The sequence below is a fragment of the Microbacterium hatanonis genome (assembly GCF_008017415.1).
In the GTDB taxonomy this organism is placed as follows: domain Bacteria; phylum Actinomycetota; class Actinomycetes; order Actinomycetales; family Microbacteriaceae; genus Microbacterium; species Microbacterium hatanonis.
On record NZ_VRSV01000002.1, the window covers coordinates 907,162 to 963,461 of the forward strand.

General features: G+C 70.6%; 53 protein-coding genes and 2 tRNA genes (2 of these 55 only partly in view). 38 read left to right on the forward strand and 17 right to left on the reverse strand.

Translation table 11 applies throughout. The features are described from left to right. Window positions 1–862, reverse strand: the 5' portion of a protein-coding gene (locus FVP77_RS14320) for a diacylglycerol/lipid kinase family protein (protein WP_147895236.1). It extends 371 nt beyond the left edge of the window; 862 of the gene's 1,233 nt are visible here — the first part of the coding sequence; it begins with the start codon at window positions 860–862; the stop codon falls past the left edge of the window. 85 nt (window positions 863–947) lie between these two features. On the opposite strand from FVP77_RS14320, the gene serS reads away from it, so the two are divergent. The 5 genes from serS to FVP77_RS14345 all read left to right on the forward strand — a co-directional run bounded on the left by serS (window position 948) and on the right by FVP77_RS14345 (window position 4,909). Further along, window positions 948–2,213: a serine--tRNA ligase gene (gene serS / locus FVP77_RS14325; RefSeq protein ID WP_147895237.1), complete on the forward strand. Its 1,266-nt coding sequence runs from the start codon at window positions 948–950 to the stop codon at window positions 2,211–2,213. 92 nt (window positions 2,214–2,305) lie between these two features. Further along, a complete protein-coding gene (locus FVP77_RS14330; protein ID WP_147895699.1) occupies window positions 2,306–3,097 on the forward strand; it encodes an HAD family hydrolase in 792 nt (263 codons plus the stop codon). Window positions 3,098–3,252: 155 nt separating this feature from the next. Next, window positions 3,253–3,337, forward strand: a tRNA-Ser gene (locus FVP77_RS14335). Between the two features lie 67 nt (window positions 3,338–3,404). Next, window positions 3,405–4,700, forward strand: coding sequence for an LCP family protein (locus tag FVP77_RS14340; protein ID WP_246134127.1), 1,296 nt, complete (start codon window positions 3,405–3,407; stop codon window positions 4,698–4,700). 117 nt (window positions 4,701–4,817) lie between these two features. Next, window positions 4,818–4,909, forward strand: a tRNA-Ser gene (locus FVP77_RS14345). A gap of 59 nt (window positions 4,910–4,968) precedes the next feature. Here FVP77_RS14345 and FVP77_RS14350 read toward each other — a convergent pair. From FVP77_RS14350 to FVP77_RS14360, 3 genes are read right to left on the reverse strand one after another with little or no spacing between them, the layout of a single operon-like run. Then, window positions 4,969–6,672 (reverse strand): MDR family MFS transporter, encoded by a 1,704-nt coding sequence (locus FVP77_RS14350; RefSeq protein WP_147895239.1) that lies wholly within the window; start codon window positions 6,670–6,672, stop codon window positions 4,969–4,971. Further along, a complete protein-coding gene (locus tag FVP77_RS14355) occupies window positions 6,669–7,310 on the reverse strand; it encodes a TetR/AcrR family transcriptional regulator (protein WP_147895240.1) in 642 nt (213 codons plus the stop codon). Before FVP77_RS14355 ends, FVP77_RS14350 begins: the two co-directional genes overlap by 4 nt. Before the next feature lie 39 nt (window positions 7,311–7,349). Further along, entirely contained in the window at window positions 7,350–7,889 is a 540-nt protein-coding gene (locus FVP77_RS14360; RefSeq protein ID WP_147895241.1) for a CGNR zinc finger domain-containing protein, read from the reverse strand. Window positions 7,890–7,914: 25 nt separating this feature from the next. On the opposite strand from FVP77_RS14360, the gene FVP77_RS14365 reads away from it, so the two are divergent. Then, complete coding sequence (locus FVP77_RS14365; RefSeq protein ID WP_147895242.1) at window positions 7,915–8,178, forward strand: hypothetical protein; 264 nt, start codon at window positions 7,915–7,917, stop codon at window positions 8,176–8,178. On the opposite strand, the gene FVP77_RS14370 is transcribed toward FVP77_RS14365, so the two are convergent. Next, entirely contained in the window at window positions 8,122–8,637 is a 516-nt protein-coding gene (locus FVP77_RS14370) for a flavin reductase family protein (RefSeq protein ID WP_147895243.1), read from the reverse strand. The two genes, FVP77_RS14365 and FVP77_RS14370, sit on opposite strands and share 57 nt — an antisense overlap. A 652-nt stretch (window positions 8,638–9,289) precedes the next feature. Between FVP77_RS14370 and FVP77_RS14375 the strand changes: the two genes are divergently transcribed. Then, a complete protein-coding gene (locus FVP77_RS14375; protein ID WP_147895244.1) occupies window positions 9,290–10,894 on the forward strand; it encodes a ThuA domain-containing protein in 1,605 nt (534 codons plus the stop codon). A gap of 58 nt (window positions 10,895–10,952) precedes the next feature. Further along, complete coding sequence (locus FVP77_RS14380; protein WP_147895245.1) at window positions 10,953–12,128, forward strand: hypothetical protein; 1,176 nt, start codon at window positions 10,953–10,955, stop codon at window positions 12,126–12,128. Between the two features lie 46 nt (window positions 12,129–12,174). On the opposite strand, the gene FVP77_RS14385 is transcribed toward FVP77_RS14380, so the two are convergent. Beyond that, on the reverse strand, window positions 12,175–12,948 hold the full coding sequence (locus FVP77_RS14385) for a class II glutamine amidotransferase (protein WP_147895246.1): 774 nt from the start codon (window positions 12,946–12,948) through the stop codon (window positions 12,175–12,177). A gap of 66 nt (window positions 12,949–13,014) precedes the next feature. Between FVP77_RS14385 and FVP77_RS14390 the strand changes: the two genes are divergently transcribed. The 5 genes from FVP77_RS14390 to FVP77_RS14410 are packed head-to-tail and all read left to right on the forward strand — an operon-like array spanning window position 13,015 to window position 19,387. Further along, a complete protein-coding gene (locus FVP77_RS14390; protein WP_187266954.1) occupies window positions 13,015–14,277 on the forward strand; it encodes an aminotransferase class V-fold PLP-dependent enzyme in 1,263 nt (420 codons plus the stop codon). 2 nt (window positions 14,278–14,279) lie between these two features. Then, window positions 14,280–15,368 carry an N-methyl-L-tryptophan oxidase gene (solA, locus tag FVP77_RS14395; RefSeq protein WP_187266955.1) on the forward strand — a complete coding sequence of 363 codons (1,089 nt, stop codon included), beginning with the start codon at window positions 14,280–14,282 and terminating at the stop codon, window positions 15,366–15,368. A 1-nt stretch (window position 15,369) separates the two neighbouring features. Next, a complete protein-coding gene (locus FVP77_RS14400) occupies window positions 15,370–16,869 on the forward strand; it encodes a gamma-glutamyltransferase (protein WP_147895249.1) in 1,500 nt (499 codons plus the stop codon). Window positions 16,870–16,886: 17 nt separating this feature from the next. Continuing rightward, window positions 16,887–18,881, forward strand: coding sequence for a primary-amine oxidase (locus FVP77_RS14405; protein ID WP_147895250.1), 1,995 nt, complete (start codon window positions 16,887–16,889; stop codon window positions 18,879–18,881). Then, on the forward strand, window positions 18,881–19,387 hold the full coding sequence (locus FVP77_RS14410; protein WP_147895251.1) for a hypothetical protein: 507 nt from the start codon (window positions 18,881–18,883) through the stop codon (window positions 19,385–19,387). The genes FVP77_RS14405 and FVP77_RS14410 overlap by 1 nt, the downstream gene beginning before the upstream one ends. 28 nt (window positions 19,388–19,415) lie before the next feature. Here FVP77_RS14410 and FVP77_RS14415 read toward each other — a convergent pair whose 3' ends face one another. Together FVP77_RS14415 and FVP77_RS14420 are read right to left on the reverse strand one after the other, a co-directional pair. Further along, window positions 19,416–20,810 (reverse strand): HNH endonuclease signature motif containing protein, encoded by a 1,395-nt coding sequence (locus tag FVP77_RS14415; RefSeq protein WP_147895252.1) that lies wholly within the window; start codon window positions 20,808–20,810, stop codon window positions 19,416–19,418. 163 nt (window positions 20,811–20,973) lie between these two features. Beyond that, entirely contained in the window at window positions 20,974–21,681 is a 708-nt protein-coding gene (locus FVP77_RS14420) for a GntR family transcriptional regulator (protein WP_147895253.1), read from the reverse strand. Window positions 21,682–21,824: 143 nt separating this feature from the next. Between FVP77_RS14420 and FVP77_RS14425 the strand changes: the two genes are divergently transcribed. Genes FVP77_RS14425 through FVP77_RS14465 form a run of 9 tightly spaced genes read left to right on the forward strand, consistent with a single transcriptional unit; the run spans window position 21,825 to window position 32,819 of the window. Further along, the gene (locus FVP77_RS14425; RefSeq protein WP_246134128.1) at window positions 21,825–22,769 is read left to right on the forward strand and encodes a PDR/VanB family oxidoreductase; all 945 of its coding nucleotides are present in this window, start codon (window positions 21,825–21,827) and stop codon (window positions 22,767–22,769) included. Between the two features lie 37 nt (window positions 22,770–22,806). Beyond that, on the forward strand, window positions 22,807–24,144 hold the full coding sequence (locus tag FVP77_RS14430) for an aromatic ring-hydroxylating oxygenase subunit alpha (protein WP_147895254.1): 1,338 nt from the start codon (window positions 22,807–22,809) through the stop codon (window positions 24,142–24,144). Continuing rightward, window positions 24,137–25,666 (forward strand): glutamine synthetase family protein, encoded by a 1,530-nt coding sequence (locus FVP77_RS14435; RefSeq protein WP_147895255.1) that lies wholly within the window; start codon window positions 24,137–24,139, stop codon window positions 25,664–25,666. The genes FVP77_RS14430 and FVP77_RS14435 overlap by 8 nt, the downstream gene beginning before the upstream one ends. A gap of 25 nt (window positions 25,667–25,691) precedes the next feature. Next, a complete protein-coding gene (locus tag FVP77_RS14440) occupies window positions 25,692–27,149 on the forward strand; it encodes an aldehyde dehydrogenase family protein (RefSeq protein ID WP_147895256.1) in 1,458 nt (485 codons plus the stop codon). A 29-nt stretch (window positions 27,150–27,178) separates the two neighbouring features. Next, window positions 27,179–28,192, forward strand: a complete 1,014-nt coding sequence (locus tag FVP77_RS14445) for a phosphotriesterase family protein (RefSeq protein ID WP_187266956.1) — start codon at window positions 27,179–27,181, stop codon at window positions 28,190–28,192. Window positions 28,193–28,196: 4 nt separating this feature from the next. Then, the gene (locus FVP77_RS14450) at window positions 28,197–29,213 is read left to right on the forward strand and encodes a phosphotriesterase family protein (protein ID WP_147895258.1); all 1,017 of its coding nucleotides are present in this window, start codon (window positions 28,197–28,199) and stop codon (window positions 29,211–29,213) included. Further along, window positions 29,210–29,878 (forward strand): cysteine hydrolase family protein, encoded by a 669-nt coding sequence (locus FVP77_RS14455; protein WP_147895259.1) that lies wholly within the window; start codon window positions 29,210–29,212, stop codon window positions 29,876–29,878. Before FVP77_RS14450 ends, FVP77_RS14455 begins: the two co-directional genes overlap by 4 nt. Then, complete coding sequence (locus FVP77_RS14460; RefSeq protein WP_147895260.1) at window positions 29,875–31,410, forward strand: GMC family oxidoreductase; 1,536 nt, start codon at window positions 29,875–29,877, stop codon at window positions 31,408–31,410. Before FVP77_RS14455 ends, FVP77_RS14460 begins: the two co-directional genes overlap by 4 nt. Beyond that, window positions 31,407–32,819, forward strand: a complete 1,413-nt coding sequence (locus tag FVP77_RS14465) for an amidase (protein ID WP_147895261.1) — start codon at window positions 31,407–31,409, stop codon at window positions 32,817–32,819. Before FVP77_RS14460 ends, FVP77_RS14465 begins: the two co-directional genes overlap by 4 nt. Window positions 32,820–32,873: 54 nt before the next feature. On the opposite strand, the gene FVP77_RS14470 is transcribed toward FVP77_RS14465, so the two are convergent. Further along, a complete protein-coding gene (locus tag FVP77_RS14470; RefSeq protein WP_187266957.1) occupies window positions 32,874–33,914 on the reverse strand; it encodes an extracellular solute-binding protein in 1,041 nt (346 codons plus the stop codon). Window positions 33,915–34,044: 130 nt separating this feature from the next. Here FVP77_RS14470 and FVP77_RS14475 point away from each other — a divergent pair, with 130 nt between their 5' ends. The 9 genes from FVP77_RS14475 (at window position 34,045) to FVP77_RS14515 (ending at window position 43,936) form a co-directional block, all read left to right on the forward strand. Next, the gene (locus FVP77_RS14475) at window positions 34,045–35,226 is read left to right on the forward strand and encodes a M24 family metallopeptidase (protein ID WP_147895263.1); all 1,182 of its coding nucleotides are present in this window, start codon (window positions 34,045–34,047) and stop codon (window positions 35,224–35,226) included. A 42-nt stretch (window positions 35,227–35,268) separates the two neighbouring features. After that, window positions 35,269–36,603, forward strand: coding sequence for an amidohydrolase (locus FVP77_RS14480; protein WP_147895264.1), 1,335 nt, complete (start codon window positions 35,269–35,271; stop codon window positions 36,601–36,603). After that, window positions 36,600–38,027, forward strand: a complete 1,428-nt coding sequence (locus FVP77_RS14485) for an amidase (RefSeq protein WP_147895265.1) — start codon at window positions 36,600–36,602, stop codon at window positions 38,025–38,027. Before FVP77_RS14480 ends, FVP77_RS14485 begins: the two co-directional genes overlap by 4 nt. A 3-nt stretch (window positions 38,028–38,030) precedes the next feature. Continuing rightward, complete coding sequence (locus FVP77_RS14490; protein ID WP_147895266.1) at window positions 38,031–38,591, forward strand: hypothetical protein; 561 nt, start codon at window positions 38,031–38,033, stop codon at window positions 38,589–38,591. 103 nt (window positions 38,592–38,694) lie between these two features. Then, window positions 38,695–39,771 (forward strand): ABC transporter substrate-binding protein, encoded by a 1,077-nt coding sequence (locus FVP77_RS14495; RefSeq protein ID WP_147895267.1) that lies wholly within the window; start codon window positions 38,695–38,697, stop codon window positions 39,769–39,771. 91 nt (window positions 39,772–39,862) lie between these two features. After that, window positions 39,863–40,945, forward strand: coding sequence for an extracellular solute-binding protein (locus tag FVP77_RS14500; RefSeq protein WP_147895268.1), 1,083 nt, complete (start codon window positions 39,863–39,865; stop codon window positions 40,943–40,945). A 180-nt stretch (window positions 40,946–41,125) separates the two neighbouring features. Continuing rightward, window positions 41,126–42,004 carry an ABC transporter permease gene (locus FVP77_RS14505; RefSeq protein ID WP_147895269.1) on the forward strand — a complete coding sequence of 293 codons (879 nt, stop codon included), beginning with the start codon at window positions 41,126–41,128 and terminating at the stop codon, window positions 42,002–42,004. A gap of 4 nt (window positions 42,005–42,008) precedes the next feature. Beyond that, entirely contained in the window at window positions 42,009–42,881 is an 873-nt protein-coding gene (locus FVP77_RS14510) for an ABC transporter permease (protein ID WP_147895270.1), read from the forward strand. Next, window positions 42,878–43,936, forward strand: coding sequence for an ABC transporter ATP-binding protein (locus tag FVP77_RS14515; protein WP_147895271.1), 1,059 nt, complete (start codon window positions 42,878–42,880; stop codon window positions 43,934–43,936). The genes FVP77_RS14510 and FVP77_RS14515 overlap by 4 nt, the downstream gene beginning before the upstream one ends. A 9-nt stretch (window positions 43,937–43,945) precedes the next feature. Here the strand turns inward: FVP77_RS14515 and FVP77_RS14520 are convergent, their stop codons facing one another. After that, window positions 43,946–44,953, reverse strand: a complete 1,008-nt coding sequence (locus FVP77_RS14520; RefSeq protein ID WP_147895272.1) for a phosphotriesterase family protein — start codon at window positions 44,951–44,953, stop codon at window positions 43,946–43,948. 78 nt (window positions 44,954–45,031) lie between these two features. Between FVP77_RS14520 and FVP77_RS14525 the strand changes: the two genes are divergently transcribed. Together FVP77_RS14525 and FVP77_RS14530 are read left to right on the forward strand one after the other, a co-directional pair. After that, on the forward strand, window positions 45,032–45,799 hold the full coding sequence (locus FVP77_RS14525; protein WP_147895273.1) for an amidohydrolase family protein: 768 nt from the start codon (window positions 45,032–45,034) through the stop codon (window positions 45,797–45,799). After that, window positions 45,796–46,227, forward strand: a complete 432-nt coding sequence (locus tag FVP77_RS14530) for a cytidine/deoxycytidylate deaminase family protein (RefSeq protein ID WP_222707742.1) — start codon at window positions 45,796–45,798, stop codon at window positions 46,225–46,227. Before FVP77_RS14525 ends, FVP77_RS14530 begins: the two co-directional genes overlap by 4 nt. Before the next feature lie 15 nt (window positions 46,228–46,242). Here the strand turns inward: FVP77_RS14530 and FVP77_RS14535 are convergent, their stop codons facing one another. Continuing rightward, a complete protein-coding gene (locus FVP77_RS14535) occupies window positions 46,243–46,605 on the reverse strand; it encodes a VOC family protein (protein WP_147895274.1) in 363 nt (120 codons plus the stop codon). Between the two features lie 59 nt (window positions 46,606–46,664). On the opposite strand from FVP77_RS14535, the gene FVP77_RS14540 reads away from it, so the two are divergent. After that, complete coding sequence (locus tag FVP77_RS14540) at window positions 46,665–47,105, forward strand: MarR family winged helix-turn-helix transcriptional regulator (protein WP_147895275.1); 441 nt, start codon at window positions 46,665–46,667, stop codon at window positions 47,103–47,105. A gap of 111 nt (window positions 47,106–47,216) precedes the next feature. Here the strand turns inward: FVP77_RS14540 and FVP77_RS14545 are convergent, their stop codons facing one another. Then, window positions 47,217–48,473 (reverse strand): MFS transporter, encoded by a 1,257-nt coding sequence (locus FVP77_RS14545; protein ID WP_147895276.1) that lies wholly within the window; start codon window positions 48,471–48,473, stop codon window positions 47,217–47,219. Beyond that, the gene (locus FVP77_RS14550) at window positions 48,470–48,967 is read right to left on the reverse strand and encodes a RidA family protein (RefSeq protein ID WP_147895277.1); all 498 of its coding nucleotides are present in this window, start codon (window positions 48,965–48,967) and stop codon (window positions 48,470–48,472) included. The genes FVP77_RS14545 and FVP77_RS14550 overlap by 4 nt, the downstream gene beginning before the upstream one ends. 71 nt (window positions 48,968–49,038) lie before the next feature. On the opposite strand from FVP77_RS14550, the gene FVP77_RS14555 reads away from it, so the two are divergent. Beyond that, complete coding sequence (locus FVP77_RS14555) at window positions 49,039–49,548, forward strand: RidA family protein (RefSeq protein ID WP_147895278.1); 510 nt, start codon at window positions 49,039–49,041, stop codon at window positions 49,546–49,548. Then, entirely contained in the window at window positions 49,545–50,456 is a 912-nt protein-coding gene (locus FVP77_RS14560; RefSeq protein WP_147895279.1) for an amidohydrolase family protein, read from the forward strand. The genes FVP77_RS14555 and FVP77_RS14560 overlap by 4 nt, the downstream gene beginning before the upstream one ends. Window positions 50,457–50,561: 105 nt before the next feature. Here FVP77_RS14560 and FVP77_RS14565 read toward each other — a convergent pair whose 3' ends face one another. Beyond that, window positions 50,562–51,641, reverse strand: coding sequence for an LLM class flavin-dependent oxidoreductase (locus FVP77_RS14565; protein WP_147895280.1), 1,080 nt, complete (start codon window positions 51,639–51,641; stop codon window positions 50,562–50,564). A gap of 6 nt (window positions 51,642–51,647) precedes the next feature. Further along, complete coding sequence (locus tag FVP77_RS14570; protein ID WP_147895281.1) at window positions 51,648–52,007, reverse strand: cupin domain-containing protein; 360 nt, start codon at window positions 52,005–52,007, stop codon at window positions 51,648–51,650. Window positions 52,008–52,055: 48 nt separating this feature from the next. On the opposite strand from FVP77_RS14570, the gene FVP77_RS14575 reads away from it, so the two are divergent. After that, a complete protein-coding gene (locus FVP77_RS14575; RefSeq protein ID WP_147895282.1) occupies window positions 52,056–53,084 on the forward strand; it encodes a phosphotriesterase family protein in 1,029 nt (342 codons plus the stop codon). Window positions 53,085–53,149: 65 nt separating this feature from the next. Here FVP77_RS14575 and FVP77_RS14580 read toward each other — a convergent pair whose 3' ends face one another. Beyond that, the gene (locus FVP77_RS14580) at window positions 53,150–54,661 is read right to left on the reverse strand and encodes a high affinity choline transporter 1 (RefSeq protein ID WP_187266958.1); all 1,512 of its coding nucleotides are present in this window, start codon (window positions 54,659–54,661) and stop codon (window positions 53,150–53,152) included. A 168-nt stretch (window positions 54,662–54,829) separates the two neighbouring features. After that, a complete protein-coding gene (locus tag FVP77_RS14585; protein WP_147895284.1) occupies window positions 54,830–55,489 on the reverse strand; it encodes a TetR/AcrR family transcriptional regulator in 660 nt (219 codons plus the stop codon). An 84-nt stretch (window positions 55,490–55,573) separates the two neighbouring features. Here FVP77_RS14585 and FVP77_RS14590 point away from each other — a divergent pair, with 84 nt between their 5' ends. Then, window positions 55,574–56,300: the 5' portion of an urea amidolyase associated protein UAAP1 gene (locus FVP77_RS14590; RefSeq protein ID WP_147895285.1), read on the forward strand. 113 nt of this gene lie beyond the right edge of the window; 727 of the gene's 840 nt are visible here — the first part of the coding sequence; it begins with the start codon at window positions 55,574–55,576; the stop codon falls past the right edge of the window.

Sequence of the window (56,300 nt, forward strand, 5' to 3'; positions counted from 1 at the left end):
GGATGCTCTGGATCTTCGCCCCGTGGAGGCGCCGATCGTCGACCTGGTACATGATGCGGAACGGCTGCGCCTTCACGAGCGATCGCGCCGCGCCGTCGACGTAGGCGACCCAGCCGACCGTCTTCTTCAGCTGCGAGTTCGTGTTGGCGATCATCGCCGCATCCAGGCCCATCCCGGCCATGACGACGAAACCGTGCTCCTCCGTCGTGCCGTCGGGGCGTCGGAGGCGTGCGACGCCGGCGTCGGTGGGATGGATGTCGCCGTGGAACGTCGCGCGGATCATCGCGTCGGGATCGGTCAGCGGCAGGTTGAGGTTGCGCGCGAGGAGGTTGCCCGTGCCGCTCGGGATGATCGACAACGGCATGCCCGTGTCGGTGAGGGTCTCGGCCACCGCGCGCACCGTGCCGTCGCCGCCGGCCACGAGCACGGCGTCGACACCGTCGTCGACCGCCGCGCGGGTGGCGTCGTCGCCGAGGTCGTCGACCGTGGTCTCGAAGAAGAGGGGTGCGTCCCACTCCGCCTCCGACGACAGGGCGACGACCTTCGCGCGCAGAGTCGCGGGGTTCACCTTGGTCGGGTTGTACACGAGGGCCGCGCGCTTGCCCGTCCCCCGCGGTGCCGCGATCGGTGCGGGGTTGCCCTGTGCGTCGACGCGGCACGCCTCGCCCGCCTCCTCGGCCGACGAGTCGGGCGCGATGTCGTCGGGCTGGCGGATGACGTCGTCGGGTGCGGCGGCGTCGGCGGGCGCGGGGGAGTCGTCGTCGGCGCCTCGGGGACCGGGGGCGTCGGATGCCGCGGTGACCGGCTCGTGCTCGCCCGCGCCGGGATCGTCGTCGCCGGGGACTGCGGGGGCTGGAGCCATGGCTCCCACCCTAGGGGCGGGGGCTCCGCGCGCGGACGGGCCCGCCGCGGGTGAGGTCGGCGCTCGCGGACTCTAGACTGATCGCGTGATCGACGTGACCCTGCTGCGTGAAGATCCCGAGCTCGTCAAGCGCTCCCAGATGGCCCGGGGCGAGTCTCCGGAGACCGTCGACGATGCCCTGGCGGCCGATCGGGGCCGCCGCGCCGCGATCACGGCCTTCGAGGAGCTGAGGGCTTCGCAGAACGCCCACGGCAAGCGCGTCGCTCAGGCGCCCAAAGACGAGAAGGCCGCCCTGGTGGCCGAGGCGAAGGAACTGAGCGAGCGCGTCAAGGCCGCTCAGCACGCGGTGACCGAGGCCGAAGCATCCGCCGATCTCGCGCTGTCGAAGATCGAGAACATCGTCATCGACGGCGTGCCCGCCGGCGGCGAGGACAACTTCGTCACCCTCCGTACGCACGGCGACGTGCCCGCCTACGACTTCGAGCCGCTCGACCACCTCGCCCTCGGTGAGAAGCTCGGCGCGATCGACATGGAGCGCGGCACGAAGGTCTCGGGCAGCCGCTTCTACTTCCTCACCGGCATCGGAGCGCGCCTCGAGCTCGCCCTCATGACCCTCGCCCTCGACCGGGCGCTCGCCGCCGGGTTCACCCCGATCATCCCGCCGACCCTCGTGCGCCCCGAGGTCATGCGCGGCACCGGCTTCCTCGGGCAGCACGGCGACGAGGTCTACCACCTCGAAGACGACGACCTCTACCTCGTCGGCACGAGCGAGGTGCCCCTCGCCGGGTACCACATGGACGAGATCCTCGACTTCGAACGGGGCGCCAAGCGCTACGCCGGCTGGTCGACCTGCTACCGCCGCGAGGCCGGCTCGTACGGCAAGGACACGCGCGGCATCATCCGCGTGCACCAGTTCAACAAGCTCGAGATGTTCGTCTACACGACCCCCGAAGAGGCCGAGGCCGAGCACCTGCGTCTCGTCGCGATGCAGGAGGGGATGCTTCAGGACCTCGGTCTGTCGTACCGGGTGATCGACGTGGCCGCCGGCGACCTCGGGTCGAGCGCCGCCCGCAAGTACGACATCGAGGCATGGGTGCCGACGCAGGGCGCGTACCGCGAGCTCACCTCGACCTCGAACTGCACGACCTACCAGGCCCGTCGCCTCGACATCCGCTTCCGCCCCGAGGGCGGCAAGACGTCGCCGGTCGCGACCCTCAACGGCACGCTCGCCACCACCCGCTGGATCGTCGCCCTGCTCGAGACGCACCAGCGCGCCGACGGCTCGGTGACGGTGCCCGAGGTGCTGCGGCCCTACCTCGGGGGCCTCGAGGTCATGGAGCCCGTCGAGTGACGCTCCCCGACACCGGCAGCGTCGACATCGTCGAGCAGGAGGACGCCGCCGACCTGGTGGAGGATCTCGCCGAAGACGGTCTCGCCGAGCGGATGCTGATCGCCCTCGACGTCGACGGAACCGTGATCCTCGAGGACGAGACGCTCTCTCCCGGTGTGGTCGAAGCCGTGGAGTTCGCGCGATCGCGCGGTCACGAGGTGATGCTCGCAACGGGCCGCAGCTGGGACAGCACGCACACGATCATGGAGCGCCTGGGCATCTGGCCCGAGTACGCGGTGTGCTCCAACGGCGCGATCGTCATGAAACGCGTCGGGGGCGGCGACGCCCACGGATACGAGCGCGCCCACACCGAGACCTTCGACGCGTCGGAGGTGCTGACGCTGCTGCGTGAGCACCTCGCGGATGCCCGCTACATGGTCGAGCTGCCCGACGGCACCCGCCTGTACACCGAGTACCTCGAGGACTGGAACCTGCGCGGTGCGGGGCACGTGAGCTTCGAGGAGCTCAGCCACCAGCCCGTCTGCCGCGTCGTCGTCGTCTCGCCCGGCAAGAGCGACGAGGACTTCGTCGATCTCGTGGCGCGCATCGGCCTGAACCAGGTGTCGTACGCGATCGGGTGGACGGCCTGGCTCGACATCGCCCCGATGGGCGTCGACAAGTCGACGGCGCTCGAGCTCGTGCGGGGCTGGCTCGGCATCGCCCCCGAGCGCGTTCTCGTCATGGGCGACGGCCGCAACGACATCGGCATGTTCGAGTGGGCGGTGCAGCACGGCGGTCGCGCCATCGCCATGCGCCAAGGCCCCGCCGAGGTGCACGAGGCGGCCAGCGAGATCGGCCTGTCGGTCGACGAGGGCGGCGTGGCCGCGATCCTCCGCGCGCTATAGGCCCCCGCCGTCGCGAACCTTGTGGGGTGGGGCGGGTGGGGCGCCGCATCCGTTTGGCGCGTCTATCAGGGCTTGTCCAGACCGGCACGTCAGAATGGCGGCCAGGTACTCGATAGACTCGACGCCGTTCGACGGTGCTGCGAAGCACGCTGTCGGGAGGGTTGTCCGAGCGGCCGATGGACCTGGTCTTGAAAACCAGTGGGCAGAGATGTCCCGTGGGTTCGAATCCCACACCCTCCGCAAGAGCATCTGCACACTCCGCCGGACCTGGGGGTCGGCGAGAACGATCCGCCCCGAGAGGACCCGAGTGAGTACGATCAAGCCCGCCAAGCGCGGCCGCCGCACGGTGGCGCGTCACGGACGCCTCACCTCGCCGCATCCGTTCGCGCAACTGATGAAGGTGCTGGCCGTCGCCGTGGCGGTCGTGCTCGTCGCGGGCCTCGGGGTCGGCGGCTACGTGCTGTACGACCTGACGCAGAGCTACACCGCCGACGCGGTCGAGCTCGAAGGGCAGTCGGATGTCCCGCCCGACATCGGCGCGATCGAGGGAGGCGTGAACCTCTTCATCGCCGGCACCGACAAGTGCGAGCCCGAGTACGCCGACATCTTCGGCGATCGCTGCACCGGGCCCGACTCGGGCAGCGAGCTCAACGACGTGAACATGCTCGTGCACATCTCCGACGAGCCGCGCCGGGTGACGGTCATCTCCTTCCCGCGCGACCTGATGGTGCCGATCCCGTCGTGCACCGACGCGGACGGCAACACGTCGTCGGCGATGAGCAAGCAGCAGATCAACACGACCTTCTCCTACGGCGGCCTCTCGTGCACCGTGAAGACGATCTCCGAACTCAGCGGACAGGACATCCCCTTCGCCGCCACCGTGACCTGGGGCGGTGTCATCGAGATCACCAACGCGATCGGCGGCGTCGACGTCTGCGTCTCGGGCGGCATCCGCGACCGGTACACCGGGCTCGACCTCACCCCCGGGATGCACACGATCCAGGGCGTGGAGGCGCTGCAGTTCCTGCGCACCCGCCACGGCGTCGGCGACGGCGGAGACCTCGGCCGCATCTCGAACCAGCAGCAGTACATGTCGCGCCTGGTGAAGAAGCTCGTGAGCGAAGACGTGCTGTCGAACCCGGCGACGCTCTACAAGCTCGCGTCGACCGCGCTCAGCAGCATCGACCCGTCGACGTCGCTCACGAACCCGCTGACGCTCGCGCAGATCGCCCTCGCGGTGAAGGACGTGCCGTTCGACGAGATCACGTTCATCCAGTACCCGACCGTGGCCGATCCCGCCGACGCGAACCGCGTGATCCCGAACAAGTCCGCCGCGACGGCGCTCTGGGACGCCCTCGCGACCAACCAGCCGCTCGAGCTGACCGGCGAGGCCAGCCAGGGCGACGGCGTGGTCGTGGTCGACCCGACGGAGGCTCCGACCGAAGAGCCGACGGATGCCGCCACCGAGGCGCCCGCCCCGACCGAGGGCGCGACCGAGGCCCCCGCGCCGACCGAGTCCGCTGTCGCTCTTCCCGACTCGATCGCCGGTGTCACGGCGGCGCAGGAGACGTGCTCGAACGGGAACCTGACAGGCATCGGCTGACCCGGCGCCACCGGAACCGACGAGGTGCTCGGATGTGGCGGGCGGCGCAGGTTCGGCGAGGCCTGCGCCACCCGTTACTATGGGTGGGTGCGTCCGCCGTTTCGGCGTCGGAAGCCTGGAGACGTCGCATAGTTCGGCCTAGTGCACCACCCTGCTAAGGTGGAGTCCCCTCACGGGGACCGAGGGTTCAAATCCCTCCGTCTCCGCCAGAGAATCCCCCGATCACTCGGGGGATTTCTTCGTTCCGGTTGCTCGAGAGGCGGGGGCCCTACCGGCGCTGGTCGCCCGAGGGGTCGGTCGGAGCGTCGTCCGCTGCGTCCGCGCTCGCCGTCTCGCCTCGCGTGGCACCGGTGCGGGAGTGCGCGCGCTGCTCGGCCTCGAGGCGTTCCGCCTCGTCGCCGCTGATCGCCTCGCCGCGGGCGACGAGCCCGGCGACGTCGGACAGCGGGATCTGCTTGAGGAAGATCGCGAGCACGAGGGCGATGGCGATGAACGGCACGAGGTACCAGAACACCGGGGCCAGGGCATCGGCGTACGCCGTCACCACCCCCTCGCGCAGGGCGTCGGGCAGCCCGTTCAGCACCGACGGATCGATCGTCGCGGTGGCCTCGCCCGCCTGCTCGGCGCTCGCGCCGGCGTCGGTGAAGACCGCCGTGAGGTTCTCGGTCAGTCGCGTGGTGAACAGCGTGCCGAACACGGCGGTGCCGAGGGCGGCGCCCACCTCGCGGAAGTAGTTGTTCGTGCTCGTGGCGGTTCCCACGTCGGACGCGGGGACGGCGTTCTGCACGACGAGCACGACGACCTGCATGATGAGGCCGAGCCCCGCGCCGAAGACGAAGAGGTAGACGCAGATGAGCCAGATCGGGGTGGAGGCGGCGAGCGTCGTCATCGCGACCATCGCGATGCCGGTGGTGATCGTGCCGACGATCGGGAAGATCTTGTAGCGACCGGTCTTCGTGATGAGCAGGCCCGAGGCGATGGAGGTGCCGAGCAGGCCCACCATCATCGGCAGCATGAGCAGGCCGGATGCTGCGGCCGAGGTGCCCGACGACATCTGCAGGAACGTCGGTACGAACCCGATGGCGGCGAACATGCCGATGCCGAGGGCGAGCCCGATCGCGGTCGCGTTGACGAACACCCGGTTCTTGAACATCGACAGCGGCATGATCGGGTCGGCGGCGCGCGACTCGGTGAAGATGAACAGCGCCGCCGACGCGACGAGGCCGAGTCCCCAGGCCCAGGTGACCGTCGACGTCCAGCCGAACTCCGTGTCGCCGCCGAAGTCGGTGAAGAAGATGAGGCAGGTGGTGGCGGTCGACAGGAACAGCACGCCGAGCCAGTCGATGGGCTTGGTGCGACGCTTCGTGGGCAGCTTCAGGGCGAAGACGGCCACGAGGAAGGCCGCGATGCCGACCGGGATGTTGATGTAGAACGCCCACTGCCAGGTGAGGTGGTCGACGAAGAAGCCGCCGAGCAGCGGCCCGCCGACCGCGGCGAGGCCGAAGACGGCGCCCAGCGGGCCGAGGTACTTGCCGCGCTCGGAGGCGGGGACGATGTCGGCGATGATCGCCTGCGACAGGATCATCAGGCCGCCGCCGCCGAGACCCTGGAGGGCGCGGAAGACCACGAACATCCAGAAGTCGGTCGCGAACGCGCAGCCGATCGAGGCGAGCGTGAAGATCGCGATGGCGATCATGAACAGCCGTCGCCGGCCGAGCACGTCGCCGAACTTGCCGTAGATGGGCATGACGATGGTCGTCGCGAGGATGTAGGCGGTGGTGATCCACACCTGGTGCGAGACGCCGCCCAGCTCGCCGACGATGGTCGGCATCGCGGTCGAGACGATCGTCTGGTCGAGGCTGGCGAGCAGCATCCCGGCGATGAGCGCGGAGAAGATGATCCAGATGCGCCGCTTGGTCAGCAGCATCGGGGCATCGGCCGCGCGGACGGTCTTCACGGTGTCGGTGGTCATGGGCGTCCGATCGAGGGGTTCTGGCTGGCGAACAGGGCGAGGGCCGCGGAGACGCGACGCTCGAAGATGGCGAGGTACGGGTCGGTGTTGCTCGGCTGCATGAACTCGTGAGTCGTGGCGCGCGAGAGGGTGCCGACGATCTGGGCGGCGGCCTGGGCGCGCAGGTCGCCGGGGGCGAGGTTCTCGCGCTTCTCGATCAGCTCGGCGTCGAACTGCTCGCCCTGCACGACGACCTCCAGCATCCGCCCCAGCAGCCGGGGCTCGCGGTCCACCGCGGCGACGAGCTGCGCGACCGTGTCGGGCGCGATGTCGAGGGTGTGCCAGCGGGCTTCGTGCAGGAGGGCGAGGTCCAGCAGGAGCGAGGGGGAGAGGGCGGCGCCGGCGTCGTCCTTCCTCAACAGGAAGGCCTCGATGGCGGCGTCGTCGGATCGCTGGATCGGGAAACCCAGCACCGCGTCCTCCTTGGAGGCGAAGTAGTTGAAGAACGTGCGACGCGAGACGTCCGCCGCTGCGGCGACGTCCTCGACGGTGAAGCCGGACAGTCCGCGTTCGGCGGTGAGGACGCGGGCGGCGCCGATGAGTGCGCGCGTCACATCGAGCCGGCGCTGGTCCCGGCGGTCGTTTGCACTATCAATCACGGAGTGCAGTATTGCACTCTGTGATCAATGATGCAAAAACTATGTCGCGGCGGTGCGGCGCCGGTGCCGCCGCACCGCCGCACGATTCGCGCACCGCACCGAGCAGTACCGCTGGCGACCGTTGCGGGTCACGTCGACGACGACATTCCTGCACGGGTCTCCGGGTTCGTCCCCCGCCTCGCAGCGCCGGAGGCGCGTCATCCCCCGGGTGGTGAGATGCAAGGCGGTCCCGACGGAGATGACGGCGTCGAGGACGTGGGCGAGAGACTGCTCCTGGTCGCGGTAGTGGAGGTGCCACCCCTCGCCGTCGTGATCGGTCAAGCGCGGGTAGGCGGCGATCGCCGCCATCCGCCCGTTCAGCACGATCGCGCGGGCTTCGGGGGTGCGGGCATCGACGACCCGGAGCCAGCCGTCCAGCACGTGGCGCGTGCGCGCGTGATCGTCGGGGCCGAGAGTGAACTCCATGGTCATACCGAACTCGCGAGTGCGAGCCTCGATGCCCTCGCGGTCGGCAGGCCAGTCGTTGGCGAGCGATGCCGCGAGCAGCACCGCGTACTCTCCGTAAGGGTTGAGATGCATAAGACCATGACATCACAGTGGAGTCATGGATGCCCTGCCGCTCGATCCCGTCCGCTTCTCGCCCTCGTCCGTCGACCTCCACGAGCACGCCTGGGAGACGGAGTCCGCGCACCGCACGAGCGAGGGGCGTCTGCTCTACGTGCGCTGCACCGGCTGCGGCGTGCGGCGTGTCGATCTGCAGCCCGACCCCCGCGTTCCGCCCGTCGCGGTCAGTGCACCGACCACTCCCGCCTCAGCCCGCGAGCTCCTGCAGATGGCGGTATCCGCCCTTGAAGTAGAGGAGCGGTGACCCGGTGTGCCACTCGGGCGCGCTCATCTCGACGACGCGGCCGATGATCACGAGGTGGTCGCCCGCCTCGTACTCCGCCCATGCCTCGCAGTCGACCCACATGAGCGTGTCGTCGATGACGGGGTTGCCGGAGAGGGCGGGGCGCCAGGCGATGCCGGCCCACTTGTCGGTGCCCCTCCGGGCGAACTGGTTGGAGATGTGGTGCTGGTCGTGCGCGAGAACATTCACCGTGAAGCGACCGCCGGCGGCGATGCGCGGATACGTCGTCGAGGTGCGCATGACGCTGAACGAGACCAGCGGCGGGTCGACCGAGACGCTGTAGAACGACTGGCACGTGAAGCCCACGGGTTCGCCGTCGGCGATTCCGCTGACCACGGTGATCCCGGACGCATAGTGCCCCAGGGTGTCGCGGAAGACGCGGGCGTCGATGGTCGGGGGAGCGAAGAGCGAATCAGACATGGTGTTTCCTCCTATCGATGAGCGCAATCGACGCCGACGAGAGGTGACGCGGCTGGTGCGCGCCGGTCTCGTCCGGTCCGATTGACAGGAATAACGGAGACGGGATGCGGCGCGGTCGCTGCCGAGCGCTGATCCAGGTCTCCCACACCACCGAGATCTTTTGGCCCGGCGGCCCGCAACGGCTTACGTTGCAGGACCGAGTCTGCACGCGCGGTGTTACGTGCGCGTTGCGTCGTGGAAGCTGGGGGGTTTCCGAGCGCCGGGTGGCTGCGCATCGTCTCCCCTTTCCGTGGCTCGGAAGGGCGCGGCGGGTCGTCTCGACCGAGACATGATTCTTCTCCCGTACTCCCGCGCCGGTTTCGGCGAAAGTTCTCGCTTTCGGGGGTCATGAGACTGCTGTTTTGTCGGAGCTGCGCGCAAAACCTGCCATCTCCGCCCTGTCGTGTTCCGCTGAGCGGAAGACCTCGCGTTCTGGATCGCGGGTTGTCCCGGCGGGTGTCGGCCCGAGGCGCTGCGCCGTCAGAAGGGCGCGGGCGCGCAGCATCCGATTCATTGACGGTGCACAGAATCGCCGATAGCCTCGCCACGATATGTCGGGGCAGGCAACATTTGTGCCCGACCGTTCCAGCCATGCACTCAAGGGAGATTGCACATGAAGCGACCCGTCTACCGGTGGGGGGCCGTGGCAGCCGCCGCCGGCGTCGCCATCAGCCTCGGCGTCACGCCGACCGCCGCCTTCGCGGAACCGGAGGAAGAGGACTACAAGGTGCTCGTCGTCGGGAAGACCCTCGGGTTCCGGCACTCGCACATCGACGACACGACCAACGCGCTCATCCTGCTGGGCCAGCAGAACGGGTTCACGGTCGACGTCTGGGATCCGGCGATCGGAAACTCGCCCGGTCAGCCGGCGCTGTCGCTCGCGACGACGCCCTTCACCAGCACCGCCGACCTCGATCAGTACGCCACCATCGTCTTCGCCTCGCCCGTAGACGGGACCAACAGCCAGAACCCCGCCAGCCCCCGACTGCTCGACGACTCCGAGCTCGCCGCTTTCCAGGGCTACATCCGCGGTGGCGGAGGCTATCTCGGTCTGCACGCCGCCACCGACACCATGCACGCCGTGCCCTGGTACAGCGAGCTGACCGGCGGGGGCGCACGTTTCCGCAACCACCCCGCGCAGCAGCAGGCCACGATGAGGGTCGAGAACCCCGGTCACCCCTCGACGACGATGCTGCCGACCGAGTGGTCGCGCTACGACGAGTGGTACAACTTCACGACCAACCCGCGCGAAGACGTGCACGTGCTCATCACCCTCGACGAGACGACCTACAACCCGGGCAACGGCCGCATGGGCGCCGACCACCCGATCGCGTGGTGCCAGAACTTCGAGGGCGGGCGCTCCTGGTACGAGGGTGCCGGCCACACGGATGCTTCGTGGACCGACCCCGTCTTCCTCGAGCACATCCTGCGCGGACTGGAATGGACAGCAGGACTCGTCTCGGGCGGCGGCGACTGCGTCACGTTCCCCGAGGTCGACGGAGTGCTGGCCGGCGCGGCCGGTGACGAAGCGGTCAAGGCTGCCGTGCAGGGCCACCTCGCCGCGGCGAAGACGGCGGATGCCGCCGACGCCCACGCCGACGCGATCGCGTCGCTGCTCCAGGCGCAGCGCGCCGCGGCCGGTCTCGACGACGACGCTCTCGACGCGAAGATCGCCGACCTCCTCGAGTGGCAGCGCGGGCTGACCGCCGACGGCCCGACCGATGCCGACGGCGTGCCGATCGACGTGTCGATCGTCGACGCACCGGGCGCTCTCGCGCTCACCGTCGCCGACTTCGGCGAGTCGGTGCGCCTCACCCAGGAGTCGGGCTTCACCGATCGGTGGCGCTTCACCGCGGGGCTCCCGACCGTCAAGGTCTCGGACTCGCGCAACGCCACCCAGGCGGGTGCCAGCGGGTGGGCGGCGTCCGGCCAGTCGTCGGCGTTCGTCTCGGGCACGTCCACGATCGGCGCCGAGAACCTCGGATGGGCCCCGAACCTGGTGACCCCCCGCGACGGGGTGTCGGCGGGGCCGCAGGTCGCGACCGCCGTCGACGGCGGCACGGGCCTCGCGGTCGCTTCAGTGCTGGCCTCGGCGACGCCCGAGGGACGCCGCGGCGTGACCGATGTGAACGCGTGGCTGTACCTCGACGCGCCGCTCGGAACCGCCGAGGGCGACTACTCGGCGCGACTGACGCTGTCGCTGTTCCCGACCGACTGATCGACCGACGCGGGGGTGGGGCTTCGGCCTCACCCCCGCACAGATAGGAGAACCGCGGATGCTGCGGACCCGCCCGATGATCGTCGCGTCGCTCGCCCTCGCGGCCCTGCTCGGGGGTGCGCCCGCTGCGACCGCGCTGGATGCACCCGCGAGCGCGACCGCCGAGACCAGCACGACCTGGGCGGTGGCCCCGGCGTCGGCGGAGGGCCCGGACGGGCGGGTGTCGTTCCGGCACACGATCGATCCGGGAGGGTCGGTGGAGGAGTTCGTCGCGGTGACGAACTTCAGCGCCGCCGCCGCGCCGTTCGCGATCTACGCGAGCGACGGGGTCGTCACGGAGGCCGGCAATTTCGACCTCCTGCCGTCGGGTGAGGCCCCCGTCGACAGCGGCACGTGGGTGAGCATCGGCGAGGTGGAGGGGGCGACTCCCCGTGACGGTGGCGGGATCGTCATCGACGTGCCCGCCGGCGCGACCACGCTCGTCCCTCTCCGCGTCGACGTCCCCGAAGAGGCGACGCCCGGCGATCATCCGGCCGGCGTCGTGGCCGAGCTCGCCCGCGGCGACGGCGAATCGGTGCAGGTCGCCTCGCGCGTCGGGGTGCGACTGCACCTCCGCGTGGCGGGCGATGTGGTCGCATCCGTCGTTCCCGGCTCGATCACCACGTCGTATTCGCCGTCGTGGAACCCGTTCGCCCCCGGCACGCTGACGGTGGATTACGTCATCTCCAACGAGGGCAACGTGCGCCTCGGTGCGACCACGACGACGCAGGCCGCGGGCCTGTTCGGCATCGGGGGCGCGAGTGCCGCGGGCGAGCAGCGCGAGATCCTGCCCCGCCAGCAGACGGCCGCCTCGGCGACAGTCGCGGTGTGGCCGGTCTTCTTCGCCTGGGGCGAGGTGGCCGCGGTGCCGACGATCGTGGGCGAGGACGCCGTGCAGGCCGCTCTCGTCGCGTCCGCGACACCGTTCACGGTCTGGACGATCCCCTGGTCGCAGCTCGCCCTGCTCGCCGTGGCCGCGCTGGTCGTCGTACTGATCGTGCGCGCCCGGACGCGGTCGGAAGCGCGCGTGCAGGCTCGCATCGCCGCGGCCGTCTCCGCGGCCGCAGCGCCCTCATCCGCCGTCGGATCGCCCACGGACGACCCCGCGCAGCCGGACGGCGCCGTGCAGCCGGAGAACGCCCTGCAGCCGGACGACGCCGCACGTGCACGGGCTGTGCCCGAGCGCACGGTCTGAGTCCGCACGCAGCCCGTGCGCTCGGGCATAATCCGTGTGCTCGGCGTCAGAGCGGGATCGAGCGTGCGGATCCGTCGCGCTCGAAGACGTGCACCGCATCGTCGGCGAGGCGCTCCCACCCGGCGGTGTCGACGCCGGATGTCGCCACGACCCGCGCCCCGGTGGGGAGAACGGTCGTCGCCAGCACGTTGTAGGCGTCGTCATGCCCGGGCGGCAGGTGGGCCTGAGCGACCCCGCGACGAGCGAAGGCGGGCAGCGGCGGATCGACGGTGCCCGGGCAGTGCACGACGACGAGCGTCCCGTCGACGATGAGCATCGCGTTCAGGCACGCGGACGGATAGAGCTCCCGTACCCGAACCACCGCGGCCGCGATACCCGACTCGGGTGAGACGGATGAGCGCAGCTCGCGCCGCACGACAGCGAAGTACACCTCGCTGTCGGTGGTGCCCCGCAGTCCGTCCCGTTCGCGGGTGGTCAGAGTGTCGAGCGCGTGCGCGCGGGGCACGAGCGCTCCGTTGTGCGCGAAGGCGACGTCGTCCGCGACGAAGGGCTGCAGGTTCTCCGGGGCGACCGCGGTGCCGGCGCTGGCGAAGCGCAGATAGATCAGAGAGACCTCGGCGGACTCGACGAGAGGAGCGTCGTGGGCGGGAGTGAGGCCGGTGCGGACGAGGAGTGAGTCATCGGCGGCGGCGGTCCGGGCGTACCCCCACCCGTCGGCATGAAGCGTCGAGAGGTCGAGGAACGCGCTCAACAGTGTCGCGCCGAGGGCGGCGCCGGGCGTCATCGGGTGCGGGGCGATCGTCCCCAGCATCCTCGACATCCGGCCACCTTCACATTGGATCCAGTTATGTTACGTTTGGATCCTACTGCTCCCCTGGGAAGGTCCATGAACTCGATGCCCGTGGCGAATTCGCCGTCGACGACCTCCGCCGAGACCCCTGCCTCGCAGCCGATCGATGTGGCGCGAGAGCGGGCCCGGACGGCCGGTTCGTGGAACGCGCGGCACTTCAACGCCGCGGGCGCGGCCCTCCCGTCGCTGCAGGTCGTGACGACCACGGTCGAGCACCTGCGGCTCGAGGAGGCGATCGGCGGCTACGAAGCGGCGATCGAGGTCAAGCCCCGCATCGAGGCCGTCTACGACTCGGCGGCGCGCCTCGTCGGCGCCGAACGCCACGAGATCGCGCTCCTCGACAGCGCGTCGACGGGGCTGCGGGTCGTGCTCGACGCCCTCCGGCCCCGTGCCGGAGCCCGCATCATCGCCTCGCGCAGCACCTATGTGAGCCACGCCTTGCACCTCATGACCCTCGCCCGCGAAGACGGGGTCGACCTCGAGATCGTGCCGGCCGGAGCCGACCGCCTCCTCGACCTCGATGCGCTCGAGAGGATGCTGGCCGAAGGCCCGCCCGCGATCGTCACGGCGGCGCACGTGCCCACCTCGTCGGGGCTGGTCGAACCCGTCGCCGCGATCGGCGCGCTCGTGCGCTCGTACGGCGGCTTCTTCCTGCTCGACGCCACCCAGTCGGTCGGCCACCTCGACACCGATGTGCGAGAGATCGGATGCGACGTGCTCGTGACGACCGGCCGCAAGTTCCTCCGGGCGCCCCGGGGGACGGGCTTCGCCTACGTCGGAGCGAGCGCGTTCGAGCGCCTCCTGCCCACGGCGCCCGACGTGCGCGGCGCGCAGTGGACGTCCGCGTCCGACTGGCATGTCGACGAGTCCGCCCGGCGCTTCGAGACCTGGGAGGCCTCGATCGCCGGTCGGTTGGGTCTCGGCGTCGCCATCGACGAGGCGCTGGAGCGCGGCATGCCGCAGACCCAGGAGTGGCTCACCGCGACCGGACGCGCCGTCCGCGCGGCGTTGGCCGAGATCGACGGCGTCGCGCTCGGCGAGGCGATCGACACTCCGTCGGCGATCGTGACCTTCGTCGTCGAGGGCGTGCCCTCCGCCACCGTCGTGACCGAGCTCGCCCGCGACCGCGTGCGCGTGGTGTCGGTGCCTGCCACCCACGGCCAGTGGGATCTCGGCGACCGCGGCATCTCGGCGGTCGTGCGTGCCTCGGTGCACGTCTACAACGACGAGAATGACCTCGCGACCCTCATCGACCGGGTCGCCAACATCGCTCGGACGCATCGGGCGGGAGGGGCATGAGCGTGGTGGAGACCGATGTCGTCGTGCTCGGACTCGGAGTGCACGGCTCGGCGGCGGTCGCGAGCCTCGCGCGTCGCGGGCACCGGGTCATCGGGGTGGAGCGCTTCGCAACGGGCCACGTGCGCGGGTCGTCGCACGGTCGCACCCGCATGATCCGACGCGCCTATCCGAACCCCGTCTGGAACGGTTTCGTGGCCGAGGCCTACGAGGCGTGGGCGGCACTCGAGCGCGAGAGCGGCCGCACGCTGATCCATCGCACCGGTGGCGTGTACGCCCACGAGGGCGCCTCGCAGCTGCAGGGTCCCGACTGCGTCGCGCTCCCCGATGCCGCCGCCGTCGCCGAGGTGTTCCCCGGCCTGCGGATCCCCGAGGGGTACGGCGCCGTCTACGACCCGAACGCCGGGGTCCTGGAGGCCGAGGACGCTCTCGACGCGCTCCGGACGAGCGCGGTGCGCAACGGCGCCGACCTGCGCTTCGGTGCGCGGGTCGACGGCTGGGACACGACGTCGTCCGGGGTCGTCGTGCGCACGGGCGACGACGAGATCCGCGCCGAGCGCCTGGTCGTGGCGCCGGGCTCCTGGGCGGCACGGATGCTGCCGGCCCTCGCGCCGCTGGTCGAGGTCTGGCGCATCCTCACCCTCACCGTCGCCGCCGGACAGCCCGTCGCGATGCCGCCGCGGCTCGGCGCCTTCTCGATCGATCGACCCGAGGGGCTCGTCTTCGGCATCCCCGATGCCGCCGGGAACGGACTCAAGATCGGCGTCGACGCCGGACCGGTGTGGGACCCCGAAGAGCCCGTCGCTCCCGCGACCCCCGCTGAGATCGATGCACTGCGCGCGCTGATGTCGGACTTCGTCCCGGGCATCGACACCTCCGTCGTCGAGGCCGCGGCGTGCCTGTACACGATGACCGAGGACAAGAGGTTCGTCCTCGGACCGCTCGCCGACGGTCCCGAGGTCATCGCCGTCTCGGCATGTTCGGGACACGGGTTCAAGTTCGGTGCGGCCGTCGGCGACGCGGTCGCCGACCTGCACGAAGGCCGGTCGCGCGACGACCTGTCGTTCATCTCGACCGCGAGACGAGGGCTCTGAGATGGCCGTCGCTCTCGCCGCCCCTCACCGCGCCGCCGTCATCGCGGGCGAGCAGGCGATCGCCGCCGGCGGCAACGCGCTCGACGCGGCGCTCGCCGCCGCAGCGATGCTGACGGTCGTCTATCCCCACCAGTGCGCCGTCGGCGGAGACCTCATCGCCCTCGTGCGCGATCCGTCGGGTGCCACGACCGCCGTGATCGCCGCGGGCACCGCGCCTGCGGCGATCGAGACGGTGTCGGCGGAGTGGGAGGCGGTGCCCCGCCAGGGCGCGCATTCCGTCACCGTGCCCGGGATGGTCGCGGGCTGGGAGGCCATCGCCGCGCTCGGCGCCGTGCACGGTCTCGCACCGGCCTTCCGCCGTGCCGCAGACACGGCCCGAGAGGGCGTCACCGTCAGCGCGGGGCTCGCGCGCGCCATCGCGTCGAGGGCCGAGGGCATCCTCGCCGACCCCGGGCTGTCCGCCGTCTTCGCACCGCGGGGTGCCCTGCTGACCGACGGCGACACCTACCTGCAGCCGGCTCTCGCCGACACGTTCGACCGCCTCGCCGAGGATCCGACCGACTTCTACTCCGGTGCGACCGCCGACATGCTCGTCGAGGCCCTCCGCGGAGCGGGCGGCGCGCACGCCCTCGCCGACTTCGCCGGCTACGCCCCCGAGATGACGCCCGCGCTGTCGACCGACCTCGACGGGCGCACCTGGTCGGTCGCGCCGCCGCCGTCGGCGGGCGCCCTCGTGCCGGGTGTGGTGTCCGCAGGTCTCGACGCGGAGGGGAACCCGGATGCTGCGGCCCTCGTGGCCGCGAGCGCACGCGGCGTCGCCGCCCGCGGCGCGCACCTCGGCGATCCGCGGATGGGACCGATCGACGTCGATGCCCTGCTCGACCTCGCGGCGGGCGCCGGTTCGACGGTCGGGGAGTCACGCGCGAGCGGCGACACGGCATCGGTGGCCGCGATCGACGACGCCGGATGGGCGGTCACGATCGTCCAGAGCGTCTACTTCACCTTCGGCGCCGGCTTCCTCGACCCCGCGACGGGCGTGCTGTTCCACAACCGCGGGAGCGCGTTCAGCACCGACCCGGCATCGCCCGCGGCCGTGCGCGCGGGCGCGCGCCCACCTCACACCCTGTGCCCCCTCATCGTGGAGGACGCCGAGAACCTCGTGGTCGCCGGTTGCCAAGGCGGCCGCGCGCAGCCCTGGATCCTCGCGCAGCTCTTCGCCGCCCGGTCGTCGATGCGAGAACCGTTCGACGCGCTGCTCGCCCGGCCCCGCTGGATCGTCGGCGACGTCGACCTCGGGTTCGATCGGCTCACCCTGGCCGCCGAGCCCGGAATCGTGCCCGAGGCGCTCGACGGCGCTCGTGCCGCGGGCATCCCCGTCGCCGACCTGCCCGCCCTCGCCGACGTCGCCGGGCACGTGCAGCTCGTGCGGCGACGCGACGGCCACCTACTCGACGCCGCGAGCGACCCCCGAGCCGACGGTGTCGGCGTCGTCACCCTTTGACACTGGAGGAGAACCCCATGACCTCACGCATCTGGAGCGACCCGCTCACGCCTACCGAGATCGACGAGATCACTGCGCTGGTGCGCGCAGACGCGCGCATCGGCGAGCGCCCGCGGTTCTGGGGCATCGCCGTGGAGGAGGGGCTGGCCCGTGCTCTCGCGCCGGGTCAGGGGCGCCCGGTGCGACTGGTGGTCATGAACCCCGACGCGCACGCTGCGTGGGAGGTCACCGGGTGGACGTCGGGCACCGACCGCGACGCGGTGCTCTCCGGGTGGGCCGACGTCGACGCCAAGCGCCCGGGCGTCTCATCGGATGAGGCGCGGGCGATCGCTCAGGCGGCACGCAACCACCCGCTCATCGTCGAAGCACTCGCCAAACGCGGCATCCACGACACCTCGCTCGTGTGGGTCGACCCCGAGTCGATCACGGGCTTCGAACCCGAGGACCTCGCCGACCGCCGGCTGTCGTGGGGAACGGTCTGGTACCGCGAGAGCGTCGACGACAACGGTTACGCGCGGCCCGTGGCGGGTCTCGTGCCGATCCTCGATCTCGAGACCCTCGACGTCATCCGCATCGAAGACCACGGCGTGATCCCGATGGCCAGCGAGTCGGGCAACTACCGCTCGGGCACCTGGGGCCCCGACCGCGAGGTCGCCCCGCTGGAGATCACCCAGCCGCAGGGGCCCGGATTCGACGTGGACGGGCACCGCGTCACCTGGCAGAACTGGTCGTTCAACATCGGGTTCACCCACCGCGAGGGTCTCGTGCTGCACGACATCTCCTACCGGGACGGCGACGTCGACCGCTCGGTGATGCGCCGGGCGTCGATCAACGAGATGTACGTGCCCTACCTCGACTCCGACCCGACCGCGTACCGCAAGAACTTCTTCGACTGGGGCGAGTACGGCGCCGGGCCCCTCACCGCCTCCCTCGAACTGGGGTGCGACTGCCTCGGCGAGATCCGCTACTTCGACGCGCACGTGCTCGACGGCAACGGCGAGGCGATGACGATCTCCAACGGCATCTGCCTGCACGAGGAGGACCACTCGATCCTCTGGAAGCACGTGAACACCCGCACCGGCGAGGCCGACGTGCGCCGTTCGCGCCGGCTGGTGATCTCGTTCTTCGCGACGGTGGCGAACTACGACTACGGGTTCTACTGGTCGCTCTACCAGGACGGGAACATCGAGCTGGAGATCAAGCTCACCGGCATCCTGTCGGTCTCCGGCATCGACGACGGCAAGATGCCCTCCTTCGGGCGCATGGTGAGTCCGAACGTGCAGGCGCCGACCCACCAGCACTACTTCGCCATCCGTCTCGACACCGCCGTCGACGGGCCGTTGAACCGGCTCGTCGAGGTGCACGCGGAGGTCGAGGAGGACGACGAGCTGAACCCCTGGGGGAACGCGGTGAAGATGGTGTCGGAGACCATCTCGTCGGAGAAGGATGCGGCGCGCATGGCCGATGCGTCCCGTGCCCTGCACTGGCGTATCGAGAACACCGAGAACACCAACCGCTTCGGAGAGTCCACGGCGTACCGCCTGTCGGTGCTCAACACCACGCGCCTGTTCGCCAAGCCCGGGAGCATCGTGGCGCGCAAGGCGCCCTTCGTCGGCAAGCACCTGTGGGCCACCGCCTACGACGCCTCGGAGCGGTTCATCGCGGGGGAGTATCCGAACCAGGCGCCCCTCGAGGCCGAGGGCATCACGGCCTGGCAGCAGGCCGACCGTCCGCTCGACGGCGCCGAGCTCGTGGTGTGGCCGATCGTCGGTGTGCACCACTACCCGAAGCCCGAGGAGTGGCCGATCATGCCGGCCCACAAGATCGGACTCCGCCTCGAGCCCGACGGCTTCTTCGTGCGAAACCCGTCGCTCGACGTCCCGCCGTCCGAGGAGGCCGCCTGCCACGCGCCGACCGGCGCGAACGGCCACGACGGTCACGACCACGACGGTCACGCTCACGTGCAGCACGGCAGCGACGACCCGCACGCGCACCACCACGATCACCACTGATGCCGGCGGAACTGCTGCACGCGGGAGCGTTGGGGGCTGCCGGCCTCGGAACCTGCTGCGTCGCCCTCGATGCTCCGCGACCGCGGCTGCGAGAGCTGTCGCTGTCGATCGTGATGTTCCTGGCGATGCTCGACGTCGTCACGGCCGCGCACCTCGTGCCCGTGGTCGGGTGGAGTGCGCTGACCGTCGCCCTCGCCATGGCGCTCGGGGCGAGGCGGCGGCGTCCGACCGAGCCCGCGGCGGTCGTGGGGATGCGCGTGCACTCCGCGATCGGGGCGATCCTCATGGCGGGGCTGATGCTGGCGATGTCGGGCGGACCGGTCGTGACCAGCGGGTCGCACCACGGCGGTTCGGTCGCTTCGCTCGTGCTGCCGCTGGTCGCCGCGATCGCCCTGTACGCGGCCTGGTCGGCGACGCGCCTGCGTCGCGCGCACCTGCTCGAGCGGGTGCAGTACGTCAGCATGGCCGTCTCGCTGCTGCTCCTCGCCGGCGCGGCCCTCGGCTGAGCCCAAGGTTCGCGTACCGGTATGCGACTCAGAAGGGTGCCGCGGCTTCGGGTGGGTGATCGTCGTCGGGTGCGGGCCGGAAGACCGGCACCTTCCGTTGCGGTTGCACGGCGAAGCGTCTCCCGCCCGGGGAGGTCCATTCGAGGGCGCCCCCGCTGTCGGGGATCTGGGTGACCCGCCACCCGCCGTGATGCTTGATCGTGTGATGCCCGACGCACAGGGGCGCGAGGTTGGCGAGTTCCGTGGTGCCGCCGTGTTCCCAGGCGAGTTGATGGTCGATCTGGCACCGGCGGGCCGGTGTTCCGCATCCGGGTGCCATGCAGGTCTCGGCCCGCCACTCCACCAGCCGGCGCAGCGGCAACGGGGTGCGGTATTGGTCTCGCCCGACGGAGAGCACCATCCCCGTCTCGGGGTGGGTGAGCACCCGCATCCACCCGTCGGCGCTACCGCAGAGTTCCCGGGCGTGGTCGATGGGGATCGGCCCGACCCCCTCCACCACTCCCGGTGCGGTCTGCGCGTGCTCGTCGTCGAGCAGCGACAGTGCGGGGACGGTGACCGCAACAATCGCGTGGATTACGCGGGCCGCGTCGGGGTGGGCCGGGACGTCGCCGTCGACGAGAAGATCGACCATGACGTCCGCGCGCAGTTCGTCGAGGGAGCGTTCCTCGCCCTCCCGGTCGCCGAGGGTCTTTGCGATCGCGGTTGATCGGTTGTGAACCGCGTGCGCTTTCACCGCGGAGGTGTAGAGCATCACCCAGCTCATCCCGTCCTCCGCCGGCTGCACCACCACCCGCCGCTCCCGAATCGCCTCCGCATGCCGCTCACTCAGCGTCGCCGCCCGCACCGTATCGACGAGCTTGCGCAGCAGGCGACGAAACGACCCGAGTGCGTGTGTGGTGGCGAGGTCGACGGCGAGCGGCACGACCTGGTCACGCAGCTCCGGTTCGACCTGATCGACGAGTTCGACGAACACATCCGCGTGCCGCTCCGTCGTCCGGGCATGGGAGAGCGCGTCGAGCATGGTCGGGTACCGGTTCACCAGGCCATCGGCGGTCACCAGCATCCGCTCCGCCGTGTGCTCCGTGACCTGCAACACCGCCGCGAGCTCCAACCGGAGGGACCGCATCAGGATCTCTGTCGTCTTTCCCCGGAACACCGCGGCTTCGGCCATCGCCTCCCGGCGGACGCTCTCGACGGGCTCGAACCGTTGCGCCGCGAACACCGACATCAACGTCGACACATCCGACACCGCATCCAGGCCGTCACGCCCCGCCGCGACAGGATCGGCGTCGGCGTCGAACCACTCCCGCTCCTCGAACCACTCCGGCGCCTCGGGCCACTCCGAGCCGTCGGCCTCCGGCTGCGGGGCATCGGCATCACGCCGCGTCTCGCCGCCAGCCGGGGTATCGCCGTTCGAGAACATGTCTACATTCTAGAACAAACATACGACACGCTGTCGGTAACGGGTCGCCCTGTGGAAACGTCGAGCGCACCCGCCGTCGTGGGTCCCGCACGCGCGGATCGGCCGAGACGCGCCGCCTGGCGTGGTGTCTCGGCCGATGGGTGTGTTTGGTGGGGAGTCGACCTCAGCCGGTGAAGACGGTCGAGCTGCGGCGCTCGTACCAGCGCGCGAGCTGCTCGCCCGCTCCGTGCACGTGGGCGCGCATCTGCGCGCTCGCGGCCTCGGCGTCGCCGCGCTCGATGGCCTCGATGATGCGCAGGTGCTCCTGGTAGTTCTCCTCGCGGTGGCGCTCGTCGTTGACCAGCAGCTGCGCGGAGACGTTGCGGGGGAAGGTCTCGTTGATCTCGGCGATCGCGCGTCCGAGGCGCGCGTTGGCCGACGCGAGCACGATCGTGTTGTGGAAGACGTCGTTCTCCTGACGGCTGTCGAGGGCGCGCGCGGGGGCGCCGCCGTCGACCGAGCGGTCGTACATCTCCTGGTTGGCGGCGCGGAGCCGGTCGAGGTCGCCGTGCGAGATGCGGCTGACGGCGCGCGCGGCGGCGAGGGCTTCGAGCTCGGCGCGCACCTCGTAGGCCTCGCGCACCTCCCAGGGGGCGGGGACGCGAACGACCGCGCCGCGGTTGGGGACCACGTCGATGAGCCCGCCGGTCTGCAGCTGACGGAGCGCCTCGCGCACCGGGGTGCGACTGACGCCGAAATCGCTCGCGAGCTCGGCCTGGCGCAGCTGCGCCCCGATGGGGATGTCGCCGCTCATGATCCGCGCTCGGATCTTCGCCGCGATCTCATCGACGAGAGCGTGAGCGGAGGACGCTTCGATCGTCTCATCAGCCATTCGGGTGTGTCTCCTCACCGACGCAGATGGTGCTGCGGCACCTCGGAACGGTACCAGAACTCGTTCTCGTGGACCCCGAACGGGCCGGAACGTCGCCCAGGTGAGTAACATTGGATCCATACTCATGATGTTAGGATCCACGTATGTCAGGGCTGGAAGTGATGACGGACATCCGCGTCCGGGTGCGCGGGCTCGCCCGCGAGGCCGAGGGCGTGCTGTCGGTGGAGCTCGAACCCCTCGGCGGAGCGCTCCCCTCCTGGACCGCCGGCGCGCACATCGACCTCGTCGTGCCCGGGGCGCCCGTGCGGCAGTACTCGCTCTGCGGCGATCCGTCGGCGCCGCGGTACCGGATCGCCGTGCTGCGCGAGAGCGACAGCCGCGGCGGATCCCGGGCCGTGCACGAACGACTGCGCCCGGGCGATGAGATCGTCGTCCGCGAGCCGCGCAACCACTTCGCGCTGGAGCCCGCCGAGCAGTACCTCTTCATCGCCGGCGGTATCGGCATCACGCCCCTCCTGCCCATGGTGCGCCAGGCGCAGGCGGCCGGAGCCCGCTGGCGGCTGCTCTACCTCGGCGGCTCGCGCGAGCGCATGCCGTTCCTCGACGAGCTCGCCGCCCTCGGCGGAGACGTCGCCGTCGTCGCCCGCGACGAGGGGACGCGGGCCGACCTGATCGCCGAGGTCGCCGCATCCCCCGACGCACTCGTCTACGCCTGCGGACCGGAACGGATGCTGACGGCCCTGGCCGAGGCGGTGCCCGACGCCGATGCCCGTCTCCGGCTCGAGTACTTCTCGGCCCCCGAGATCGCGTACGAGCCGGGCGGCCCCTTCCGCATCCGCCTCGATCGCAGCGGCCTCGAGCTCGAGGTGACCCCGGAGGAGTCGATCCTCGAGGTCATGCGCGGCGCCGGCGTGGAGGTGCTGTCCGACTGCGAGGAGGGCATCTGCGGCAGCTGCGAGACCCGCGTCGTCGAGGGCCAGCCCGAGCACCGCGACTTCGTCCTCACGGCGCAGGAGAAGGCGAACGGCGACTGCCTCATGGTCTGCGTCTCCCGCGCCTCGTGCCCGCTGCTCGTCCTCGACGCCTGAACCTCACCGACCGAACCGCACTGAAGGAGCGCATCGCATGCTCAAGCAGGAAGACAACGAGAAGATCACCCGATCGGGGCCCGGCACTCCGCTGGGCAATCTGCTGCGCTCGTACTGGCAGCCGGCCGCTCTGGTGTCGGAGATGCCGGGCGAGCGTCCGGTGAAGCAGGTGCGCATCATGAACGAAGACCTCGTGCTGTTCAAGAAGCGCGAGGGCTGGGGGCTGATCAGCCGCTACTGCGCCCACCGGGGCGTCGACCTGTCGTACGGGCGCCTCGAGGAGGACGGCATCCGCTGCCTGTACCACGGGTGGCTCTACAACGGCGAGGGTCGCTGCGTCGAACAGCCCGCCGAACCCGACCACAGCCAGTTCCTCGGCAAGGTGCGGATCGCCAACTACCCGTGCGTCGAGCGCAACGGCATCATCTTCACCTACATGGGCGCGGGCGACCCGCCGCCGTTCCCGCACTACGACTGCTTCGTCGCGCCGGAGGAGTACACCTTCGCGTTCAAGGGGCTGTGGGAGTGCAACTGGCTGCAGGGACTCGAGGGCGGCATCGATCCCAGTCACGTGTCGTTCCTCCACCGCTTCATCGAGGAGGACCCGCGCGAGATGTACGGGCAGCAGTTCGCCGAGGAGGTCGAGGGCACGGGCAAGAAGCTCTCGATGCTCGTCGGTGAGAGCTACCGCCCCGACATCGAGGTCGAGAACGCCGACCACGGCCTGCGCGTGTACGCCCTGCGCCAGCTCACCGAGGACATCAAGCACGTGCGGGTGACGAACCTGCTCTTCCCGAATGCGTTCGTCGTGCCGTTCGGCAACTCGAAGGTGTTCACGCAGTGGCACGTGCCGATCGATGACGAGACCTCGTACTGGTACATGATCTTCTACGACTTCGCCGAGCCCACCGACAAGGAGACGCTCCTCCAGCAGCGGCTCGAGGGCGTGAGCCTTCCGGAGTACCGGCCGCTGCGCAATCGCAGCAACAACTGGGGGTTCGACCCGGTCGAGCAGAAGGAGCTCACCTACACCGGCATGGGCCTGGACATCAACGTCCACGACCAGTGGGCGGTGGAGAGCATGGGAGCCATCCAGGACCGCACGGTCGAGCGCCTGGGGGTCTCCGACCGCGCAGTGAGCGCCAACCGCCGCCTGCTGCTCCGGGCGATCGAGGCGTTCGCGTCCGGGGCGCGCACCCCGTCGCATCCGCTCAGCGACACCGAGGCCGCGGAACTGACCGGTCCCATCGCGATGGACACGATCGCCGCGAACGACGCGTGGCAGACCCGCTGGGTCGAGCGCGAGCAGGAGCGCCGCGACGCGTCGCCGTGGGCGGGTCCCCTCGCCACCGCGGAAGCCACCGTCGATGCGTGAGCGCAACGTCGACGAGCGCCCCGTCTCCGAGAACGGCGGGGGCGTCTCGGCGCGGCCGATGCTCGCGGCCGAGCGCGACGGCTTCATCTCCCGCCACGACCTCTGGAGCGAGGCGCAGTACGCGGCCGCGGGCCAGATGCGCCGGGTGATGGATGAGATCGGCATCGAGATGGTGCGGTTCTCGTTCGTCGACCAGCACGGGATCCTGCGCGGCAAGACCATCACGCGGGCCGGCGTCGCCGCGGCGATGCGCTCTGGCCTGACGGTGCCGAGCTCGCTGCTGCTGAAGGACACCTCGGGCCAGTCGGTGTTCTCCGTCTTCTCCGCCGACACCGGGGTGGGCGTCGACGGCTTCAGCGGCGCCGGCGACATCGTGCTCGTGCCCGACCCCGCGACCTTCCGCGTGCTGCCGTGGACCGAGAACACTGCCTGGATCCTCTGCGATCTCCGCTTCCCCGACGGCGCCCCGGTGCCGTTCTGCACGCGGTCGATCCTGCGCACCGAGCTCGCGACCCTCGCCTCGCGCGGGTACGGCATGACGGTGGGCGCCGAGCTGGAGTTCCACGTCTTCCGGCTCTCCGACGAGGAGCTCGGGACGGCCCACGTCGCCGCCCCCGGCCGTCCGGGGGATGCGATGGTGTGCGCCCCCACGACGCGCGGGGCGCAGCTGCTGCACGAGGAGTCGCTGGACGCGATGCAGCCCCTGGTCGACGCGCTCTATCGCACCTTGACCCTGCTCGACCTCCCGCTGCGCTCCATCGAGCTGGAGTTCGGGCACAGCCAGTTCGAGATCACGATGGAGGCGGGGGATGCTGCGCGGATCGCCGATGCGATCGTGCTGTGCCGCATGGCGGTGCGCCGCGTCGCCCGCGGTCTCGGCTACCACGCGACGTTCATGTCGCGCCCCCAGGGCGCGGAGGGCGCTTCGACCGGCTGGCATCTGCACCAGTCGCTCTACGAGCTGTCGACGGGGGCGGCGGCCTTCGTCCCCGAGGCGGAGGGGACGACCCTGAGTCTCGTGGGGTCGGCGTACCTCGCCGGACTCCTCGCCCACGCCCCTGCTGCGGCGGCCTTCACGACCCCCACCGTCAACGGGTACAAGCGGTATCAGCCGTTCTCGCTCGCGCCCGATCGCGTGGCCTGGGGCATCGACAACAAGGGCGCGATGATCCGCGCGGTCGGCGGGGTGGGCGATCCGGCGACCCGGCTCGAGAACCGTTCCGGCGAGCCGGCGGCGAACCCGTACCTCTACATCGCGTCGCAGCTGATCAGCGGGATGGACGGCATGGAGCGCGGACTCGTCCCGCCCGCCCCCACCCTCGATCCCTACCGCACCGAGGCGCCGGCGCTGCCGGCGTCGCTCGGCGACGCCGTCGCCGCGCTCGTCGACGACGCCGCGTTCCGGTCGGCGCTCGGGGAGACGGTGGTGCACTGGTACGCGACGATCAAACGCGCCGAGTTCGATCGGTACCTCCGACACGTCTCCGACTGGGAGCAGCGCGAATACTTCGGGATCCTGTGATCCCGCGCCGAGGAAGAGAGCACGCATGAGCATCAGATCCCGTGTCGGCACCCTGCCGGCCCACGAGCCGTTCCTGCTCGCGGGGGAGTGGATCCCGGCCGGTGATCGCGCCCTCCGCGAGGTCGTCGACCCCGCGACGCAGGAGGTGCTCACCACCGTCGCCGATGCGACGGCCGCCGACGTCGATGCCGCGGTGGCCGCCGCCGTCGCGGCCCACGCCGATCGGCGTTGGCGGGGGATGGCGCCGCTGGATCGCGCCCGCATCCTGAACCGCGTCGCCGACCTCATCGAGGCCGACCTGGAGGAGCTTGCGATCCTCGAGACCCGCGACAACGGCAAGCCGATCGAACGCTCGCGCGCCGATACGGCCAGCGCCGCACGCACCTTCCGGCACTTCGCCGGTGCGCCGTCTCGTCTGGGCGGATCGGTCATCCCGATCGACGGCGGCGCGCACCACGTCTACACAGTGCTCGAGCCGATCGGCCCGGTGGCGATCATCCTGCCGTGGAACTTCCCGATCATGACCGCCGCCTTCAAGCTCGCTCCGGCGCTGGCCGCGGGCTGCCCCGTGGTCGCGAAGCCTGCGGAGGACACCCCCCTGACGCTCCTGCGCCTGGCGAAGATCCTGCAGGAGGCGGGCGTGCCCGACGGTGTCGTGAGCGTGCTGACCGGCGACGGCGAGGTGGGCGCCGCCCTCTCCGCCCACCCGGGGATCGCGAAGATCAGCTTCACGGGCTCGACGGAGGTCGGCCGGCTCGTCGCCCATGCCGCCGCCGACGACTTCACCCGTGTCACCCTCGAGCTCGGCGGCAAGAGTCCGAACATCGTCTTCGAGGACGCGGATCTGGATGCTGCGGTGCTGACCGCCATGCGGGCGTCCTTCGGGCATTCGGGGCAGATGTGCACGGCGGGAAGCCGCCTGCTCGTGCAGCGCTCCATCCTCGAGGAGATGACCGAGCGCCTCGCCGCGGCCGTCCGACGGGTGCCCGTCGGAGACGGGCTCGACGGCGGGATCACCGTCGGCCCGCTCGTCTCGGAGGAGCAGCGTCAGCGCGTGCTCGGCTATATCGAGAAGGGCATCGACGAGGGCGCGACCCTCGTCGCCGGCGGCGGCACCCGCGAGCCGGGCTTCTACGTCGAGCCGACGCTGTTCTCGGGTGTCACCAATGACATGACCATCGCCCGCGAGGAGATCTTCGGCCCGGTGGTCGGGATCATCGCGTTCGACGACGAGGCCGACGCCGTGCGCATCGCGAACGACACCCGGTACGGCCTCGCCGCCGGGGTGTGGACCCGCGACCTGTCGCGCGCGCACCGCATGGCGGCCGCCATCGACGCCGGCACGGTGTGGATCAACACCTACAACGTCTTCGATCCCGCGCTGTCGTTCGGCGGCGTCGGGGAGTCGGGGCTCGGCCGCGACCTGGGCGACGAGGGCCTTCTGGGCTTCTGCGAGTCCAAGAGCGTCGTCATCGCGATCTAGCACGCCGCACGGCGGGGAAAGGGGCATCCGTGGTCGACACGGTGCACACGGTCACGGGACCCATCGGTCCCGCCGACCTCGGGATCACGCTCCCGCACGAGCACGTCTACATCAACATGACGCGCACGACGCCGCAGGACGGGTACCTCAACGTGGCCGCCGAGGCGGATGCCGAGCTCGCGCTCTTCGCGGCGGCCGGCGGCGCCACCGTCATCGATCTGACCAACGGCGAGCTCAGCGACTACGCGGCGCCCGTCGGGTGGAGCAACGACCTGCGAGCGATGCAGCAGAACCCGACCACCGGCTCGAGATCGGTCGCGAACGTGCTCGCGACGAAGGAGGTGTCCGAGCGCACCGGGGTGCAGGTGATCCTCGGCACGGGGCACTACTACGAGACCTACCTCGACCGGCTCTGGTTCGACCGCACACCGACGAACCTGATCGCCGACTACCTCATCGCCGATCTTCTCGACGAGATCCCCGGCACGGGCGTGCGGGCGGGGGTCATCGGAGAGATCGCGTCCGACCTCTCCCACATCTCCGCGACCGAGGAGCGGTCGTTCCGAGCAGCCGGGAGAGCGGGCCGCGAGACGGGCATGCTGATCTCCACCCACGCGCCGACCTTTCCGACCGGTCTCGCGCAACTCGACATCCTCCGCGAGGAGGGCGTCGACCCCTCCCGGGTCGCGATCGGCCACGCCGACACGGTCAAGAGCGTCGACTATTCGCTCGAGATCGCGCGGCGCGGGGCGTTCGTGCAGTTCGACTGCCTGATGACCTGCCGGGTCGGGGGCGTGCTCGTCCGCCCCCAGATCGACCGGCGGCTGTCGTATCTGCGGCAGCTCATCGACGCGGGCTACGCCGGCAGCATCCTGCTCTCCCACGACGTCTGCCAGCGCTCGCACCTGCGCGCGGCGGGCGGCCCCGGGTACACCTTCCTCTTCGAGGAGTTCCGAGCCCTCGCGATCGAGGCGGGGATCGCCGCCGAGACGCTCGACGCCATCCACCGCGACAACCCGCGTCGCGCCGTCTTCGGGGAGTAGACCCATGCCCATCCATACCGTTCTCGGGCCGATCGCCGCCGCCGACCTCGGACCCACCTCGATGCACGAGCACCTGCTCAGCGACCTGCGCATCTGGGCGAAGCCTCCGAAGGAGCTTCCTCCCGAGGGAGTGCCGATGGGGCCGGAGCTCATGGCCTACCTCCGGTGGAACTTCCTGTCGGTGCCGGAGAACATCGTTCTCCACGACGCCGACGTGGCCGCGCAGGAACTCGCGCACGTGCGCAGCGCGGGCGGGTCGGGCGTGCTCGAACTGACCCTCGACGGCATGGGACGCCGCCTCGCGGAGCTGCCCGAGATCTCACGACGCTCGGGGGTGCACGTCATGGTCGGCGCGGGCTTCTACGTCGAGGACACGATGGCCGAGGACGTCAAGACCGCCTCGATCGACGTGTTGACCCAGCGCCTCATCGGCGAGCTCACCGACGGCATCGGCGACACCGGCATCCGCCCCGCCCTGCTCGGCGAGATCGGCACCAGCTGGCCCGTCACCGACGCCGAGTGGCGCGTCGTACGCGCCGCCGCCCGGGCGGGAGCCGAGACGGGTGCCGCCGTGTACACCCACCAGTCGTTCCGCGGAAAGGGCGGCACGAGCGTGCTCGACGCGATCCTCGCGGAGGGGATGAGCCCCGACCGCGTGATCATCGGACACCTCGACGAGTTCTGGGATCCCGGGTACCACCGCGAGATCGCACAGGCCGGCGCCGTGCTGGCGTACGACACCTTCGGGTCGGACTTCCACTACGGCAGCGCGAAACTCCGCAACCCCACCGATGCGGAGCGGCTCGACATGGTCGAGTGGCTGCTGTCGGAGGGCTATGGGTCGCAGCTCGTCATCGCGCAGGACGTCTGGGCCCAGGCCAACCTCCGCCGCAACGGCGGCAACGGCTACGATCACCTCTTCCGGCGCATCGGACCCGCGATCGCCGAGATCGCCGGCGATCCGGCGACCGTCGATCAGATCCTCATCCACACCCCGAGACGACTCCTGGAGCGGCCATGACCACCCCCCTCGCATCCTCTGCGCCGCAGAACGCGCACATCGTCGGGCAGCCCGTGCTCGTCGTCGTCGACATCCAGGGCGGTTCGGGTCAATCCGCGCCCGGCGAGGGCGGTATCCCGATCATGGGCGGCCGAGCCGAGAGAGGGCCTCGCCAGCGCGCCCTCGTCGACGCCGCCCGCGCCGCCGGCGTTCCGGTCGTCTTCATCCAGGAGGTGCACAAGCCCTCCCTCATCGACATCGGTCGCGAGCTCGACGGCGTCGAGGGGCCGCACTGCATCGAGGGAGACGACGGCACGGAGCTGGCCTCCTGGCTCGAGCCGCGCCCCGAGGAGTTCGTGGTGCGCAAGCGCCGCTACTCGGCGTTCTTCGGGACGGAGCTGGAGATCGTGCTGAAGGCGTACAAGGCCGAGACCCTGATCCTCATCGGGGGGCTCACCGACGTCTGCATCCACTACACCTTCGTCGACGCGCACCAGCACGACTACCGCGTGCGGGTGATCCAGGACGCCGTCGGCGGCTCGAGCGAACGCGCGCACACGGCATCGCTCGAGGCCATCTCGTACCTGCAGCGCGACGCCCTCGTCGACACCGCCGACGTGCTCGCGTTCTTCGAGACCGAGACCGAGGCTGCAGCGTCCGGCGCCGACCCGGTGCCGATGCGATGACCGATCCACGCCGGGCCGGGCTCCTGCCCGAGGCCGCGGAGTACGTCGTCGTCGGAGGCGGCACGGCGGGGAGCGCGGTCGCCGCGCGTCTGGCCGAAGCCGGGCACGACGTGCTCGTGCTCGAGGCCGGCCCCGACTTCGGTCCCCAGGGCGAGGCGTCCTGGCCCGCGGACTTCGTCGACGCGACGCGGCTCGGCCGCTCGCACGACTGGGGCTACGACTCGGGCGACACCTACCCGTGGACGGTCGGGTTCGAGCGCGCGCGGGCGATCGGAGGAAGCTCCGACGTGAACGGGTGCACGCAGACGTGGGGTCACCGGCGCGATTACGACGCGTGGGCCGAGGCGGGCCTCACCGGCTGGGCCGCCGACGACCTCGCGCCGCTGTTCGCCGGCGGCATGGAGCGGATGCGGGTGCGCCAGTTCACGGCGGACGAGCTGACGCCCTGGCAGCATGCCTGGTACGACGCCGCGCCCGCGGTGGGCATGCCGCGACTGACGAGCCTGAACGACCTCGATGAGGCGGCCGGGTTCGCCCCCGAAGCGATGAACATCCAGGACGGCGTGCGCATCAACGCCTCCTTCGCGTACCTCGACCCGGTGCGCGGGCTGCCGCACCTGCGGATCGTCGGCGATGCGCTCGTGGACCGCGTCGTGGTCGAGCGCGGGGTGGCGACCGGTGTCGTGGTGCACCACCACGGCGAGATCGCGACCGTTCGGGCGGGCACCGTCGTGCTCGCCGGCGGCGCCTACAACTCCCCGACCATCCTCCTGCGATCGGGCATCGGCCCCTTCGCGCAGCTCGCGCCGCTGGGCATCCCGCTCGTCCACCATCTGCCGGGTGTCGGCGAGAATCTGCACGACCAGCCGTTCCTCCTGATGAGCTTCGCCGGGTCCGACCGGATGGCGGCCGAGATGGACGCCGCACGCGCGGCCGGCTGGACCCCCGACGAGCAGGCGATGGGGAAGGCTGCGTCCAGCCTCGAGACCGAGGCGTTCGACCTGCACTTCCTCCCCTACAGTCCGACGCACCGCGGTGACGACAAGCGCTGGAGCATCGGCACCTCGGCGCTGCTGCCGCGGTCACGAGGGTTCGTGCGCCTGCGCAGCGCCGACCCGGAGGCGAAGCCGTGGATCGACCACCGGTTCCTCTCGGACGCGGAGGGCGCCGACGTGGCCATGCTGATCGAAGGAGCGGTCATGCTGCGAGAGCTCGCCGCGACCGCCGCCCTGTCGCCGCTGGTCGGCGCCGAGATCCATCCCGGTCCCGAGACGTTCGCCCGCGACGCGCTCGCCGCCCACCTCTACCGGCACCCCGACAACTACTGGCACCCCGTGGGCACGTGCCGGATGGGGGTCGCCGGGGATCCGGGCGCCGTCGTCGACGAGCGCGCCCGCGTCCACGGCATCGAGGGACTCCGCGTCGCCGATGCGTCGATCATGCCGCGCATCCCCCGCGCGACGACCGCGATGCCATCGGTCGTGATGGGGGAGAAGGTCGCGGCCCTGCTGCTCGAGGAGGCCACCGCATGACCGACCAGATCACCGCCCTCAGCGCACGCGCGCTCGCCGAGGCGATCCGCACCCGGCGGCTCTCGTCGGAGGAGGTCGTGGCCGCTCACCTCGCCCGGATCGACGAGCTGAACCCCGCGATCAACGCGATCGTCGCCTTTCAGCCCGAGGTCGCCCTCGAGACCGCGCGCGAACGCGATCGCGAACTCGCTCGGGGCGTGATCCGCGGGCCGATGCACGGTCTGCCGATAGCGGTGAAAGACCTCATGGACGTGGCGGGGCTGCCCACCAGCCATGGGTCGCGGATCTACGCGGGCCGGGTCGCCGCCGACGACAGCGTCATCGCCTCCCGGCTGCGCGAGGCCGGCGTCGTGTTCGTCGGCAAGACGAACACCCCCGAGTTCGGGGCGGGGTCGCACACCTTCAACGAGGTGTTCGGCCCGACGCGCAATCCCTACGACATCACCCGGAGCGCCGGGGGCAGCAGCGGGGGAGCCGCCGCGGCGGTCACGACGGGGATGCTGCCCTTCGCCGACGGATCCGATCTCGGGGGCAGCATCCGCAATCCCGCCTCGTTCGGAAACCTCGTGGGGCTCCGACCGACTGCGGGACGCGTCGCCTCCGCGCGGCCGGGCAATGCGTGGGACCCCGGATCGGTGCTCGGCGCCCTCACGCGCGATGTGGCCGACACCGCTCTGTTCCTCTCGGTGATCTCCGGTCCCGAGCGTCGCGCGCCCCTGTCGATCGACGAAGACCCCGATCTCTTCCTCTCGCTCGCGCCCCGGTCGTTCCGAGGCGCGCGGATCGCCTACTCTCCCGACCTCGGCGGTCTCCCGCTCGATCCCGAGGTGCGCGAGGCGACCGCCGCGGCCGCGCGTCTCGCGAGCGACCTCGGTGCCGAGGTCGTCGAGGTCGACATCGACCTGACGGAGGCCGACCTCGTCTTCGAGACGTTCCGCTCGCTGGAGTTCCTCGACGCACACGGAGAGGATGCGGCGCTCCACCCCGACCTCGTCAAGCAGACCGTTCGCGACGACGTCTCCTGGGCCGATGGCATCGACGCGCGTCTGCTCAACCGTGCGGCGGGCGCTCGAACGCGTCTGTTCCGGCGCTTCCAGTCGCTTCTCGCCGAATACGACATGCTGCTCGGTCCGACGACGCAGGTGCTGCCGTTCCCGATCGAATGGGAGTACCCGACCGAGATCGAGGGCGTGGCGATGGAGCGCTACTACACCTGGCAGCGCTCGTGCAGCCGCATCACGGCGACGGCGATGCCCGCGGTGTCGATGCCGATGACCTTCTCGCGCGGCGGCCTCCCGATCGGTGTGCAGTTCGTCGGGCCGTACCGCGGCGACCGTCTCCTGCTCGAGTTCGCCCTGACCTGGGAGAGCGCCGTCGGAGATGTGATGGCGCGCCGGCCCGCCGTCTGAGAGGCGGCCGTCCCTACACGACGTCGAGTCGGCCGCCCCTCGCCGGTCACGTCATCAGCTCGTGAGCCACTCGGTGTAGCGGTCGTTCATCTCGTCGTACAGTTCGGCGCGGTTGTCGGCGTCGGCCCAGATGATCTCCGTGTGCTCCGGGGCGTTGGGCAGCGCCGCGATCTCGTCGTCGGAGAGGTACTCGAACGCCGCCGAGCTCGAGGGCCCGTAGTTCGTGCGGCGCGAGAACTCGGCCTGGAGCTCCGGATCGGCGAGGAACTCCGCGAGCGCGAAGGTGGCGGACGGGTTCTTCGCGCTGGAGGGGACGACGAAGGGGTTGGCCTCGACGAGCGCCTGGTCCCACGACACGGTCACGTCGAGTCCCGCGTTCTTGAGGGCTGCGAACTGCCCGTTCGGGGAGAACGCGATGGACGCGCCGCCGGCGCTCAGCAGCTGCTGCACCTGCGGGTACTCGGTGTAGAACACCATGTCGGGCTTCAACTCGTCGAGCTTCGCGGTCGCGCGGTCGAGGTCCAGCGGGTAGAGGTCGTCGGGGGCGACGCCGTCGGCGAGGAGGGCGGCTTCGAACATGAAGTCGGAGTACTCTCCCGGCACCGCGCGCTTGCCGGGGTAGGTCTCCGTGTCCCAGAAGTCCGCCCAGGTCTGCGGGCCCCCGTCGGGGAAGGTCGATGCGAGATAGCCCTGGGCGTACCCGATGATGGGCGTCGCGATCGTGTACTCGGCGACATCCGCCGAGAGCTGGTCGGATCGGGGGACGCTCTCGGGGAGCGCGACGAGGTTGTCGGAGTAGAGCACGACCTCCGCCATGCCCGTCATCATCGTGTCGTAGTCGCCCTCCTCTCCTTCGAGCATCTGGTACTGCACGCTCGCGGCGAGGGTCGTCGCGACCACCTCGACACCGGTCTCCTCCGTGAAGGGCGCGAAGAAGACCTCTTGGAAGGCCTCGTTCGTCGGGCCCCCGTAGTCGGCCCAGACGATCTGGCCGGATACCGCGGCCGGGTCGTCCGAGCTCGTCGGAGCGGTCTCCCCGCTCGCGCACGCCGTCGTCGCCAGCGCGACGACGGCCAGCGCACCGGCGACCAGCATCCTGCGTCTTCTTCGTATCCCCATGACACTCTCCCTTTTTATGGATCCAACAAGGTAATGTTAGGATCCAATCCGTTTCCCGTGGGTAACGGCGCATTGCGATCGGAATCCGCCCGACCGGAGGTGCGGTATGACCCGAGTCGTCCCCCAGGGGCTGCCGTTCCCCCTCGACGAGTACGAGGCCCGTCACGGCGTGCTCCGTGCGGAGATGACGGCGCGAGGAATCGACACCCTCTTCGTCACCTCGCCTGCGAATCTCTGCTACCTCACCGGGTACGTCGCGAGCTGGTACGCGCCGCGGCTGCCGATCGGCGCACTCATCCGGGCGGCCGAGCCCGAGCTCGTGATCGTCGACTGGTCGCGGCACGTCGACTACATCCCGCTGACCGCGATCCACGACGCGATCGAGCTCATCGACTACGGCACCGCCGCGAGCGAGGTCGTGCAGGCGGTGCGACGCCGGGGCTGGCACGAGGGGGTCGTCGCGATCGAGTGGCACGCCCCCAATCCGGTCGCCGGGATCGTGCGCGATCTGGCCGAGGGGCTCCGCGCGATCGGCGCCGAGCTCGTCGAGGGCGACTACCTCGTCGACGATCTGCGGGTGTACAAGTCCCCCGCAGAGCAGGCGAAGATCGTCCGCGCCGCCGAGATGGCCGACGGTGCCTTCGAGGAACTGCGCGAGAGACTCCGCCCGGGCATGACCGAGCTCGAAGTGTCGGCTCTCATCACCTCGCTCCTGGCCGAACGCGGGTCGGAGGTCCCCGCGCAGCACGCGCTGGTCTCATCCGGCCCGACGGCGTGGGCGGACGTGCACGCCTTCCCGTCGCGACGCGTGATCGAGCGGGGCGACATCGTCTCGGTCGACGCCTCCGGTGTCGTCGATCGCTATCACGCGAACCTCAGCCGCGCGTTCGTCGTGGACGGCTGGAACGACAGGGCCGAGGAGTACCTCCAAGCGGGCGCGGCGAGCCTGGCCACCCTGTGCCGGGAGGCTCGGAACGGCGAGAGCCCCGCGGGCGCCATGGCGGCGGCCGAGCGGGAGCTGCGCGAGAGGGTTCCGAGCCGGAACATCTGGTGGGTCGGCGGATACGGATTCGGTCTCGCCTTCCCGCCCAGCTGGGTCGGCCACACCTATCTGGCCGATGATGGACCCCACCGCGCTGACCTCGCGCCCGGCTACGTCTCGAACTTCGAGACCGTGCTGTTCGATCGGGACGCCGGGTTCGAGGCCGCTGCGATCGACACGGTGCTCGCCACCGAGGACGGCCTGGCGCCGCTCTCCCGCATCCCGCGCGGACTCCTGCGCACCTGACCGCCGATCGCTGCTCGACGAGCCGCCCGAGTAAGGAACCCCGTGATCCAGACCATCGTCTACCTCGCTCCGATCGTCACGATGGACCCCGATCGGCCCCGTGCCGAGGCGTTCGCCGTGCAGGGAGATCGGATCGTGGCCGTCGGCACGGCCGCCGAGGTGCGCGCCGCCGTGCCCGACGGCACTCAGGAGCAACGCCTCGACGGCGTGGTGCTCCCTGGGCTCATCGACGCCCACCTGCACATGGAGCGCGCCGGGTTGAAGGCGCTCGACTACCTGTCCGACACCGACGGCGTCGACCGCTACATCGAGGCGATGCGCGACAGCTTCGACGACGACGGCCCGGTCGCTCCGCCCTTCGAGGACCGCGTGCGCGCGCTCGAGCGGGTCCAGCCCCTCTTCCACGCGCTGGGCTTCACCGGAATCGTGGACCCCGCCGTCACCATCGACGAGATGCGCGGGTACCAGGAGGCGCATCGTCGCGGCGCGCTCACGATGCGCACGGTCGCCATGCCCTACCTCGAGATCGGTTCCGCGGCGATCCCCGACGTCGACGCCGCCATCGCGCACCTCGACGGCACGGGCGTCTCGACCGGATTCGGTGACGAGCGCCTGCGCATCGGGCCGATCAAGGTCTACCTCGACGGCGAGGCGCTGAAAGGCCAAGCGCTGCTCGAAGAACCCTGGGATGCGGCGGGATACCGCGGCGAGCAGCGCCTCTCGACCGGCGACTTCGGCCGGCTCGTCTCCTGGTGCGCCGAGCACGGCTGGGGAGTGGGCACCCACGCCGTCGGCTCGGCGGCCGTCGCGATCGTCGCCGCGGCCTACGAGGAGGCGGGGGAGGCCGTGCGGGAGCGGCGATTCCAATTCATCCACGCCTACCTCGAGCCGAGCGCCGAGAGCATCGCGTCGGGGGCGCGGTCGGGAACGATCGCGTCCCTCCAGCCGTCCATCATCTGGCACAACGGCGCCGGACTCCGTCGTTCGCTGGGTGCGCGCGCCGAGCGCGCCAACCCGGTGCGCAGCTGGCTCGACGCCGGCGCGACCGTGGCCTTCGGCTCGGACGGGCCGTTCTTCGCCTTCGACCCCCGCTTCCTCATGTGGCAGGCCGTCACGCGTCGCGTCGCCGGCGAAGACGAACCGCTCGCCGCGAGCGAAGCGATCACCGTCGCCGAGGCGCTCGCCGCGTACACGACCGGTGCGGCCGTCGCCGCCCTCGCCGAGCACCACCGCGGCATGATCCGCCCGGGGTATCTCGCCGACTGGGCGCTGTGGGCCGACGACCCGCTCGCCGTGCCGATCGACGACCTCCTCCATATCCCCGTCCGACGAACCGATGTCGGCGGCCGCACCGTTCACATCCAGGAGCCTCGATGACCGACACCGCCCTTCACGCCTGGTCCGCTCGCGACCTGGCCTCCGCCGTCGCCGAGCGCGAGGTCTCCGCCGTCGAGGTCATGCGCGCCCACCTCGCCCGCATCGAGGAGTTCGAGGGGCGGATCGCGGCCTTCGTGTCGCTCCTGCCCGAATCGGAGTCGCTCGCGATGGCCGAACGGGCAGACCGCGCGGTCGCGAGCGGCGAAGAGCTGGGTGTTCTGCACGGCCTCCCGACCGGCGTCAAAGACCTCATGGACGTCGCCGGCCTTCCGACCTCGCAGGGCTCCGCCGCCTACGCGTCCGAGCCGCCCGCGACCCGCGACAGCGTGCTCGCCGAGCATCTCCGCCGCGCCGGGGCGCTCATCATCGGCAAGACGAACACGCCCGAGATCGGGCTCGGAACCCTGACCTTCAATCCCGTGCGCGGCGTCTGCCGCAACCCGTGGGATCTCGCCCGGCATGCGGGCGGATCGAGCGGGGGAGCCGCTGCGGCGGTGGCGGCGGGGATGCTGCCCATCGCCGACGGATCGGACAGCGGCGGCAGCATCCGCTACCCCTCGTCGTTCTGCAACACGGTGGGTCTTCGGCCGACGCCGGGAATGGTGCCGAGCGGGCGCACCGGCAACGGGTGGGACCCCCATGGGGTCGCGGGTCCGATGGCGCGAGACTCGCGCGACGCGGCGCTGATGCTCGCCGGCATCGCCGGGCACGATCGTCGCTGGCCCATCTCGTGGGTCGACGAACCGCGCGCCCTCGCCGATCTGGTCGAGATCGACCTCTCGGGGCTGAGGCTCGGCTGGTCGCCCGACGTCGGGGGACTGCCCATCGACCGCGAGGTGCGTCGCGTGCTCGCCGACGCGCGGCGCCGGCTGGAGAGTGCGGGGGTCGTCATCGTCGACGTCGAGCCCGACCTCGACGGGGCCGACGAGGCGTGGCAGGCGATCGAGATGTTCGGATTCGCCGGCGACGCGCGGCCCCGCTTCGCCGAAGGGCGCACCGGCTTCCGCGACGACTACCTGCGCAACGTCCAGGAGGGGTTCGACCTGTCGGCGGCGGAGCTGATGGACGCTCTCGCGCACCGTACCGAGCTGTTCCGCCGTACCGCGACCGTGCTGCAGCAGGTGGACGCCATCGTCTACCCCGCGACCCCGGTCGCCGCCCCGCCGGCCGAGGTCGAGTGGGTGGCGGAGGTGGACGGTGTCGCCTTCGACCGCTACTTCCTGTGGCAGCGCGCGGCGTGCCGCCTCACCGTGACCGGACACCCCGTGCTGGCGACTCCCGCGGGCTTCACGGACGGGGGTCTTCCCGTGGGGATGCAGCTCGTCGGGGCGTCGCGGCGCGACGCGCGGCTTCTCGCCATCGGGGCCGCGATCGAGGCCGAGCTCGGCCTCGTCGGGGCCGAGCCCACGGCGATCCGGGCCTGACCGGTGTCGAGCCTCGAGGCCGGCGTGCCCTACGTGCGCGTCGATCGTCCTCCCGCGTTCGCTGAGGCGGGACTGCGCGTCACCGTCGGGATCCGCCCCGACCACCCCGTCGGCCGGGGGCCGCAGGGTGCGCTCGCGCACGCGCTCGACGCGGCGGGGTGGTGGATCGGGATCGGCGACGACGGTCGCGCGACGGCCGGGATGGGCACGACAGCGGGGCCGGTGAGCCTCTCCGCGGGCGACCCGCTCGCGGCGGGGGAGTGGGCGGAGATCGCCGTCCGCATCCCCGGGCGGGTCGGCGATCGGCTCGAGGTCTCCGTCCGAACGTCATCGGGTGCCGCCTCGCCGGTGCGTTCCGTCGTGGTGGGTGCGCGGCTCGTCGCGGCTCCGGGCCCGCTCCTGTGGGGATGCAGAGGGCTGCGCGATCGCCGGGTGCCCCAGCATCCGTTCCTCGGCGCGGTCGGTCCGGTGCTCCTCGACGACGGCTCCTCCACCGTGGCCTGGAGCGAGGTGTTCGGCATCGAGGCCGGGATGCTGGGCGCGACGCCTGCCGCCGTGCTCTGACTCTGTTACACACACGAAACAGTCGAGACACACGATGGGGATCCATGTGATGCAATATTGGATCCATTAGGACCGCGTACCAACTCCCGAGAGGAACGCACCCTTGGCTCCGTTCACCCGTCCTCGCCGCATTGCGGTCTCGGCCGTCGCCCTCCTCGGCGTCGCCCTCCTCGTCGCGGGGTGCGCCGGCGAGGCCGGTCCGGTCTCGAGCGCGAGCGGCGCGCCCGCGCTGAGCGGCGACATCGTGTGGGCCGACTACGGCGGCCCGACGAACGAGACGCGTCAGGTGGCGTACTTCGACGGATTCGCCGAGGAGACCGGTGTCGAGGTCGTCTCGACGACGATCGAAGACGCGATCTACATGTCGATGCTGACCGGCGACCCCGGTGACTACGACGTCTTCCAGGCAAGTGTCGCCGAAGTGCTGCCCAACGTGGCGAACCTGCACGAGCTCCCGGAGTCGGCGCAGGGCGACCTGCTGCCGGAATCGGTCCGGCCGTACTTCGTCGGCGGGTTCGTCTTCGCCCAGGCGCAGGGATGGCTGACCGAGACGTTCCCCGACGGCGGCCCACAGGACTGGGCCGACTTCTTCGACGTCGCGGCGTTCCCGGGCAAGCGCGCCTGGCCGGGATCACCGGGCTCGTTCGACGCCTCGTACGAGATCGCGCTCCTCGCCGACGGCGTGGCGCCCGAGGAACTCTATCCGCTGGACCTCGAGCGGGCCGAGGCCAAGCTCGACGAACTCCGCGGCGATCTCGTCTTCTACCAGAACTACCCCGAGGTGCAGCAGCTCCTCACCAGCGGCAGCGTCTCGATCGCCTCCACCGTGAGCGGGCAGTTCACGGCGCTGCGCAACGCCGGCTACGACGTCACGATCCAGTGGAACCAAGCCTTCTCGGTCGCCTCCGGACTCGTGGTCCCCCGGGATGTGCGCAACCCGGCGGAGGTCGACGCCCTGGCCGAGTGGATCAACGACCCCGTGAACCAGGCGGTCTTCGCCGAGCGGACCGGGTACGGACCGGTCAATTCGGAGGTCTTCGACCACCTGTCCGACGAGGTGGCCGCCGACCTGGTCAACTCGCCGGATCACGCCGACAAGGTCTTGGCATTCGACGATCAGTGGCGCGCCGACCATTACGAGCAGCTCCTGAACTCCTACACGGCCTGGCTCGCCGGCTGACCGATTCTTCCGTTCCCGGCGGGTGCCCGTACCCGTCGGAACCTTCCCGCACCACACCCGCACCGCACGTCTTCGAGAGGAACCCCATCACATGTCTTCCCTGAACCGATTCCGCCGGGGCGCGACCGTCGCCCTCGCCATCGGCGCCGTCGCCGCCGTCGCGACCGGCTGCGCCGGCACCGCCTCGGCCGGCGGCGCGAGCTCCGGCTCCGACGACGCCGCCATCAGCGGCCAGATCGTCTGGGCCGACTTCGGCGGCCCCACCAACGAGAGCCGTCAGGTCGCGTACTTCGACGGATTCGGCGACGACACCGGCGTGGACGTCGTGTCGTCCTCGATCGAGGACGCCATCTACTACCCGATGCTGGAGGGCGAGGACGGCGACTACGACGTCTTCCAGGTCAGCACCGCCGACATCCTCGCCTACCCCGACCACATCCAGGAGATCCCCGACGAGGCGCGCGGCGATCTGATCGACGACACCCTCTCGCCCTACGTGGTCGGCGGCTTCTACATCGGCATCGGCCAGGGGTGGCTCACCGACACCTTCGCCGACGGCGGCCCGCAGGACTGGGTCGACTTCTTCGATACCGAGAAGTACCCCGGCAAGCGCGCGTGGCCCGGCTCCCCGGGCTTCTTCGACGGCTCGTACGAGATCGCCCTCCTCGCCGACGGCGTCGCGCCGGAGGACCTGTACCCGCTCGACCTCGACCGCGCGACGGCGAAGCTGAACACCATCCGCGATGACCTGGTGTTCTACCAGTCCTACCCCGAGGTGCAGCAGCTGCTCTCCAGCGGCAGCGCGTCGATCGCGGTCTCGGTCACCGGTCAGTTCAAGGCCCTGCAGAACTCGGGTCTGGACGTGACCGTGCAGTGGAACCAGGCCTTCCAGGCGCTCAACGGCTTCGTCATCCCCGAGAAGTCGAAGAACCCCGACGCGGTGAAGGCGCTCGCCACGTGGATCAACGACCCGGAGAACCAGGCCGTCTTCACGGAGCGCACCGGCTACGGACCCGTCAACTCGGCGGTCTTCGACGTCATCTCCGACGAGGTGGCCGCCAATGTCGTCAACTCCCCGGAGCACGCCGACGGACTGCTGCAGTGGGACGAGCAGTGGCGGGCCGACAACAAGGACCTGCTGATCGATTCGTACACGGCGTGGCTCGCGGGCTGACCCCCGACCTGCGCGCGGAAGGGCCCTCGATCTTCGGATCGGGGGCCTTTCCCACGTTCCCGTAACGCGATGGAAACAGCAGAGCAATGCGTTCGGATCCACTAAGGGTTAGATTGGATCCACGCCTGATACCGAGGCATCCGAAACACCCGTGCAACCTCGATCCTGGAGCATGACGCAGTGAGCACTTCTCCCGCCGTCCTCGATGCCCGGCCCGCGCCGACTCCGAGGCGCACCGCGCTGGGCGTCTCGCGAGCCGAGTTCCGCTGGCTGATGTGGCCGCCGCTCATCTTCTTCGTGGTGGCGCTCGGTCTGCCGATGTTCACGCTGGTCATGCAGTCGCTCGAGGGCGGCGGTGGCGCCTACGCGGGCATGTTCGCCGTTCCCGCATTCGTGGGTTCGCTCTGGCGCACGCTGCTGATGGCGGTCGTCACGATGGTCCTCACGATGGTGCTCGGCGCCGCATACGGACTCGCCATCGCCGCGTCGCCGACCTGGCTGCGCCTCGCACTCCTCGCGGCGCTCATGCTGTCGCTGTGGACCTCGGTCATGGTCCGCTCGTTCGGATGGATGCTGCTGGAGCTGCCCAAGGGCGGCATCTACTGGTTCCTCGGCCTGTTCGGTCTGGCCGACGAGCCCCTCGAGATCTACCAGACGACCTTCGGCATGTACCCCGCGATGGTCGCGGTCATGCTGCCGTTCGCGGTGCTCCCGGTCATGAGCGCGCTGCAGTCGATCGACCGCGAGCAGCTCAACGCCGCATCCGTCTTCGGCGCGGGTCCTCTGCTGACCTTCCGCATCGTCACGTGGCCGCAGATGCTCCCCTCGGTCATCAGCGGCGGCGTGCTCGTCTTCGTCATGTCGCTCGGCTTCTACGTCACGCCCCTCCTGCTGGGCGGGCCCTCGAACATGACCGTGTCCGGCGTCATCAACCAGCAGCTCAACACCGCCAACCGGCCCGACCTGGGGGCTGCGATGAGCATCCTCCTGGTCGGGGGAACCATGCTGATCTACCTCGTGGCCGACCGGCTGTTCAAGGTCAGCGAGAAGTGGGGCTGATCTCATGAGCACGACCGTCGGACGCAGCCTCGGAGCCTTCCGCCTCCCCATCATCGTCATCGCCCTGCTGGCGAGCCTGCTGTTGATCGTCCCCTTCCTCATCCTCGTCTCCACGTCGTGGACCTCGGGAAGCTTCATCCTCTTCCCGCCCGAGGGCTTCTCTCTCCAGTGGTACGCGGAGGTGCTCGGCGACCGTCGCTGGATGGGGTCGTTCTGGCTGTCGATCTGGGAGAGCCTGATCGCCACCGTGATCGCCACGGTGCTCGGCGTCGCCGGGGCGATCGGGCTCACCCGCGTGCGGTCGCGCCAGGCGCAGCGCTGGGTGCGGACGCTGTTCATCGTGCCGATCGCCCTGCCCCCCATCGCGTACGCGGTCGGGCTCTACGGCGTTAACATGGACTTCGGATTCCTGCGCGGCACCCTCGTCACCCTCGTCGTCGGGCACGCGCTCATCGCGATGCCGTACGTGTTCGTCATCGTGTCGGGCGGCATCGCGCGCATCGACCCCGCCCTTCGGCCGGCCGCGTGGACGCTCGGCGCCCGGTGGCCGCTCATCCTGTGGAAGATCGAGCTGCCCGCCCTCCTGCCGTACGTGCTGTCGGGCGCGCTGTTCGCCTTCATCGTCGTGTTCGACGAGGTCGTGCTCGCGGTCTTCCTGCTGCCGCCCGGCGTCCAGACGCTTCCACTGAAGATGCTGAGCGCCGCCTCCGAGGCGTTCTCGCCGGAGCTCACCGCAGCATCCACTCTCGTCTCGGTGCTCGCGATCGTGCTGCTCGCCTTCGTCCCCCTCATCACGTCGCGTCTCTCGCGGCGCAACCGCCCCAGCCGGCGCCGGACCCCCGCGGTCCCCGCCGTCGCGGAAGGAGTCCCCGAATGACCGTCGCCCTCTCCATCTCCGACGTCCACGTCACCCTCGGCGCCAACCACGTGCTCAAGGGCGTCTCGCTCGACGTCGCGCCCGGCGAGTTCGTCACGCTCCTCGGGGCCAGCGGCAGCGGCAAGTCGACGCTGTTGAACGTCATCGCCGGACTGCAGTCGGTCGACAGCGGCCACGTCGCCTTCGACGGCACCAACGTCGAGAAGCGCTCGCCGCAGAAGCGCAACGTCGGTGTGGTGTTCCAGTCGTACGCTCTGTTCCCGCACCTCACGATCGGTGAGAACGTCGCCTTCCCGCTCCTGGCCGCGCGACGGCCGGCGAAGGAGCGCCGCGCTGCCGCCGAAGAGATGCTCGCCCTCGTGCAGCTGCCGGGCATGGCCGACCGAGAGCCGTCGTCGCTCTCGGGCGGTCAGCGGCAGCGCGTCGCGCTCGCCCGCGCCCTGGCGGCCAACCCGGGCATCCTGCTGCTCGACGAGCCCATGGCCGCCCTCGACAAGCAGCTGCGCGAGCACATGCAGGTCGAGATCACGCGCATCCAGCGGAAGGTGGGTATCACCACCGTGTCGGTCACGCACGACCAGACCGAGGCGCTGACGATGTCTGACCGCGTGGCGATCATGCACGAGGGGCAGCTCGTGCAGGTCTCGAGCCCCGAGGAGCTCTACCGCCGACCGGTCAACGCCTACGTGGCCAGCTTCCTCGGCGAGGCCAACCTGCTGCCGACCGTCGACGACGCGCTCGTCGACGACGCCACGGGCCTCCTGGTCGACGGCACGGCGGTGCTGCGCCCGGAGGATATGAGCATCGTCGCCGCCTACGAGTCCACGCCGGCCTGGTCGATCGAGGGTGTGGTGCGGCTGGTGAGCTTCCAGGGGTCGCGGTACCGCCTCGAGATCGCCACCGACTACGGCCGCAAGGTGGTCGCTTCGCTGTCGCCGTCGTCGGACGTCTCGGCGCTCGGCGTGGGGGAGCGCGTGCGCCTGGCGTGCCGTAACTCCGACCGCGTGCACGTGATCGAGGCGGTCGCCACGGCCGCCATCCCCGTTCCCGCCTGAGGCTCCGGGCTACGCGCGGTCGAGCAGCCGTGCCGGTGCGTGCACGAGCATGTCGTCGACGCGCGCGTCCGAGACGCCCGCCCGGCGGAGCGCGGGCGCGATGCGGCGGAGCACGTGCGCGTAGCCCATCCCGCCGTGGCGCGAGAGCTGGCCCTTCGTCCACACCGAGCTCGACAGGGTGACGATCGCGTCGGGGTGCTCGGCGAGGAGCTGCACCAGGAAGGCGAGTCGCTCGGTGTCGGTGGCGTCCCTCGCACCGTCGGCGAAGTGGTGCTCGCTGCCGAAGGCGAACTCCACGACCGCTCCCGCGTCGGCGACGTCGCCGACATAGGCCGCGTCGAGCACCTTGTCCATGTTGCAGAAGAGGATGCGGTGGGCCGGGAGTCCCTGTCCGGTGAGGATGTCGACGACCTCGGGCGCCCGGCGCGCGGCGCCGTCCAGGCGGATGCTGACCGCAGCATCCACCGCGGAGGCCGCGCGCGCAGCGGCCCGGAGTCCGCGTCTCTCGGCCGCCGTGATCTCGGCGCTGGTTCCGAGCAGACCCAGGAGTCCGGCGCGGAACCCGGTTCCCGGGATCGCCTCGGTGAGGGCGGTCGTGTAGGCGGCCTCGACCTCCGCCTCGCTCTGATCGCGCCACCACTCGGGCAGCGTCTTGTCGATGTATCCGCCGTAGGCCGCCACGATGCGGATGCCGCTCCGGCGCGCGATGCCGGGGAGCTCCGCGTGGCGCGGCCCCATTCCCCACGACGTCGCCTCCACGATCGTGTCGAGACCGGCGGCGCGGGCAGCCGTCAGCTCTTCGACAGCCGTTGTCGGGTCGTCGAGGGTGAGGTTGTCGGCCAGCGACATGTAGCTCCAGCGGAGGTCGCCGAGGATCTCGGGCCGGATCGGTCCGTCGAGGCTCCCGCCTTCACGGGTGGGGCGCAGGAGGTGCCGCGAATCGGTGAGGACGTGCTCGTTCGTCGAGACCCGCCCGAGCGACTCCGCGGGCACGCGCCCCAGGACGGTCTCGATCATGCGCGGGCTCCCGATCGTTGAATGTATCCGATATGACTTAGAATGGATCCTAACTGACGCATCTCGAAGGAGCCCCGGATGATCATCGATGCCTACAACACGACACAGGACGTTCGCGGTCGCTCCGACTACCTGACCGGGGCTCGGCCCGGGGAGGAGCCGCCGGCGTACACGCCGTTCGATCCGAATCGCATCCTCACCCGCATGGATGCCGCCGGAGTCGACATGGCCATGGTGTGCTCGCTCGCCCAGCGCATCGAGAACGACTTCATCATCGGACTGCAGGACAGCTACCCCGACCGTCTCATCGGATTCGGGCAGGTGCGCCCGCAGGACGACGACGCGCTCGACGAGATCCGCCGCATGGCGGAGGCCGGCATCCGGGGTCTGAAGCTGCACCCGAGCATGCACGGCTACCACGTCGCCGACCACGGACTGCTCGATCCCGTCTTCCGCGAGTGCGCGCGTCACGGGATGGCCGTGATCATCAACGCGCTCGACGATGCTTTCTGCGCGCCGTTCTCGATCGAGGAGATCGTGAAGGACCACCCCGACGTGCCGACGATCATCGCCCACATGGGTGCCGTGTGGAACGTGCCCGAGGCGATCATCGTCGCCGAGCGCCGCGAGAACGTGTATCTCGAGACGTCCGCGACCCTCATGGCCGACGTCAAGCGCGCCTATGCCCGCGTCGGCGCCGAGAAGATCCTGATGGGCTCCGAGTGGCCGGGGTCGGATTTCGACCTCGAGCGCATGAAGATCGCGAAGGCGATCCCGGATGCTGCCGACCGCGCGCTCGTCGAGGGCGGCAACTACGCGCGGCTGCTGCGCCTGGACGTCGCGTGAGCGATCGGCCACCACTTCGCCGTCCCGCCGGCATGGGCGAGGGCGACGCCGAGCTGTTGACGGTCGCCGCCGAGCTCCTGGGCGCGGTCTACCGTGAGGGGCGGCACGAGGTCGTGGCCGCGCTGCGAGTGGGCGACGGGTCGATCGTGACCGGTGTGCACGTCGACGGCTCGGCGCGCCGCAGCGCGGTCTGCGCCGAGGGTGTGGCGGCCGGCAACGCGATCGCCCGCGGCTCGGCGGTCGTGGCCGCCGTCAGCGTGCTGCGGCGCCCGTCGGGCACGGAGCACGTGATCGAGCCGTGCGGTGTCTGCGCCGAGATGCTCTCGGACTACTGGCCCGACGCGCGGGTCTGGGTCACGGACGGCGATGAGATCGTGCCGACGACCTTCGCCGCGCTCCTGCCCGCCAAGCGCCGCCGCCTCTGGTAGACGGCACGACCGTCGTCAGGCGCGGTCGTGGAGGGTGATGAGGTATCCGTCGGGGTCGGCGAACGTGAAGGTCCACCCGAACGGGCCGTCGACGGGCTCGACCGCGATGGTGACGCCGTCGGCCACCAGGGCGTCGTGGACGGCCTTCGCCTCTGCGGCGTGCATCCACACGCCGACACCGCTCCCGAGCGGACCCGCATCGAGGTCGACGCCCGGGAGCGGCGGGCGCACGGCGAAAGCGGCCGGCTCGGTGTCGAACACGACCGCGGTCGGCGGGCCGGCCTGTCGCGTGAAGCCGAGGTAGCGCTCATAGAACGCGGCCGAGCGGGGTACGTCGCGCACCTGCAGGGAGATGAAGCCGGGGCCGGAAACGGTCATGATGATGTCCTCTCTGTGTCAGTCTTCTGACATACAGGAGCGTATGTCAGAATACTGACATGAGTCAAGCGGCACCGACGATCGACCTCGCGACCTCTCCCGGCTATCTGCTGAAGGTGGCGGCGACCGCCCTGCGCTCCGCCATGGAGGACGTGCTGCGGCCGTTGGGCATGACGGTCACGCACTACTCGTGCCTCGAGGTGCTCGCTCAGCGACCCGGGGCGTCGAACTCCGACCTCGCGCGGGCGACGTTCGTCACGCGGCAGTCGATGAACGTGCTGCTCCAGACGCTCCAGCGCGACGGGCTCGTCACGCGCGCCGACCAGCCCGCGTCCGGTCGGGTGCTGCCCACGCGGTTGACCGATGCGGGCCGCGCGCAGCTCGCCCAGGCCAGCGCCGCGGTGAAGCAGGTCGAGAACCGCATGATCGACGGTCTCCCCGCCACCGATCGTGCCGCCCTCACCCGCCTCCTGCAGCACTGCATCACGTCGCTTCGCTGAGACGGCCCGCTCGAGCGCACGGCGTGCGCCCGAGCGCACGCCTTCGGGACGCGCTCAGGTCGTGCGCTCGGGCCGAAAGCGTGCGCTCGCGCTCCGTGACGGACGGCGGGGTCAGGCGGCGGGGTCGCGCGGCTCCGCGAGGCGGTCGCGCGACCGGGGCGACTCGTCGCGGGTGAACGCGGTCAGCACGGCGAGGGCGACGAACTGCAGGCCTGCGACGATGAGGAAAGCGAGCGTGGACGAGGCGATCGAGATGACGAACCCGCCCAGCAGTGCGCCGCCGCCGTAGCCGATGCTCGTGAAGCTGGAGAAGAGCCCGAGTCCGAGCGCGCGGTTGCGCGAGGTGAGCCCTCGCGTGGCGAGCATCGTGAGCGACGGGTAGAGCGGCGCGAAGCCGATGCCGATGAACGCGGCGCCGAGGCTCGCCAGCCAGAAGTCCTGCGCGAACGCGATGATCGTCAGCCCGACGGCGAGGCTGGAGAGGGCGATCGCGGTGGCACGCAGCGGCCCGATGCGGTCGGGGAGCGAGGCCAGGGCCAGCCGCGCGCCGATGACGCTCACCGCGAAGACGGTGTAGACCGACGCACCGCCCATGAAGCCGCCCGCGGGAACGCCCGCCCCCGCCAGGTGCACGATGAGGAACGCGATCATGATGCCCTCGCCGCACCATGCCGCCGCGGCGGCGACGCCGGGCGCCCACACCGCCCGGAAGGCGTGCCAGACCCCGGCGACCGCGCCGCGCGGCAGGGTGATGGGGCCCGTCGCGGTGCCGACGGCGGCGGCGCGGGGGCGGGGGAGTGCGATGATCGTGGCGACCGTGGCGAGCTCGAGCCCGGCGCAGACGAGGAAGACGACCGGTGCCCCGCCGAGCTGTTCGACGGCGGTGCCGAGCTGCGGCCCCAGGGCGACCCCCAACCAGACGCTGAGCCCGAAGTAGCTCAACGCCCGGCCGCGCTGGTTCGCGGGGGTGAGGGCGATGAGCCACGCCATGATGACGGTCATCGCGGCGGCGTTCCCGAGTCCGAACAGCACGCGACTGATGCCGGCGCCCGCGAGCGTCGGAAGGACGGCGAGCAGCAGCATCCCGACCACCGCGATCCCGCCCCCGACCACCGTGATCAGGCGGTAGCCGCGCCGGTCGGCCAGGGCGCCCGCGATGGGCATCGCGATGACCGAGGCGAGCGCGGCGAGGGCGACGATCGCGCCCGCGAGCGAGCTGTCGCCGCCGAGCGTGTCCTCCACGTAGACCGGAATGATCGGCGTGCTCGCCGAGTTGGTGATGCCGCCCAGGGTCGAGGCGACGAAGATCAGCCAGAACGGCAGGGTGCGGACCATGTCACGCGGCGCGGCTTCCGCCGCTTCGGTCACGGGGTGGGCTCCGGGTGGCACTCCAGGCTCAGCCACAGCTCGAAGCAGTTGTTGCGCGACAGCGCGGTCGCGCCGATCGATGCGCGCCCGATGCTCCCCGCCTCCTCCCCGAAGACCTCGAGGAACAGATCGGTCGCTCCGTTGGAGACCAGGTGGAGGTCTTCGAACCCGGGAGGGCACACGACGAAGCAGAGTCCGCGCGAGAGGCTCTTGACGTTGTCGAGCGAGCCGAGCGCGTAACGGATGATGCCGAGGGTGTGCACCGCGGTCAGCCGGGCGGCGGCGTAGCCCTCTTCGATCGTCACGTCGACGCCCACGACTCCGGGGTTCAGCCGGTCGCCGACACGGTTCTCTGGCGTGAGTCCGCTCAGCTCGAGGAGGTCGCCGATGCGGTGGAACGGTTTCATGCGGCCGTAGCGGCGTCCGTAAGGCGGATCGGCGTAGTCGGGGATCTCGAGGCCCAGCTCCCGAACCCTCTGCTCTGGCGTCGCCATCCTGATCCTCTTCTCTTTCTGTATCCGAAACTGCTTAGAATGGATCCATTCTAGAGGTCGAAGGAGAAGCCATGGTGTGGAGCGCGGAACGGCGGGTCGAGGAATTGGGGTTGGTCATCCCCGACTACGCGAACCCTCCCTACGGGGAGCGGTACGCCACGATGAAGGCGTTCCACCACCTCGGCCGCACGCTGACGATCAGCGGCATCACGCCCGAGGACCGGCAGGGCACCAAGGTGCATCCGGGTCGCGTCGGCGAGAACGTCACGCTGGAGGAGGGATACGCGGCTGCGCGGTACGCCGCGATCAACGTGCTGGGCCTCATCCGCTTCGCCGTCGGCTCGCTCGACGAGGTGACGGGGTTCATCCGCACCCTCACCTTCGTCGTCGTGACCCCCGAGTTCACCGATGTGAACCTCGTCACCAACGGCGCCGCCGATCTGTTCGTCGAGGTCTTCGGCGACAGGATCGGCCGATCCACCTCGGCCGGCATCGGCGTCTCGAGCCTCTCCGGGGGCAACGTGTTCGAGATGATCGCCGAGGTCGAGACCCGCACCCCCGCGAAGGAGATCGACGCATGAGGATCGACACCCACCTGCACATCTACGCCGACCCGGCCCGCGGGCTGTACGAGATCGAGAACTTCCCGATCATCGAGTACGGCGAGAAGGCCGACATCCCCCTCGCGGGCGTCGGCGGGTCGGTCGACGACGCGCTCGCCGCCCTCGACGCGGCGGGGTTCGACTACGCCACCGTGCTCGGCAGCTACGAGGTGCCGGGCTATCCCGATCTGCCCGACGGCCTCATGCACTGGCCCGCGGAGCCCCACTACGGCCAGTATCGCGAGGACCTCGCCGCCTACAACCGGTGGGTGTGCGAGATGGCGGCCCCGCACGACAAGCTCATCCCGTTCGTCAGCGCGAACCCTGCCGTGATGACCTCCGCGGAATCGCGGGATCACCTCGCCGAGGCCTTCGGCGACTGGGGTGCGCGAGGCCTCAAGCTCCACCCGATCGGCATCAGGGCCTACCCCGACGACCCGGGCTTCGACGGGGTCTACGACGCCTGCATCGACGCCGACGTGCCGATCGTGTTCCACAGCGGACCCGACACGCGCGGCCGCGGATTCTCGGAGCCGGGCGTCTTCGCCGCGCTCGCCGCATCCCGACCCGAGCTGAAGCTCGTGCTCGCGCATCTCGGCGGCGGCTCGTGGCGCGCTACCGCGGCGGTCGCCGCGGCCCACCCGCAGGTGATGTTCGACCTGTCGGAGATCGTGATCTGGATCGGTGCGTCCGCGGGGCCGTCGGCGGACGACGTCGCCGGGCTCGTGCATTCGATCGGGGTCGACCGCGTCGTGATGGGGTCGGATTTCCCCTGGTACACCCCGGGCGTCACCGCCGAGATCGTCGAGAGCCTGCCCGGCTTCTCACGCGCCGAGCGCGACGCGATCCTCGGCGAGAACGCCGCGCGCCTTCTCAAGCTCGGCTGACCCGGCGACCGAAGACCGCGAGACGTCATCCCCGGCACGAGACTGCAGCCATAGCGCGCAGTCTCGTAGCCCGGATGATGTCTCGCGGTCTTGCGCGTCGCGGGATCAGCCCGCGGTGCGCAGGCCGCGGGAGTGGAGGAGGGGCAGGATGCTGTCCGCGAAGCGCGCCATGCCGTCCTCCCACAGCGGCCACCCGAGCAGGCAGCCGTCGATGCCGACGTCGGAGAGCCACTCGAGCCCGTCGGCGACCTGCGAGGGGGTTCCGATCAGCGGCACGCCGCCGTCGCCGGCGACCCAGCTGAAGCGGCGGGCTGCGGTGGAGTTGTCGCCCGCGACCTCCGCCTCGACGCCCATGATCCGCAGGGCGTTGATCGCGGCGTCGTGCATGCCGTTCTCCTGCGCGTAGTAGTGCAGGAAGTCGCGGGCGGCCTGTTCGGTCTCGCCGTCGACCACGTACCCGAAGGTCCACACCTCGATGTCGCGCCCGTACTTCTCGAACGCCTGGCGCTTGACGTTCGCCACGTGCGCGGTCGCCTGCTCGCGGTCGTCGCTGAGCTTGACGAAGAGTTTGTCGGCGTGCTGCAGGGCGAACTCGAGCCCGCGGCCCGACATCGCGGCATTCATGATCTGCGGACGCGCGCCGAGGGGCTTCGGCGCCGAATACGCGCCCGACAGGTGGAAGAACTCTCCGTCGTGGTCGAACTCGCCGGTCTCGCTCCAGAGGCGCTCGACGATCCCGATCCACTCGTCGGCGAGGTCGTAGCGGTGGTCATGGGCCAGGAGGTCGGCGCCGAACATCTCCATCTCGGGCCTGTACCACCCGGCGAGCACGTTGATGCCGGCCCGGCCGCCGGTCACGTGGTCGATCGTGGCCATCTGCTTCGCCGCCATCACGGGGTGCACGACGGGCATCGACACGGTCGCGAAGATGCGCGCGCTCTCGGTGACCGCCCCGACGGCGGCGGCCCACGTGAGCGTGTCGTACGCGTCGGAGTGCGGGTTGTGCTCGCCGCCGTAGCCCTTCCAGCGCGAGATCGGCACGATGGCCTCGAAGTCCATCGCCTCCGCGCGGTGGGCGAGGTCCTTCACACGCGACCAGTCCGTCGTGAGCGCGCCGGGGATCGTGGTGAAGGTGATGCCGGGGGCGAGGTTCGTACCGAAGGTGCCCAGTTGCAGACGGTTCATCACGGCCTACTTGTAGACGACGTAGAACTTGCGCACCGGTTCGACGACCGACCATTCGCCGGTCCAGCCGATCGGGAAGAACGCCGCGCTCCCGGCTGTCAGCTCGACGGGTTCTCCGCCGTCCTCGTGCACGATCATGCGGCCGCTGAGGATGTGGACGATCTCGCCGCGGGTCAGGAACTCCCACCGCGACCGCCCGGGGTCGCTCTCCCAGATCCCCGACACGATGGTGCGGTCGTCGTTGACGAACTCGACCTTGCCGCGCACGGTGATCTCGCCCGAGAGCGGCTGAGCGCTGGGCGGTGCGAGGGGCTTGGCCTCGAGGGCTCCGGCATCGACCTCGGCGGGTCGGATCACATGGGTCATAATTGGATCCTAAATAAGTCTGAATGGATCCGCAATCGAGGAGCGCTCATGATCGAGACGGTGACGGGTCGGATGGATGCTGCGCTCCTGGGCGCGACCGGGATGCACGACCACCTGCTCAGCGATGCCTCGCGGCTGCGCCGGGACGGGGCTGCGCCCGGACCGACAGGGGATGTCGTGTCGATCGACACCCTGGGCTACCTCCGATGGAACACGCTCGCCCTCGCCGACAACCTCGTCCTCGACGATCCCGCCCTCGCCGCTCGCGAGCTGGGTCGGGCGGCCGTCGCCGGACAGCGCGCGGTCGTCGAGTGCTCGTCGTGGGGGCTCGGCCCTCGCCACGCCGGCCTTCCGGAGATCTCCGTCGCCTCGGGGATGACGATCGTCAGCTCGTACGGGGCGTACGTGCCGCGCATCGTGCCCGGGTGGATCGCGCAGATGCCGGAGGCCGAGCTCGAGCAGCACTTCGTCGACGCGCTCACCGTCGGCATCCCCGGAGCCGGCTTCCGCGCGGGGATGCTCGGCATCATGGGCACCACCGGCGACCTGGAGCGTCGCGAGCGCGAGCAGCTCCGCGCCGCGTCGCGCGCGGCGGTGCGGACCGGGGCGAGCGTGTCGGTGCGGCTGGATCCGGAGGCCTTCCGGGGTCCGGAGGTGCTGCGTCTGATGGGCGCGGAGGGACTCGCCGCCGAGCGCGTCGTCTTCGCCAACGTCGACGAGTACCTGGATGCGGCGTACTGGACCGACCTGTCGGATGCCGGCGCGGTGCTGGAGATGTGCTTCGGCACCGAGGCCGTGCACGTCGGCCGGGTCGACAATCCGTCGGATCGCGAGCGCCTGGCCTTCTTCCCCGGGTTCCTCGCCGCGCATCCGGAGGCGCGTGTCGTGCTCGGCGAGTCGGTCTGGACGAAGGCGCAGCTGGGGGCCTACGGCGGATTCGGCTACGCCTACCTGATGGACCGCATCGTGCCGGAGCTGCGCCGGCGGGGCGTTGCGGAGGATCGCCTGTACGCGATGCTGGTCTCCGAGCCGCGCCGCCTGCTCGATCTGTCGGAGGGGTCTCCGGCGTGGTCGTGATCGCCCGCGAGGCGCAGCATCCGATCGGGTCGTCCCCGCGAGATGATGCGCGTCGCTCGACCCGGTCACGCGATCGCGGGGACCGCCGCCTCCGACGACTCGCGCTCGGCGTCGAGATCGGCGCGGATGCGCGCCTCGGACGCCACCTCGGAATCGCGACGCCCCGCGAGCGCGGCGACCAGCGCGAACGTTCCGAACCCGACCGCTGCCGCGACCAGCGTCGCCCAGCCGTCGAACTCCGGTCCGACCAGGGTGTTCGGTACGTAGAGGATGTCGTTCGGCACGCCGTACAGCGTGGGCGTCAGCGCGAGGAAGACGATGCGCACCACGAAACCGACGGCCATCGCGCTCAGCGCGGCGACCGATCCGGGGCGCTTCCAGAAGACACCGAAGAGGAAGGGCGCGGCGAGGCAGGCGAGCATCAGGTCGAACGCGAGCGTCAGCAGGATTCCCGTCTGGCTGACCTGGATGGCCAGGAACGCGCCGCCGATCACGAAGGGGATCATGGCCACCCGGGTCCAGCGCAGGAGGGGGTCGGGGCCCGCGCCGGTGTGGCGGCGCACCGTGAAGATGTTGCGCACCGCGATCGCGGAGGTCGCGAGCATCGCGCCGGATGCGGTCGAGAACGACGCAGCCACGATTCCGGAGAGCACGAGGATCGCCACGAGCGGCGGGGCGAAGTCGCCCAGGAGGGTGAACAGCACCGGGCCGTCCTCGACCGAGATGCCGAGGGTCGCCGACACGCTCAGCGCGACGATCGCGAAGACGGTGCCGATGGCCGCGGTGAGACCGGCCGCGATGAAGCACGATCGCTGCGCGACGGAGGGGCTCTTGGCGCCGAAGATGCGCTGCATGAAGTCGATCGCGACGATGTCGCCGATCGCGAGCGAGACCAGGGTCGCCCAGTTGATCGGTGCTCCGGCGGCGGGGTCGGTCAGCTGCTCGAGGTCGAACGGGCCCATGCCCTCGGGGATGACGATGCCGTACGACATCGCCACCCAGGCGAGGAGCACGACCGCTGCGACCACCGTGATCGCGGTCTGTATCGCGGCGGTGTAGGCATCGGAGAAGAGGCCCCCCGCGATCGTGTAGGCCAAGACCAGCACCACGGCGAGGATGACGCCCCACGCGTAGGGGATGTTGGCGAAGTGCTCGAGCAGGAAGCCGCAGGCGACGAGGTTGCCGGCGAGCAGGATCGTGAACGACACGACCATGAGCGCCGAGGCCGCCAGTTCCGTGGGTCGGTTGTAGCGCAGCCGGAAGAAGTCGCCGAGGGTGAACAGCTTCATCGCGTTCATCCGCTTCGCGAGGAAGAGGCCGGTCAGCAGCAGGCAGAGGGCGAGTCCGATCGCGAGCGACGCCCCCGACCAGAATCCGAACTGCGAGGTCAGGTCGGTGTTGCCGACCGTGGCGTTCGCGTCGACGGCGGCGGCGGTGAGCGAGACGGCGACGAGGGGCACGCCGAGACGTCGTCCGGCGACGAGGTAGTTGGCGCTGTCGCCGTCGACCTTGCGGGCGACGACGATGCCGACGACGAGGATGACGACGACGCTGAGCGCGACTCCGAAGATGATCATGGGCACTCCCGGGCGGGGAAAGACGGTCGGATGGGCTTTCTGTTGCTTGACAGAAAGAATCTCCATCCGCAGGACCGTCAGCGATGTCGGCTGTGTAACAGTCCTGTGAAATCCGCCCGGGCGGGCGCGGAGCGACGGAGCGCCCGTTCGCCGATCGACGACCGCCGGTCAGGCGATGCGGTCGAGAACGCCGATGCCGAGATCCTCGGCGCGGGAGATGACCGCGGGATCCAGGTCGAGCACCCGCAGGGCGGCGGACGCGATCGCCTCCGCCGTGCGCTCGGTGATCTCGACGCCCCGCTTGCGCTGCAGGATCACGCTCTCGACCAAGCCGAGCACGAGGCTCGTGCTGATGTCGACACGGTCGGCGGCGAGGCCGCTGGCGGCGACCAGCGTCCTGTAGGTCGTCTCGAGCTCGCTGCGCCGCTCGCGGAAGGGGCGGAAGGCGTCCTCCGACACCTCCGGCAGCAGGTAGAGGGCGCCGACGTTGTGGGGTCCGGCCGAGAGCAGGCGCACGTCGGCGACGCACAGCGCCCACAGGCGCGCCGCGGGCTCGTCGTCCTCGGCGAGAAGCCGGGCGGCGACCTCGAGCGACGGCTGAACGGTTTCGAGCAGGAGGGCGAGGAGGATGTCGTGCTTGCGCTCGAAGTGGTGGTACATCGAGGCCTGGCGGATGCCGGCGGCCTCCGCGATCGCGTGCGTGCTCGACGACGTGTACCCGCGGGTGCAGAACAGAGCCGCCGCCGCGGTGAGGACGTCGGCCCGGGTGCCCTGCCCGGTGGGGGACGGACCCGCCGCGCGGGGTCGTCCGGTTCGTGCCGGCGCCATGCTCCCACCGTAACGGTGCTGTCGTAACACGGGCGAAACGCCGACGTGGTGTCATAACTGTCAATCGATAGAAAGGATCCGGGAATGGACGGTCGAAAGCTCGCCCTCGGCGATGTCGGACGTGCTCGCGAGGACGCCCGTGCCCGCGCCGCCTCGTCGGAGTGGATGCCCTACCTCCCGCCGGCCTCCGCCCCCTTCGCCCCCGACGAGGTCGACCCGGCAGCTCTCCGGTGGGCGGAGACCGTGGCCCCCGGCGGATACACGCACCTTCGGGTCGCGCGGGGTACCCGCATCCGCCTCATCGACCCCACGGGCGACGCCTCCGCGAGCGTCGTGGTGCTCAACGCCGTCGAACCCTGGGAGCGGATCAACGTCGCCGACACCCAGAAGATCCCGTGGCAGGCCTACCTCGGCGCCGGGCACCCGCTGCTCTCCGGCGACGGGCGCGTGCTGGCGACGATCGTCGCCGACACCTCCGGCCGGCATGACGCGTTCTGCGGCACGACCAGCGACGCCTGGAACGAGCGCAAGTACGGCGACGCCCTCCCCGAGGGTCCGTCGCCGTCCGGGCACGGGCTGCTCCGGCTCGCTGCCGCCAAGCACGGGCTGACCTCGCGCGACCTGCCCCCGGCGATCTCGTTCTTCCAGGGGGTGCGCGCCGAGGCCGACGGCTCGCTCGCCTGGCAGGGTTCGGCCGGTCCCGGAGCTCACGTGGACCTCCGCGCGGAGCTGCCGCTGATCGTGCTCGTCGCGAACGTGCCCCACGCGCTGGATCCGCGCGACGACTACGTCGTGGGCCCGCTGCGCGTGG

Coding starts and splice junctions, on each gene's coding strand:
- FVP77_RS14330 (WP_147895699.1), top strand. CDS start 2,306: ATGCTGATCGCCCTCGACGTCGACGGAACCGTGATCCTCGAGGACGAG.
- FVP77_RS14350 (WP_147895239.1), bottom strand. CDS start 6,672: ATGACCACCGACACCGTGAAGACCGTCCGCGCGGCCGATGCCCCGATG.
- FVP77_RS14360 (WP_147895241.1), bottom strand. CDS start 7,889: ATGCATCTCAACCCTTACGGAGAGTACGCGGTGCTGCTCGCGGCATCG.
- FVP77_RS14365 (WP_147895242.1), top strand. CDS start 7,915: ATGGATGCCCTGCCGCTCGATCCCGTCCGCTTCTCGCCCTCGTCCGTC.
- FVP77_RS14370 (WP_147895243.1), bottom strand. CDS start 8,637: ATGTCTGATTCGCTCTTCGCTCCCCCGACCATCGACGCCCGCGTCTTC.
- FVP77_RS14375 (WP_147895244.1), top strand. CDS start 9,290: ATGAAGCGACCCGTCTACCGGTGGGGGGCCGTGGCAGCCGCCGCCGGC.
- FVP77_RS14380 (WP_147895245.1), top strand. CDS start 10,953: ATGCTGCGGACCCGCCCGATGATCGTCGCGTCGCTCGCCCTCGCGGCC.
- FVP77_RS14385 (WP_147895246.1), bottom strand. CDS start 12,948: ATGTCGAGGATGCTGGGGACGATCGCCCCGCACCCGATGACGCCCGGC.
- FVP77_RS14390 (WP_187266954.1), top strand. CDS start 13,015: ATGAACTCGATGCCCGTGGCGAATTCGCCGTCGACGACCTCCGCCGAG.
- FVP77_RS14400 (WP_147895249.1), top strand. CDS start 15,370: ATGGCCGTCGCTCTCGCCGCCCCTCACCGCGCCGCCGTCATCGCGGGC.
- FVP77_RS14405 (WP_147895250.1), top strand. CDS start 16,887: ATGACCTCACGCATCTGGAGCGACCCGCTCACGCCTACCGAGATCGAC.
- FVP77_RS14410 (WP_147895251.1), top strand. CDS start 18,881: ATGCCGGCGGAACTGCTGCACGCGGGAGCGTTGGGGGCTGCCGGCCTC.
- FVP77_RS14415 (WP_147895252.1), bottom strand. CDS start 20,810: ATGTTCTCGAACGGCGATACCCCGGCTGGCGGCGAGACGCGGCGTGAT.
- FVP77_RS14420 (WP_147895253.1), bottom strand. CDS start 21,681: ATGGCTGATGAGACGATCGAAGCGTCCTCCGCTCACGCTCTCGTCGAT.
- FVP77_RS14425 (WP_246134128.1), top strand. CDS start 21,825: ATGTCAGGGCTGGAAGTGATGACGGACATCCGCGTCCGGGTGCGCGGG.
- FVP77_RS14430 (WP_147895254.1), top strand. CDS start 22,807: ATGCTCAAGCAGGAAGACAACGAGAAGATCACCCGATCGGGGCCCGGC.
- FVP77_RS14435 (WP_147895255.1), top strand. CDS start 24,137: ATGCGTGAGCGCAACGTCGACGAGCGCCCCGTCTCCGAGAACGGCGGG.
- FVP77_RS14440 (WP_147895256.1), top strand. CDS start 25,692: ATGAGCATCAGATCCCGTGTCGGCACCCTGCCGGCCCACGAGCCGTTC.
- FVP77_RS14450 (WP_147895258.1), top strand. CDS start 28,197: ATGCCCATCCATACCGTTCTCGGGCCGATCGCCGCCGCCGACCTCGGA.
- FVP77_RS14455 (WP_147895259.1), top strand. CDS start 29,210: ATGACCACCCCCCTCGCATCCTCTGCGCCGCAGAACGCGCACATCGTC.
- FVP77_RS14460 (WP_147895260.1), top strand. CDS start 29,875: ATGACCGATCCACGCCGGGCCGGGCTCCTGCCCGAGGCCGCGGAGTAC.
- FVP77_RS14465 (WP_147895261.1), top strand. CDS start 31,407: ATGACCGACCAGATCACCGCCCTCAGCGCACGCGCGCTCGCCGAGGCG.
- FVP77_RS14470 (WP_187266957.1), bottom strand. CDS start 33,914: ATGCTGGTCGCCGGTGCGCTGGCCGTCGTCGCGCTGGCGACGACGGCG.
- FVP77_RS14475 (WP_147895263.1), top strand. CDS start 34,045: ATGACCCGAGTCGTCCCCCAGGGGCTGCCGTTCCCCCTCGACGAGTAC.
- FVP77_RS14485 (WP_147895265.1), top strand. CDS start 36,600: ATGACCGACACCGCCCTTCACGCCTGGTCCGCTCGCGACCTGGCCTCC.
- FVP77_RS14500 (WP_147895268.1), top strand. CDS start 39,863: ATGTCTTCCCTGAACCGATTCCGCCGGGGCGCGACCGTCGCCCTCGCC.
- FVP77_RS14510 (WP_147895270.1), top strand. CDS start 42,009: ATGAGCACGACCGTCGGACGCAGCCTCGGAGCCTTCCGCCTCCCCATC.
- FVP77_RS14515 (WP_147895271.1), top strand. CDS start 42,878: ATGACCGTCGCCCTCTCCATCTCCGACGTCCACGTCACCCTCGGCGCC.
- FVP77_RS14520 (WP_147895272.1), bottom strand. CDS start 44,953: ATGATCGAGACCGTCCTGGGGCGCGTGCCCGCGGAGTCGCTCGGGCGG.
- FVP77_RS14525 (WP_147895273.1), top strand. CDS start 45,032: ATGATCATCGATGCCTACAACACGACACAGGACGTTCGCGGTCGCTCC.
- FVP77_RS14535 (WP_147895274.1), bottom strand. CDS start 46,605: ATGACCGTTTCCGGCCCCGGCTTCATCTCCCTGCAGGTGCGCGACGTA.
- FVP77_RS14540 (WP_147895275.1), top strand. CDS start 46,665: ATGAGTCAAGCGGCACCGACGATCGACCTCGCGACCTCTCCCGGCTAT.
- FVP77_RS14550 (WP_147895277.1), bottom strand. CDS start 48,967: ATGGCGACGCCAGAGCAGAGGGTTCGGGAGCTGGGCCTCGAGATCCCC.
- FVP77_RS14555 (WP_147895278.1), top strand. CDS start 49,039: ATGGTGTGGAGCGCGGAACGGCGGGTCGAGGAATTGGGGTTGGTCATC.
- FVP77_RS14560 (WP_147895279.1), top strand. CDS start 49,545: ATGAGGATCGACACCCACCTGCACATCTACGCCGACCCGGCCCGCGGG.
- FVP77_RS14565 (WP_147895280.1), bottom strand. CDS start 51,641: ATGAACCGTCTGCAACTGGGCACCTTCGGTACGAACCTCGCCCCCGGC.
- FVP77_RS14570 (WP_147895281.1), bottom strand. CDS start 52,007: ATGACCCATGTGATCCGACCCGCCGAGGTCGATGCCGGAGCCCTCGAG.
- FVP77_RS14575 (WP_147895282.1), top strand. CDS start 52,056: ATGATCGAGACGGTGACGGGTCGGATGGATGCTGCGCTCCTGGGCGCG.
- FVP77_RS14580 (WP_187266958.1), bottom strand. CDS start 54,661: ATGATCATCTTCGGAGTCGCGCTCAGCGTCGTCGTCATCCTCGTCGTC.
- FVP77_RS14585 (WP_147895284.1), bottom strand. CDS start 55,489: ATGGCGCCGGCACGAACCGGACGACCCCGCGCGGCGGGTCCGTCCCCC.